Origin of the sequence: Anoxybacillus sp. PDR2 (assembly GCF_009834045.1) — a bacterium.
Lineage (GTDB): Bacteria > Bacillota > Bacilli > Bacillales > Anoxybacillaceae > Anoxybacteroides > Anoxybacteroides rupiense.
The window spans coordinates 830514-888184 of the sequence record NZ_CP047158.1 but is presented as its reverse complement, the minus strand read 5'-3'; the positions used below and the strand labels follow the sequence as shown (position 1 = coordinate 888184).

The following is a 57671-nucleotide window of genomic DNA, read 5'->3' as shown; positions in this document are numbered from 1 at the left end:
AAAAAACGAATGTGGTAATCCCCACATTCGTTTTTTATTTACGACAGCAGCTGTTCCATCTCTTCCAGTTTTTGCGCGAACACTTGGCACGCTTCCTCGATTGGCTTAGCTGTCGCCATATCCACTCCAGCCTTCTTCAGCACCTCAATCGGATAATCAGAGCTGCCGGCTTTTAAAAACTCAACGTACCGTTGAACAGCCGGCTCTCCTTCTTCTAAAATTTGCTTGCTCAACGCTGTAGCCGCACTAAAGCCTGTCGCATATTGATATACATAATAATTGTAGTAAAAATGCGGAATTCGCGCCCATTCTAAACCGATTTCCTCATCAACAACCACATCGCTTCCAAAATATTTTTTATTGAGCTCATAATACATAGATGTCAGTGATTCGGCTGTTAACGCTTCTCCCTGTTGGGCTTTTACATGAACCATATGCTCAAACTCAGCAAACATCGTTTGCCGAAATACAGTGCCGCGAAAACCTTCCAAATAATGATTGAGCAAATACAACCGTTTGTCTTCCTCTTCAATCGTTTTTAGCAAATAATCATTGAGCAATGCTTCATTGCATGTCGAAGCGACTTCCGCTACGAAAATCGAGTAGCTGCCATATGGATATGGCTGCGTTTTCCGCGTATAATAGCTGTGGACAGAATGGCCAAACTCATGGGCAAGCGTAAATAAATTATTGACATTATCCTGCCAGTTCAGCAAAATATATGGATTGGTTCCATAAGCTCCTGAAGAATAAGCTCCACTTCTTTTTCCTACATTTTCACGCACGTCAACCCAACGATTTTCCAATCCTTCTTTCACGATGCTTACATATTCTTCGCCAAGTGGAGCTAGTCCTTTTAGTAGATACTGCTTTGCTTCTTCATATGTCACTTCCATTTTTACATTTTTCACCAGAGGAGTATACAAATCGTACATATGAAGTTCCTCAAGCCCTAGAGCTTTTTTGCGTAATCGAACATATCGGTGCAGCAAATCCAAATTTTTATTTACAGTCTCCACAAGATTATCATAAACGCTCTCCGGAATATTATTGCTGCTTAAAGCCGCTTGACGCGCAGATTGATACTGGCGCACGCGGGCAAAAAAGTTATCTTTTTTCACTGCGCCACTAAGCGTGCTGGCAAAAGTGTTTTTATATTTTCCGTATGTTTTATACACAGCTTTAAACGCATCACGGCGAACGCGGCGATCTTCACTTTCAAGAAAGCGTATGTAACGTCCGTGCGTCACTTCAACTTCTTCCCCATTTTCGTCAATAATGGCCGGGAATTTTAAATCGGCGTTATTTAGCATCCCAAATGTATTGCTTGATGAGGCCATCACCTCCGCCGCTTGAGCAAGCAACGCCTCTTCCTTTGCGCTCAGCACATGCGGCCGCTGTCGGTTAATTTCATCTAAAGCATGTTCATAAAGCTTAAGTTCCTCTTTTTCCTTAAGAAATGACTTCACTTTCGCCTCATCAATCGCCAAAATTTCTGGCACGATAAAAGCCATTGCGCTTGATGCTTCGCTATAAAGCCCCTTAATCCGATCATTTAAGCTTTGGTAAAAAGAGTTGGTGGTATCTTGGTCGTAGCGCATATGCGCATACGTATACAGCTTGTCAAGACGCAGCGACAAATGATCCTGATATTGCAGCGCCTCATAGAAAACATCGGCGGATTCTCCTAGACGCCCTTGATAATCAGCGAGCTTGGGCAGCATTTTTTTGACTTCTTGAAATTCTTGCTCCCATGCCTCATCGCTTGGAAAAATATCTTCAAGCCGCCACGTTTCCTCGATAGGAATTTCATTGCGCTTTGGCAATGATTTTACCGCTTGCTTTTCAGTCATATGCAAATTGTCCTCCTTTATCAAACATTACATTATAGTAGTATTCTCTTTCTTTTTAAAATTCCCTCCAATCATTATATGACAGCGACGTTCTTTTTATTTGCTCAAGCAATGAGCGATCATTGGCCAGTGCTTCTTCTATCGTCGCCGGAAACGTCCAGTTTTGGATGCGCTGAATGGACGTTTTGGTCATCCATCGAACATAGCCGAGCTGTTCCAGCCGCTGGATATACTCATATATCGCCCTTGTGTAAGGGTATGCTTGTGCCAATGGAAGCGCACGTACAAATAGCTTGCGTTCTGCAATTTTTTTCTTTATCCAGTTATAAATCTCCGCAAGCGAATACGTTCGGTTGGAACTGTTTATAAAAAGTAAAATATAGGTCTGCCAAATAAATGGAGGACTTTCAAATAAATAGCCAAATTGCAGCGGCCACCCTGCTTCACAAGGAAATAAAGATGGAGGGTGGTGCAAATAGAAATCCGCACAGACTGCCCTCGTCACCGTGGAAGGATAGAACGTAAAGGTTTGGCGCCATTTTGTTTTTTGCATGAGCCATGTTCGCCAAAAGGAGGACGGCAACGAAATTTGCGGATAGGTAAAAAAATCATGGATACGAACATGATCAATCTTTTGAATGATGGGAACAGAAAAAGCATGATAGGTCGAAAAAGGAACGAGACGAACGAGGCGGATCAGCTTCTTTGTCTGAGGACAGTAATAGAAAAGCAAGGGCTGCGGGGAAATGGAGGACACGTACTGTGTGAATAGCCATTGAAACCTAGAAAGCTTAAAATGAAAAGCGGATAGTCGTTGAAGCTGGTGTGCTCCCAATATCCAAATGGGCTGCATACCCGTTTTTTTGTAGCCATTATTGCGCTTTTGAAATTGTGCTTCGCTTATGACCGAGCATTGATATTCGAACACATACGGCCGGCCTTGGATGTTCACATAAAGATCTGGACGCTGTTGAATCGTAAGAAAGTAGGGCTCTAGCTGGACATCGGGTGCTTGTTTTTGCAGCCACGTAAACAAATCCCGTTTTCCAGAAGCATGATACGACGATTCTGTCTCATGATCAAACGGACATTTCGTTTCTCTTTTATGGGCAAAATGCGGCAGCTTCTTTGTACCCAGCTTTAGAATCACCTCTTTTTGGCATCCGGGACAAACAAAAGTTTCTTCTTCCTTCAGTCGCTTGAGCTTTTGCCGCGTCCAGCCATCCAATAGAGAAATCGTTTGGCCATTTGAACGTTGTGCAACCAGCAAAAAAAAACACTCCTTTCATCACGGCCTATTCTTTATAGCATTCGTTCCGTTTGGCTTAAATTCCTGCTAGCTGCCGAATATAAAACAAGGACAAGAGATCCAAGAAGATCGTGAACCAAACGCGCTTGATCCTGTGCGGATAGCTGTAACTCGAGCCGCTGGTGCTTAAAACTAGATGCTCCTTACTTCTTGAAAAAAGGACAAGAGATCCATTGTGATATAACAAAAAACCTGAGCCATCACGCTCAGGCTGTTCCATAAACCTTTTGGATAGAAATCGCTAAAGAAGCGGAGAAAGCAAGCGGCAAATCGATTCGACCACACGGGTGGCCAAGCGCCTCTTTTTAAATGTTTCATAATCAATGGGATCGGAATCATTCAAATCGTTTAAAAAATCAGCTACAAGCGTTTTTGTGCTTTCTGTATGATATAAGAAAGCATTCACTTCAAAATTCAGATGAAAGCTGCGCATATCCATATTGGCTGTCCCAATCGAGGCAAGCTCTCCATCGACAATAATAATTTTGCTATGTAAAAAGCCTTTGCGATATTCGTGAATTTTCACTCCAGCCTCCAATAATTCTGGAAAATAGGAACGTGAAGCATAAAACACAATTTTTTTATCAGGCCGTTTGGGCGCCAAAATGCGAACATCAATGCCGCTTAATGCCGCCACTTTTAACGCTTCGAAAATATCCTCGTCTGGTATAAAGTAAGGAGACGCAATCCAAATCGATTTTTTCGCCGATACGATCATGGCGAAAAATAAATGCTTGATAACCTCCCATTCTTGATCGGGTCCGCCGGAAATAAGCTGGATGCCGCCTTTCTCGCTGTTCGGAATGAGGGTCGGCGATAAATAATTTAATGTTAATAAGGTTTCCCCGGTCATATAGTACCAATCCTGCAAAAAAATAAGCTGGAGTGTTCTTACGGCTTCTCCGCGAATCCATAAATGCGTATCGCGCCAAAAGCCAAAGTATTCGTTTTTGCCTAAATACTCATCTCCAATATTTAACCCGCCAACAAATCCCACTGTTCCATCAATGACGATAATTTTACGGTGATTGCGGAAGTTAATTTTATTATTTAAAAAAGGAAGACGGACAGGGGAAAACGGAACCATTTCCACTCCAGCATCACGAAGCTCTTGAATGTACGCTTTCGATAACTTCCAGCTTCCAACAGCGTCATATAGAAAACGGACATGTATCCCTTTTTGTGCTTTTTCAATCAAGATGTTCTTCAACCTTTGTCCAACGTCATCATGGCGAACAATATAATATTCTAAATGAATATGATGATTCGCTTTCTCAAGCTCTGCAAAAATAGTGGAAAACGTTGCTTCTCCATTCGTTAATATTTTCGTTTCCGTCGCCAAAGAAACAGGGCTTTTGCCAAGACGGTGGGCAAGCCGGAGAAGCGGCAGTTGGTGCTCTTCGATATGCTTCATCTGCTCGATGTTAAAATCGCGCTGCCCCTCAAATTTTAGAAACATTTGTTCATCCAGCATCGCCTTCTTTTTAAATAACCGCTGTTTTCGATAGCTTTGACCGAATAGGATATAAAAGAAAAAGCCGATGAGCGGAAAACTTCCAAGCACGACCAGCCACGTTAGCGTCTGAGCTGGCCGCCGATTTTCCAAGGAAATGACAAAGGCGATAAAAATAACGGAACAGGTCGTCAAAATACTGAGCGATCCAAGAAGCCAGCCTTCCCAATAGTCTTTTGTAAAAAATAAAAGTACGCTTAGCAGAAGTAAAAAAATGAACACTTGCAACGTATTTCGCAATGAATTTCACCCTATCCGTTTGTTGTTCTCGAAGAAAAAGCCGATTTCAACAGCTGAAATCGGCTTTTACTTTAACGGAAAATGTTTAGCCAGCGTAGCCAATGCATTGCTATGAATAATTTCTTTTCCGTATTCCTCTAATCGATAAATGGTTAGTTGAGAATCGATCCCGTATTCTAATAAGATGCTTAACCAATTGTCGATTTCGTGTTCTGTATAGTTTTCATCAAATTCAACAAATAAGTAGTAGCGGCCTTCGAATTGAAACAGGCTGTTTTTCACATTTGTAAAATCAGCGCGATGAGCAAGCGCAATCAAGTCTTCGATATCTTTAAAAGAGATCGTAAAATGAAGCACTTCTTCTTCCTCGTCTTCTGTCAGCCCATCGCTATCCTGCTGCACATGAAAATGGTGGTCAAGAAGCTCCTCCATTTTTTCGTCCATCGGAAGCAATTTTTCTTCAGGAAGTGGAAGCTCTAATTTGCTTCCATCCTTGGACAGCTGCGCTTTTGTCACTAGCACCTCTAATCCTTTATCAAGCGCTTGCACTTGGATCCAAAGCGGCCCTTCAAGCGAAAAATCTCCTTCGTTATGGACTTCATCCATCATTTCCCAAAACAATTCTTCGCTTCGTTCGCGGTTATACCAAATTTCTTCGCGGTCAAAGCCGCGTTCTTCTATATCAACATAAGAGATATAAAACTTCACCGTATGCTCATTAATGCGTTCCATTTCCATTTGTCAACTCTCCCTTCTCCAAGACTGAGTTTGAAGGGACTTTTTTACCCCCGAAAGGCGATGCCTTGTACTTCTATTTTATGATAAAAACCTTCAGAAGGGAAATAAAAAAACCCCATTTTTCAAAAAATAGTGATGAAATGAAACATGTCCTACTATAATGATGATGAAAGAAAAGGAGATGAGGAACATAAATGATAAGCGAATATATAACTTCGATTCTTCTCATCATCGGTATTGATGTCATTCTTGGCGGAGATAACGCAGTTGTCATTGCTTTAGCGAGCAGAAAGTTACCGGAGCAGAAACGAAATACAGCCATTGTGCTTGGAACCACGTTAGCCATTGCCGTTCGCATCGTTTTAACAGCGGCGGTCGTCATATTGCTAAAGATTCCGTTTTTGCAGTTTGTAGGCGGATGCATGCTGCTTTGGATTTCTCTCAAACTGTTAATTCAAAAAAACGAAACACCTACGCACGTTGAATCAGCAACCTCGCTCTGGAAAGCAGTACAAACCATCGTTGCAGCAGATGTGGTGATGGGATTAGATAATGTTATTGCCATCGCCGGTGCAGCGGATGGCCGTGCTTCTCTTGTCGTCTTTGGATTTCTTTTTTCTGTTCCGATTATCATTTTAGGCAGCAAAATTATACTTTATTCAATGGAGCGATATCCTTTTTTAATTTACATTGGAGCAGCCATTTTAGCGTATACAGCTGGGAAAATGATCTTAGGAGAGCAACGAATCCAACATATTGACGAAGTTGTTTCTCTTCGCCCTTTTTTCCCATTTGTCGCCGCTATGTTCATCATCTGTGCCGGCTGGCTGATCAATCGGAAAAATGACCGCTCTTGGACATAAGAACAAGATGATAAAAAACTTCTACATGGAGCAACCATGTAGAAGTTTTTTACTGATTAACGAGCCGTTGAGCTTCACGCAACTGATAAGCTCGCACCTTGCGCGGCAAGAAGCGGCGAATTTCATCCTCGTTATACCCAACTTGAAGGCGTTTTTCATCAATGATAATCGGTCTTCTTAAAATTCCCGGATATTTTTGGATAATCTCATATAAATCTTGGAGCGGCAATGACTCGAGATTTATATTTAATTTTTGGAAAATTTTTGATCTAGTAGAGATAATTTCATCTGTCCCCGTTTCTGTCATGCGAAGAATTTCTTTAATTTCATCGATTGACAGCGGTTCAGAAAAAATATTTCGTTCAACATACGGAATATCATGTTGCTCTAGCCACGCTTTTGCTTTGCGGCAAGAGGTGCAGCTAGGTGATGTATACAATGTAACCATAATTGTTACTCACTCTCCTTTAACAGGATAAATAGTCCTGCTTACATATGAGCCAGTCAGCTTGTTTTCTGCTCATATTTAGATGAAAATGGATTTCATACTGTATATTATACAATAAAATTCCTAAGAACGGTATAGTTTTTCAAAGTCCCCCCATTTTCTTCAGCCCGCTTCCCATATTCTCTAAAATCCTCTACAATATAAAGAAAGGAAAATAACAACGGCCATCCATGACCTCAAAAACGAAACCACGCGACCGTCTTCGCTTTTTATCGGCTGATTCGATGATAAAGTGAAGCGGTCGAAGCGTTTACTTGAACGAACATCCCTGTTTCGGCATCTTGCTTATTTCCATTGTTGGCCATTCTATAAGCAGGTAAGGGGAGGAAGGGCATATGACCCAATATTTTATTGATTTCGTGATTGTTGGCGTCCTCATCATTGGAATGACGGCGCTAATGGGGGTTTTTGCCAACGGGGTTGGCGAATATGTATTTGGCGGCTCCAGACGATTGGAGCACATTCAAAAAACAGCCAAAACACAAGAAGGCTGGAATCGCGTTGGCGGCAAAAAAATCTCGGGATAATGCTCAAGAAGATGGTAGACAAAGTCAACATGGACTTTGTCTACCATCATTTTAAGCATCCCTCCATTCATGGTGACGTTTCTTACATCAGAATGGCTTGAAAACGTTCGGAAGACAAGAAATGCAACCGAATCAAGACATTCATGGACGGAGCCAGTGATACAGTATGAAGGGTCGCCAACAGTCTATGTTTTTTTATTTTTAGAATAGTCAAATGAATCAAAATGTTTTATAATCATTCATATCCATTCCATTTATAAAAAAAGATCTCTCGAAACGAGAGATCAACTATGCGTGGCTTTATATTTTTTGTATTCTTCCTCCGAGCATAATACAAAATGGCCCGGCGTAATTTCACGAAATTCGAGACTTTCTCCATCTTTATATTGGTGCTGTGATGGATCATAAATCGCTCTCCTGCGCACTCGTTCTGTTTCCGGATCCGGCAGCGGAATCGCGGATAATAATGCTTTTGTATAAGGATGAATCGGGTTGCGATACAGCTCTTCCGCCTCTGCCAATTCAACCATTTTTCCAAAATACATGACACCGATGCGATCGCTAATATATTTCACCATCGACAAATCATGGGCAATAAATAAGTAAGTCAGTCCTTTTTCGCGCTGTAGTCTCTTCATTAAGTTCACAACCTGCGCTTGGATCGAAACATCTAAGGCAGAAATCGGTTCATCGGCAATAATAAATTCCGGTTCAACCGCTAAAGCGCGGGCAATTCCGATCCGTTGCCGCTGACCGCCGGAAAATTCATGCGGATATCGATTCGCATGCTCTCGATTTAAGCCAACCGTCTCGAGGAGCTCGTATACCCGTTTCATTCGTTCCTCTTTTGTTTTTGCAAGACCGTGAATATCGATGCCCTCAGCAATGATGTCCGCAACGGTCATGCGCGGATTCAGCGACGCGTATGGATCTTGGAAAATCATTTGCATTTTTCGCTTTAACATTTTTAATTCTTTAGGCGATTTTTTGCCGTGAACGCTCACGCCATTCAGCAGCACCTCGCCGCTCGTTGCTTGATATAAGCCAATAATCGTCCTTCCTGTCGTCGATTTCCCGCATCCAGATTCCCCCACAAGACCAAGCGTTTCTCCTTTATAAATATCGAACGTTATACCGTCTACTGCTTTGATTACTTGTCCATGCCCGACGTTAAAATGCTGCTTAAGATTTTTGATTTCGATCAGTTTTTGCTTTTCTGCCATTTTACTCACTCTCCTTTACAATAACAGGTTGAGGGTAATTGGAGGAGAGCTTGCGCAAACGTTTTTTCACCGCTTCAGGCGGCTCTACTTTTGGCGCGTCCGGATGAAGCAGCCATGTCGCTGCATAGTGCGTATCCGAAATCTGAAACAGCGGCGGCTCCAACTCAAAGTCGATTTTCATCGCATATGGATTGCGCGGCGCAAATGCATCGCCTTTTGGCGGGTTTGTCAAATCTGGCGGCGTTCCTGGGATGGCCGCTAATTCCGATTTATCATCGCTATCTAAGCTCGGCATCGACGCCAATAATCCCCATGTATAAGGATGCTTCGGGTCATAGAAGACTTCATCCACCGTTCCCATTTCTACGATTTTTCCTGCGTACATGACGGCCACACGATCCGCTACATTAGCAACGACCCCTAAATCATGAGTAATAAAGATAATCGATGTATTGGTTTTCTTCTGCAGCTCTTTCATCAGCTCTAAAATTTGCGCCTGAATCGTTACATCCAACGCTGTCGTTGGTTCATCGGCAATCAATAGCTTCGGATTGGAGGCCAAGGCTACAGCAATCATCGCCCGCTGTCTCATTCCCCCGGAAAATTCGTGCGGATATTGGGTCACGCGTTTTTCCGGCATCGGAATCCCAACAAGACGCAACAATTCAATCGCCCGCTCCTTTGCAGCCGATTTGTCCATTTTCAAATGTTTCGTTAACACTTCCATGATCTGATGTCCGACCTTCATGGTTGGATTCAACGATGTCATTGGATCTTGAAAGATCATCCCGATATCTTTTCCGCGAATCGCTTCCATTTCCTTGTCTGTTTTCTTAACAAGATCCTCTCCATCAAAAAGAATTTGTCCATTTTTGATTCTGCCCGGCGGTGTTGGAATAAGGCGCATAATGGTTTGGGAAGTCACGCTTTTTCCGGATCCTGATTCCCCTACAATCGCCAGCGTTTCCCCTCTGTTTAAGTGAAAGCTAACACCGCGCACAGCCTGAACTTCTCCGCCATATGTTTGAAACGAAACCTCTAAGTTTTTTACTTCTAACAGCTTCTCCATGTCTTCACCCCTTACTTACGCAATCTCGGATCTAGCGCATCGCGCAAACCGTCCCCTACTACGTTAAATGCAAAAATCGTTAAGCAAATAAAAGTAGCTGGGAAAAATAACCGCCATGGATAGTATTGCATGGCTTGTACTCCATCAGAAGCCATCGTCCCCCAACTCGCTAAAGGCTGCGGCACGCCAAGACCTAAATAACTTAAAAATGCTTCTGTAAAAATCGCAGATGGAATCGATAAGGTTAATGTGACAAGAATCGGGCCCATCGCGTTTGGAATTAAATGCTTAAACATAATCCGCGATGTGCTTGCACCTAGCGTTTGCGATGCAAGTACATATTCTTGGCTTTTCAGCTGAAGCACTTGCCCGCGAACGATGCGCGCCATATTGATCCATCCGGTAATCGTCATCGCTAAAATCATGGTACCTAGTCCTTGGCCTAAAACAACCATTAAGATAATCACGAGCAACAAATAAGGAACGGCCCATAAAATATCGGCAATCCGCATCATCACTTCGTCCGTTCTGCCACCGCGAAGCCCGGAAATACCGCCCCACAGCACCCCGATCAATAAGTCAATAAGCGCTGCAGCTAAACCAATGAACAAAGAAATTCTAGCACCATACCATGTACGCGCGAATACATCCCGACCTAAATCATCTGTGCCAAACCAGTGCTTAGAAGATGGAGGCTGGTTTGTATTCATTAAGTCGTTTGTCGCATAGTCGTATTTCGTCATGTGTGGTCCAAAAATCGCCATAAAGACTAAGAGTACAAGCAAAACTAGGCCAAACATCGCTAATTTATTTTTGCGAAAGCGAATCGCAACATCCTTCCAATAAGAAAGGCTCGGTCTCGATATTTTTTCCGCTTCGCCCAGCTCTGCTGCCGCTGGCTGAAACATCTCTTTTGGAATTTGTTGCATGATTACTCTCCTTTCTTTCCACCGGCTAGCTTAATTCGAGGATCAATGAAGCCGTACGCAATATCCACAAGCAGGACAGATGCCAGCAGTAAAATGCTGTAAAACACTGTAACTCCCATAATCACGGTATAATCACGATTCGAAATGCTCAATACAAAATGGCTTCCCAATCCAGGAATACCAAAGATTTTTTCAATGACAAAGCTTCCCGTTAAAATCCCTGCGGACAATGGTCCCAAATAGGTGACAACAGGCAATAAAGCGTTGCGAATGGCGTGTTTTACCGTAATTTGTCCTCTTGAAAGCCCTTTTGCCTTCGCTGTGCGAATATAATCATTGCTTAATACCTCCAGCATGCTGGAACGAGTCAGGCGAGCAATGAACGCCATCGGTGTCGCCGCAAGCGCAAGCGCCGGCAAAACCGTGTGCTGCAATGACTCCCATCGGGCCACCGGGAACAAATGCAGCTTAATCGCTAAAAAGTATTGCAAAACAGAGGCCATAATAAAGCTCGGAACCGATATTCCGAGAACGGCAAAAACCATCGCTCCGTAATCCTGCCATTTATTATGATTCAGCGCAGCAATAATCCCTAACAAAATCCCGATACTTACTGCTATCAGCAAAGCTTCCATTCCAAGAAAAAAAGAAACCGGAAAGCCGTCGCTAATGAGATCGTTCACTGTTTGTCCTTTATATTTAAAGGACGGACCGAAATCCCATTTCGCAACAGAAACTAAATAGTCAAAATATTGACTGTACCAAGGGCGATCCAGCCCATAGTATTCATTTAAGTTTTTTTCAATTTCAGGAGGCAGCTTTTTCTCCCCAGAGAAAGGTCCACCTGGCGCAGCTCTCATTAAAAAGAACGTCGCTGTAATAATTAAAAAGAGTGATAGCAACATATAGAGCAAACGTCTGCCTATATACCGCAACATATTCAAACACCTCCATTTTTTTGTAATTTGGCTTCATCGTGAAATGAAGGTATACGGGACAGTTCCCATATACCTTCACTCATTCACACCTTATTCAAAATATGCCCATTTGAATTGAACATCGCCAAGGCCTGATACTTCCACGCCTTTTAGGTTGTCTTTTTGCACCCAAGTATTTGTGTAGAAGTAGATTGGCGCGATTGGAAGCTCATCCATTAAAATTTGTTCTGCATCTTTGAGCATTTGCTTACGTTTTTCTGGATCAGCCTCTTTTTGTGAATCGATTAGCAATTGTTTGAACTTCGGATTTTCCCAATTTGTATCGTTGTTGCCGCCCTCTTTATCACGATATAGCTCCAAGAAGTTGATTGGATCGTTAAAGTCTCCTAACCAACCCATGCGGCCAATTTGATAATCACCAGAATGCAATTTGTCAATGTATACGTTCCATTCTGCATTTTCCAGCTTCACATTAATGCCTAGATTTTTCTTCCACATGTCTTGAATGGCCTGAGCAATTTTAGCGTGAGCGTCGTCCGTATTATAGGACAGAGTGATTGGCGGCAAATCTTTTACATCCTTTAAGCCAAGCTCTTGAAGACCTTTTTGTAAATACTCTTTTGCTTTTTCGACATCGTTATCTTTGAAATATCCCTTTTCATTTTCAGGGAACATCGTTGGCGGCACAGCAGCCATCGCTGGAATTTGCTCGCCTTTTGTCACGTTTTCTACAATCGCTTTGCGGTCGATCGCATATGTGAATGCCTTGCGGATATTCACATTGTTGAATGGTGGTTTTTCCGTATTAAATTTGTACCAATACGTACCTGCGATTGGCTGAACGTGCAATTTACCTTCTTTCTTTAACTGCGGCAAAGAGTCTGTCGGCAATTGGCCAGTAGGCATTCCTGCCCAATCTAGCTCTCCGTTGTTAAACATGGAAAGCTCCGTATTGGTGTCATTGACCATCGCCATGTCGATTTTCTCAAGCTTGACGTTTTTCGCATCCCAATAGGATTCATTCTTTTCAAGAACGATTTTGCTGTTATGCTCCCAAGTGACCATTTTGAACGGACCGTTTGAAGTGTAATCAGGCCCTGCATTTTTATACCAGTCTGGTTTTTGCTGAGCCACTTTGCTGTTCACTGGATAATACGTATAGAACGCTGTTAATTCTAAAAAGTAAGGGGTTGGAGCTTCAAGAGTCACTTGCAATGTTTTCTCGTCAAGTGCTTTTACGCCAACGTCCTCAGCCTTCGCCTTTCCTTCATTATAGGCTTGGCCATTTTTAATATAGTAAAGCTGATAAGCGTATTGTGATTCATTCTTTGGATCAAGCGCCCATTTCCAAGCATATTCGAAGTCTTGCGCTGTCACTGGGTCACCGTTTGTCCATTTTGCGTCGCGCAGCTTGAATGTGTAAGTCGTTAAATCATCGGAAACCTCGTAGCTTTCTGCAGCAGCTAATTCAGGTTTGCCGTCTTTAATGGTTGTCAACCCTTCGAATGTTTGGCGCAACACGTTACCAGAAACAGAGTCATTCGCCAAACCAGGATGTAGAGAAAACGGCTCAGTCTTAATGTTCACACGCAGCTCTTGCGGAACATCTGATTTTTTGCCTCCTGCTTTATCATCGCTGGCGTCATCTTTTTTGCTGAATCCACCACAAGCAGCAAGGAAGAGACTAAGCACTAGCATTAAGCTGAACAAAAGAGATAGTCTTTTCTTCAATGAATTTCCCCCCTAGTAAAAAATTTTTATAGTCAAAAGTCCTACGTAAAAGCGCAGAACTTTTGGTACCCCAGTTGCATCTTGAGCCGGTATGTACAAGAGCCTAGATCCATCACTCTGGATGGAAAAATTTTATCTGCTCTACTACAGATCGAAAATATTAATATACTTAAAAAAGAAATCATTCTATATTTTTGTTTTTTCTGAATTTTCCATTTGTTAAAATTGTTTTTTTAACTTTATTTTCAGCTAATTAGCATTTTATAGTTTTTTTCGATAAATGTAAATAAAAAAAATTACAAAATCACAAAAAAAAACTGAAAAAACAACAAATTAAAGCGTTTACATTTTCATTTTTTTTAAATTTATCCTTTCATTATACTAGCAATTTATCACTTTAATTTAGGAAAGAGAATTTTTTGAAAATAATTTTTTCAATAAGCTTGATATAATAATACAGAAATAGGAAAATCGACGGTTATTTCTTGCACAAATGTTCTTCATGCATTAGAATAAAGAAAAAAACAGCATGCGATGAGAAAGAAGAGTACATGTTGTGATGCCTTCAGAGAGCTTGTGGTTGGTGGGAACAAGCGGCTAGCAATATGGAATGGGCTTTCGAGCATCTGGGCTGAACTGGAGAGTAGGCTCAGACGTTTGCCTTGCGTTATAGAGGCGCCATGCATGATACAGCATGGATCAGAGTGATTGCACGTTTCTGTGCAATAACTAGGGTGGCAACGCGGTCCTATCGTCCCTAATTTTCGCTAAGGGGAGATAGGGCCTTTATTTATGGGCAAATAATGGAAAAGGAGTGGTCTATCTCATGAAAACCATTTTTTCTGGCATCCAGCCAAGCGGAGTTCTCACCCTTGGAAACTATATTGGTGCCATGCGGCAGTTCGTTGAGCTACAACACGAATATCAATGCTATTTTTGTATCGTCGATCAGCACGCGATTACCGTGCCGCAAGATCCAAAACAGCTGCGTCAAAATATCCGCAGCTTGGCGGCCTTCTATTTAGCGGTCGGCATTGATCCGAACACAGCCACTTTATTTGTGCAATCGGAAGTTCCTGCTCACGCGCAGGCCGGATGGATTTTACAGTGTCTTTCCTATATTGGAGAGCTTGAACGGATGACGCAATTTAAAGATAAATCGGCGGGAAAAGAGGCAGTGAGCGCGGGTCTATTAACATACCCGCCGTTAATGGCGGCTGATATTCTTCTTTATAAAACAGACATCGTTCCTGTTGGCGAAGATCAAAAGCAGCACATTGAATTAACTCGCGACTTAGCGGAGCGCTTCAATAAACGATACGGGGAAATTTTCACCATCCCTGAAGCGCGCATCCCAAAAGTCGGAGCGCGAATTATGTCATTGGCCGATCCATTGAAAAAAATGAGTAAATCGGATCCAAATCAAAAATCATATATTACGCTGTTAGATGATGCCAAAGCCATTGAAAAGAAAATTAAGAGCGCTGTAACCGATTCTGAAGGAACGATCCGCTACGACAAGGAAACGAAGCCTGGTGTTACTAACTTATTGAATATTTATTCCATTTTAGCAAATAAAACGATCGAACAATTAGAACAGCAATATGCCGGAAAAGGCTATGGAGAATTTAAAAGCGATTTAGCTCAAGTGATTATGGATGCCCTCGCTCCGGTTCAAGAGAAATATTATCATTTAATGGAAAGCAGCTCTCTTGATGACATCCTTGATAAAGGGGCAGAGAAAGCGAACCAAGTAGCAAACGAAATGCTCAAAAAAATGGAACATGCGATGGGATTAGGACGAAATCGAGGATAACAACAAAGCAAAAAAAGCAAGCCGCAACATCGGCTTGCTTTTTATTCAACCTCTTTAGTTAACCCGCGGCTCTTGCTCCATTTCCCACAGCTTTTCAAAAAATGGCTGTCCTTTAATCATTTTTTCGCATAGTTGAACGTGCTTTTCCGACCAATCGTATTTTGTTTCCTCATATAGCTGCTGCCATGCTTCTTCAAATGACATTTGCTGAATTAAAGGATATTTATGCGGCGCCCATTCCGTGTACCAATAGCGAATTTCTGCTACATTTTTCGTTGAATAAAGCTGATCCATCGCCATAAACAAAAGCTGTTTGAGTTGGCGCTCCTTCCGTGTCAGTCCGTTCATCAGCTCCGGAGCAGGCGATAAAATATGATATTCTTTTTCATATGAAGGAAGCGGATAGGCTTCTTCTTGCTGGTCCGCGACCATTTCATAGACAAGCTGCTCTTGTCTTGGAATCAGCCGACTTTTGCGAATTGGAATGCTCGAACCGATCGTGTCAATCGCTAATATTCCTTTTCCATCCGTTACAACGAAACAATAATCAAGCTGAAGACGTTCATGGTTTTTCCGCACATATGCTTTTTGATAAACATCTTCTAAAAGTGGCTTAGGTATCTCCGACAAACTATTTTCTACATAATTAAACAAACGGGAAGATACCTTTAAAAGCGGAACTTGATCGAGCAATTCGACTTGGTCATCCTTTCTCCATTCATGAAAGTGACAGACGTTATACCCATTTTCCTCGCCTTCAAACCAATTCACCCAAATATCATGAAGATATAACATAAGATACCCCTCACTTCAAAAGCTATTTGTCCATCATTATAGGCAGAGGGGGATTATTTTATTCCACAGCAGCCTTTTTTATCCATTATTCTTGATCCGGAAAGTATAGACTGAACCACATGACAATCATGCCGATTGGAAGTAAATAGCACTCCATTCTCGTGCTAATAAATTGAAAGTAATTGATCCACCCTCGCTCCGGTGTGATGAGATTTAAATAAGCAATGGATGTAACCCCGCCTATAACTGAAAAACCAAAGCCGAGCAAATAAATGAATACGCGCATCGCTTTCCTCCGTCGCCTTGTCCATCTTATTTCTACATATATGTGCAAGCGGCATTGTTCATGACTATGACCTTAAGACGATTGCTAAAATTGCGCGAGCTGCAGAATGCGCTCTGCAGGCATTTCCATCAGCTTAAAAAAGTCGTGCTCTTTTTGCAAGGCAGCGCATACGATTCCGTAGCCTACCGCATATCCAAGCATCTCAGGATACAGACCGCGTCCATATAAAAGGCGGTCGTATAATCGATGTGACGGAAAAATCATTTGATAGCGGTCAAGATATTGCTTCCAAAAATGGCGCAATTCATCGTCTGAATAGTATGATGTCCATTTGGCTTGATATTCTTTTCCCACGTCTTGCCCGACTGCTTGTTCTGCCAAGCCCTCTAAAATCACGGCGTCAAGCAGCGGATATTCCTTTTTCGGTTGCTTTGCTAGGCGGCAAACGTGATTGTATTCATGAGTCAATACGGCCTCTATTTCTTTCCATGAATGCTGCGGCAACAAAAATAAAAACAATTTATCAGCGTAGGCAAGACCGCCTTTACTATTAAAATCTCGAGCCATCTTTCTGTTATGTTCATTTGCCGGAAAAATAAAAACAGGTACATCCGGGCCGTTCCAGCGCTTTTGTAATCGATGATAGATCCTTTCCGTTCGCTCCCATAGCTGCTTTCGCTTCATGGTTTCTGTTATCTTTTTCGCTTCCTCCGATAACGAATGCATTCCGTGATGAATAAGATGAACATAAATATGCCGAGCGTTGCCCCCTCGAAAATAATCGGTTAGCCGTTCGCATAGCTGCAGCGGCTGTTCCGTAGCGAGCCATTCGTCGGTATGAATAACCGGCATTTCTCGCTTCCCCCTTTCTCTTCCTTATTTCCTATCGTATGATGGAGCAGAAAAAGGGGTGAAAAAAAGGCGATCCCGCTTTTTATGAGATCGCCTTGTTGATTATTCCGTATATTTTCTGAAAATAAGAGTGGCATTATGTCCGCCAAAGCCAAGAGAGTTGCTTAAAACAGCGTTTACTTCCTGCTTTCTCGCCACATTTGGCACATAATCAAGATCGCACTCTGGATCCGGTGTTTCATAATGAATCGTTGGCGGAATCACTCCATCGATCATTGTCAAGATGGAGAACATCGCTTCAACCGCGCCTGCGGCACCCAATAAATGGCCGGTCATCGACTTGGTTGAGCTGATTGCCAATTTATAAGCATGATCGCCAAAGACCTCTTTTATCGCCATTGTTTCATATTTATCGTTATATTCGGTGCTTGTTCCATGAGCGTTAATATAACCGATTTCTTCTGGCTTCATTCCGGCATCAGCGAGCGCTTGGCGCATCGCCCGCACACCGCCTTCCCCGCCTGGTGCAGGAGCTGTAATGTGATAAGCATCTCCCGTTGATCCATAGCCAACGATTTCCGCATAAATACGAGCGCCCCGCTTGCGTGCATGTTCTAATTCTTCGAGCACGAGAATAGCAGCGCCCTCTCCGATCACAAACCCATCACGGTTTTTATCGAATGGCCGGCTTGCTTTGTCCGGATCAGGATTTGTTGATAAAGCCGTATTCGCGCAAAATCCGGCTAATGCCATTTTCGTAATCGGCGCTTCGGTTCCTCCTGTCACCATCACATCCGCATCACCGCGTTGAATGACTTTAAACGCATCGCCAATCGAATTCGCGCCTGTTGCGCATGCTGTAACTGTACAAGAGTTGATTCCTTTTGCTCCTAATATAATCGATACTTGCCCTGCCGCCATATCAGGAATCATCATCGGTACAAAAAATGGGCTTACACGGCGATAACCGCGCTGTTGAAAAATTTCAAACTGCTGCTCGAATGTTTCCATTCCGCCGATTCCTGAGCCAATCCATACGCCCACTCGCTCGGCATTTTCTTCATTGATTGTTAAATTGGCATCTTTTACAGCCATAAGTGCAGATGCTACCGCATATTGAGTAAAGCGGTCCATTTTACGCGCTTCCCGTTTATCCATATAAAGTTCCGGATTAAAATCCTTTACCTCTGCCGCAACTTTTGCCGGATAATCATCTGGATTGACACGAGTCAGCGGACCCACGCCATTTTCGCCTGCTATTATACGTTTCCATGTTGTTTCCACATCATTTCCAAGCGGAGTCACTGCTCCCAGACCTGTGACAACGACTCTTCTCTTTTCCATCCTTTTTGCCTCTCTTTCCGTTTGTAGTCAAAGAGCTTTCATCGTTATTTTAGCGTCCCCATCTTAAGGCGATCGCTCCCCATGTTAAGCCGCCCCCAAAACCAACCATGATAATTAGATCATCGTCTTTGATTTTTCCAGCCTCTAGTTCTTCGACAATCGAAATTGGAATAGAAGCAGCGGACGTATTGCCATATTTTCTGACGGTTGCTGACATTTTATCCTCCGGCAGCTCCAAGCGCTGTCTAGCTGCTTCAACAATACGAATATTGGCTTGATGCGGAACTAAAAAATCCACATCCTGTTTAGACAATCCTGCTTTTTCGAGTACGTGAATGCATGATTCCCCCATTTGACGAACCGCAAATTTGAACACCTCTCGACCATTCATAATAACATATTCGTCTTGATATAGGTGTTTTCCTCCTGTTCCGTCAGCTCCTAATTCAAAGGATACAATGCCGCGGCCTTCGGAAACGGGTCCCATCACGACAGCACCTGCCCCATCACCAAATAAAACAGCCGTATTGCGGTCCTCCCAATTTACGATTTTCGATAATTTTTCCGCTCCTATCACTAATATATATCGATATGTTCCGCTTTCAATAAATTGCTTTGCTGTAACCATTCCATACATGAAGCCAGCGCAGGCTGCACTAATATCTAGGGCTGCTGCTTTTGTCGCCCCCAATCTTTCTTGCAGCATGCAAGCAACTGACGGAAATGGACGATCCGGCGTTACTGTAGCCACTAAAATTAAATCAAGTTCCGCAGCTGAGATCCGGGCGTTCTCAAGAGCCTTCACAGCAGCAAAATAAGCCATATCTGACGTGTCAATATCATCAGCGGCAATTCTTCTCTCTTCAATTCCCGTTCGAGTCCGAATCCATTCATCAGACGTATCCATCATTTTTTCCAAATCGAGGTTGGTGACTACCTTTTCCGGCAAATACCGGCCGATTCCGATAATACCTGCATTCATGCAGAACATCTCCTTTATTGTTATATAACCAATTACTATTACTTGGTACTAATTTTATCGAAGTTTTCATAATCACGCAATATAAATGTTTGGTCCATGTCATCTGTCTAATCATTTCTACTTTTCTGAACATAAATTGCTTATAAGGAGAAAGGGGGATCTCATGTGGAAGAAGAAAAACAACCGACCCATCAGCTAAATGACCGTTTTTCTCGTCTAATGTTTGGAGACTTTCCATTTCGTCAAGAAAAACAAACAAACGTAGCAGAAACATCCTCTTCCCAGCAGGGGGTTGATTTTCTACAGCTTATGCAAGACATTGATACACTTGTCTCCTCGTTCCATCAACTCAAACCATTCATGAAAACGTTTACTTCTTTTACGGATTTATTAAAAAAATAAATAACGTAGATCGAAACGAACCGATTATGCGGTTCCTATTTTTTCCACACGAATACATGGCAAAGGTAAGTCACCAGACCTCTCCGGCCGTTGCTATTCCAGAAACCACAGGTGTGTTGATGATCCAATAAAACCAATTGACATTGTTTGATTCCTCGCTTTTCTGCCGTAGTCGGCAAGCCATATTTTTAGTAAAAGAATGGATTATTACCGTTTGTGCAGAAATCATGTTTTCATCTTCAAATAGCATGAATAGTGGGAAAGTAGAGCGCATTTTTAGAAAAGCTTCTGTAAAGCATGCTTCACCAGCCTCCTTATCTAACTCGTTGCGTGGATCCTTCTGCTGCAAAAACTCCTCTATCGTTCCTAAGAGCGATAGAGGAGCTCATCATAATCGATTATACTTTTCATAGAATTGGTGAATGGCTCTGGCAAACCGATATCGTTTTTCCGGTAAATGATACAAAACTTCCACAGGCAGCTTTTTTTCTTTTGCTATTTCTGCATACTTACGGCAGTGAAGGGAAGAAGGATAAGGCGTTACTCCGGATAGCTGCCATATTTTCGTCGGCACATGGGAAAAAGTCAAAGAAGAACAAGGAATCACATCATATACTTTAGTCTTGTCTACTCTATAGGCATCGGCGATATCGTTTACTAGACGTTTGTAGAAAAATTTGTTTTCCTTTTCGTATTCCAGTTGTGCTCGCAAATTTAGACATGGACTAAACATCGCCACCGCCCGAATTTGTGGAGATATTTCCTCCATCAGTCGCAAGGCGGCAAGCGCCCCCATTCCTTCGGCTAAAAGATAAATACGATGATTAAGAATTTCACTTTTTAATACATAGTAGATCAGTTGTTTCGCCAACCGAAGCGCCTGATCACTTCCCCAATGCCGCCCGTACAAATGGGAAGAAAAAATGGTGTATCCATATTGAAGCAGATCATCTAGCAGTTGCCGTCTTCCTTCGTGCTCGGTCCAGAAGCTTGCATTTTCTGTTACATAATGATTGACATCTCCAAGAAGAAGAACGCCAAACCCATTTGGGCGCTCCGGTACATGGATGATGCACCATTGATCATCTAATTGGAAAAAACGCTGCTGAATCGTCATATTATTTCACCTTTACTTTCCCAGGTGTGTTGTCGATGAATCAATATCATTTAGAAATTGATTACCTTTATTGCTTTTCTGCCGCCCTTCGAACAATAATCGTTATGCGCAGAAAAGCGAATCATCATCCTCTCCTGATCACTTATACCTCAATGAAACCACTGTTTGTTGCCTTCTACAAAGCATAGCTGTACATTAGAAATATATGTGAACACTTCAAAGATGGAAAGGGTATCAGCCTAAAAAGAAGAACATTTTCCATGAAAGCGATTTGTGATAAGATAGATAAAGAAAGCAAGAAATGTTGAGGTGAAAATCATGAGATTTTTTTGGACGCTCTTTTGGACATTCTTGCTAGCACAAATGGCTACATATGTCATTAGTTCCATGCAAGGAAGTTCTTATCAATTTTCAACAGGCGCTTTTTTAGGAGTGGCTATGACGATTTTTGTCATCATCATTGGCAGCTTGCTTCCTAATGATCCTGTTGGCCATCATGACCATCATTAAAAAGCAGAACCTAGCTCTTAGTGCGCTGCACAAAAGGAGGCTGTCTAAAAAGACAGCCTCCTTTTGTCAATACTCTCTGCCATTACAACTTGATGCGCGAGCATTTGCCCACCATTGAGCAGGTGATATCCGATTTCGCCGGCACGCTTTAATGTGACCGAACGCTTACTTTCAACGGACGACGTTAATTCCAAATTATGGTATACAACTTTCATTCATATTACTCTGCGGTCAAAAATAGTTACATTTCGCTTTCAGCATTCGTCTTGATCACGATTTGCTCGTTCTCATAGTCCACGACAATCCGGCTGTGATCCTTCACCCGTCCCGCCACGATTTCTTTGGCCAGAGGCGTTTCAATCCGCTTCTGCATAAATCTCTTTAATGGACGCGCTCCATAGACAGGATCAAAACCTGCTTGCGCGATATACTCTTTCGCACGCTCCGACAGCGTTACAGAAATATGGCGATTCGCAAGGCGTGTGCCCAGTTCTCCCGCAAACTTGTCCACAATTCCCTTTAACTCTTTTATCGTCAGCGGCTTAAATAGAACGATATCATCAATGCGATTTAAAAATTCCGGCCGGAAGTGCATTCGCAATTGCTGCATCACTTGACTGCGAGCTTCTTCGCCAATTTCGCCATTTTCTTGCCCTGCTTCCAGTAGTGTGTGTGAACCGATATTCGATGTTAAAATAATGACGGTATTTTTAAAGTCCACCGTTCTTCCTTGTGAGTCCGTAATGCGGCCGTCGTCAAGCGCTTGTAATAAAATATTAAACACTTCCGGATGCGCTTTTTCCACTTCATCAAGCAAAATAACCGAATACGGCTTGCGACGCACCGCTTCTGTCAGCTGTCCGCCTTCTTCATAACCGACATATCCGGGAGGCGCGCCAATCAGCCGCGATACCGCGTGCTTTTCCATGTACTCCGACATATCAATCCGAACCATCTGTTCTTCGCTATCAAAAAGCGCTTGCGCCAACGCTTTGGCCAGCTCCGTTTTCCCTACCCCTGTCGGCCCTAGAAATAGAAAGGATCCAATCGGTCGGCGCGGATCTTTAATACCGGCGCGCGCCCGCAACACGGCATCTGCCACCAACTCTACCGCTTCGTCTTGACCGATGACGCGTTGATGCAATAGCTCCTGCAAGCGCAACAGCTTTTCCCGTTCCCCCTCTACTAGCTTCGTTAACGGGATGCCGGTCCATCTTGAAACAATTTCGGCAATTTCTTCTTCCGTCACCTCTTCCCGCAAAAGCCGCCCTTCTTTTTCTGTTCGGCTCGCATCTTGTTCAAGTTGCTTTAATTGCTTTTCCAGTTCCGGAATGCGTCCATGGCGCAGCTCAGCTGCTTTATTTAAATCATAAGCATTTTCAGCCTCTTCTAGCTCTCGTTTTGCTCTTTCCAGTTCCTCACGAACACCGCGTATTTGCTGAATCGCTTCTTTTTCCTGTTGCCATTTCGCTTTCATGCTATTGGCTTTTTCTTTTAAATTGGCCAGCTCCTGTTTGAGAGCTTCCAGACGTTCCCGGCTCGCTTCATCCTCTTCCTTGCGCAACGCTGCTTCTTCAATCTCAAGCTGCATCACACGACGCATCACCTCATCTAATTCTGATGGCATTGAATCAATTTCTGTGCGAATCATGGCGCACGCTTCATCAACAAGATCAATGGCTTTATCAGGAAGAAAACGTTCAGAAATATAGCGATCTGATAATACCGCAGCGGTAACGAGCGCGCGGTCATGAATATTCACGCCGTGATGAATCTCAAACCGTTCCTTTAAACCACGCAAGATAGAAATCGTATCTTCCACGCTCGGCTCTTCCACAAGCACCTGCTGAAACCGTCGCTCTAAAGCCGGGTCCTTTTCGATATATTGTCGATATTCATCCAAAGTGGTAGCGCCAATGCAGCGCAATTCCCCGCGAGCGAGCATCGGCTTTAACATGTTTCCTGCATCAATAGCCCCCTCGGCTTTTCCAGCACCGACAATCGTATGCAACTCGTCAATAAATAAAATGATCTTTCCTTCGCTTTTTTTTATTTCATTTAATACAGCTTTTAAGCGCTCTTCAAATTCCCCGCGAAATTTCGCTCCTGCGATTAAAGAGCTCATATCTAAAGCAAAAATGATTTTATCTTTTAAGCCTTCCGGTACGTCCTTCCGAACAATCCGTTGAGCAAGCCCTTCGACAATCGCTGTTTTTCCCACTCCCGGTTCGCCAATAAGCACTGGATTATTTTTGGTTTTACGCGATAAAATGCGGATCACACGGCGAATTTCACTGTCGCGGCCGATGACAGGGTCAATTTTTCCGGCGCGCGCCTCTTCCACTAAATCGCGGCCATATTTTTTTAATACCTCATATGTAGCTTCTGGATTTGCACTTGTCACGCGCTGATTCCCCCTTATTTCTTTTAATACGTGTAAAAGTCTCGAACGATTTAATTCGTACTTTTGCAGCAGCTGCCCGATCTCATTTTTTTCATTGGTTAACGCCAAAAGCAAATGTTCTACAGAGGTATACTCATCCTTCATCTGTTTTGCTTCCTGTTCAGCGTTGGTGAGCAACCGTTCCAAACGAGGCGCCATGTAGACAATTTCTTCCGCCCCCATCACTTCAGGTTTTCTTTTTAAAAATGAACGGAGATCTACAGCCATTTTGTTAATATTGATATGTAGAAGAGAGAGCATGCGTTTGGCCAGCCCTTCTTCCTGCTCCAACAACGCCAGCAAAAGATGATCGATATCCATCATTTGATGATGATACGTTTTGGCGATGGATTGAGCAGAGATCAGCGCCTCCTGCATCTTTTCTGTTAGCTTGTTCATATCCATGACATTCACCTGTCTTTTGACTTTTTTTGACCTTTATATATATTATACCCTTGTCCCACAGGAAAAGCCATTCCCACGGTGAGAATGGCTCAGTCTATTATCCTGCGTCACAGCGTCTCGTTCGTCTGCACGGTAACGTCTTCGTTCGGTTCTCTTCTTTCTCTGCCCAGCGTTTTTAAGACATTTTGAAGTGGAAACAACTGAAATGAGTAACGCCTCAAAATAATGGTAGACAAAGAAAAAATCTGCTTTGTCTACCATATCAACGGCTGCATCGATCGTTATGGTTTGCGCATATAAGTCCAATGGCGATTATGATTGGACGTTTCTGGGAATGTATCTCCCGCTTTGAGCTTCACTTTTTTAGGATTTTTCACGTTATCTCCTGTTTCTCCGATTTCAATATATACACCATTGTTGGGCGCTTTGTCCCCTGGTCCAAAATGACGTCTTTGGCCCATGCTCATCCCCTCCTTCAAGCAGCGTACACGCTTATCATCTCCCCTCTTTTTATCATTCACTCATGCAAATCGTGGAATGATTTGCAAAAAAACACCGGAGTAACCTCCGGTGTTTTTCAGCATGATAATAACGATAGCAAAATGGCTTTTTGGACATGGAGACGATTTCCTGCTTGCTCAAATACATAAGAATGGTCGCTGTCAATGACGCCAGCTGTCACTTCTTCGTCGCGATGAGCAGGCAAACAATGCAAAAACATATAATCTGGCTTAGCCTGCTTCACTAGCTGTTCGTTGACTTGAAACGGCTGGAACACTGCCAGCCGCTGCTGGCTTTCCTGTTCTTGTCCCATGCTCGTCCATACATCCGTATAAATGACATCAGCATGTTTCACCGCTTCTTGTGGAGAATGGGTCACGACAATTTGTGATCCTGTTTGTTTGGCTACTTCGATTGCAGCCTCGACATATTGTTCTTTCGGTTCATAGCCTACCGGGCATGCAATCGTACAATCCATCCCTACTTTGGCAGCGGCGATCATTAATCCATGGGCAACATTATTGCCATCTCCGACATATACTAGCTTCAGTCCCTTTAGCTGTTTTTTCGTTTCATAAATGGTTAGTAAATCAGCCAGTGCTTGACATGGATGATCGTCATCTGTCAATCCGTTAATAACGGGTACCGTTGCGTACTGTGCAAGCTCTTCGATTTTGCTATGGGCGAATGTGCGAATCATAATCGCATCTACATATTGCGATAATACTCTTGCCGTATCAGCAATGGTTTCCCCGCGGCCAATTTGCAAATCATTGCTGTTTAAATAAAGCGCATGTCCGCCTAACTGTGTCATCCCCACTTCAAAGGATACTCTCGTCCGCGTAGATGGCTTTTCGAAAATCATCGCCAATGTTTTCCCTGTTAATGGTGTATAGGCTTGACCTGCCAGCTGCTTTTGTTTCAACTCACTTGCTAACGTTAGTAAATCATGGATCTCCTCAGAAGAAAAATCGATTAATGTTAATAAATCCTTTCCTTTTAATGAATGGATTGTCGCATTCATCCTATCACCGCTTCCTCTGTTTGTTTTTTTAATTTAAGCCATTCCTGAATCGAAAGAACGGAAAAATCGTCAGAATCAAGCGCCTGCAAAAACAGCTTGCACGTTTCCACTTCCGTAAAGGCCAGCAGCTGCCGTGACAAAGCAAGCATCCGTTGTTCCGCAGCTTGTTGATCGTTTTTGAAATTAAAAAAGGCTAATGCTTCTTTTCGCTTTACCCATTCAGAAAATGGAATGTGGCTCACAAGCTTGATTCGCTTATTCTTCATTGCTTCTACGAGCGCTTGTATTTGCTCTATTTCTGCATCCACATAAACCTCGAAAGCATCTGCTTTTTTTGTCAAATAAGAATGGAACGCTTTGCCGGCTGCCTCCGCTGCTGTATGAGCAATGCTAATTCCTTCGCCTGTCGATTTCATTTCCGGCCCGACAAGCGGATCGACTCCAGGCAGCTTATGCATTGAAAAAACGGGATATTTCAAAACAATGTAGGACATATCGCTGAAGCTGTTTGTCACAGAATCATTTACCTCATCTAAGCATTTCCCAAGCAATAATTTTGTCGCAATTTGCGCAAGTGGAATTCCCGTCGTCTTGCTGACAATCGGCACCGTTCGGCTCGCGCGAGGGTTGACTTCCAGCACATACACCTCGCCATTTGCGATGACAAATTGAATATTCATTAAACCTTTGAATTGAAGCTTTTGCACAATTTTTTCAGCAAATGTTTTTATCTTGGCTTTTTCATCTTCTGACAGCGTTTGCGCTGGCAGCCACGCATAGCTATCACCTGAATGGACGCCCGCTTTTTCAACATGCTCAATAATGGTTGGAATCAGTACGCTCTTTCCATCGGCTACCACATCGACTTCGGCTTCTTTTCCTTCCAAATACGCATCAATCAGTACGGGATACGTCAAAGTGGCCGCTTGCTGCAACAATTGCTGTTCATTTTGTACAATAAACATGCCTTTGCCGCCGATCACATATGACGGACGAAGCAACACCGGATAACCGATCTTTTCCGCTTTTTCCACCAACTCATTTTCATTTTCGGCTATTACACCAGGCACGTGTGGAATCGCTAATTCCTCTAAAAGCTGATAAAAACGATCACGATCCTCCAGCTGGTCAATGACATCGTATGAGGCGCCTAAAATGGTCACACCTGCCTCTTCCAGTTCTTTTACTAGATTAATCGCTGTCTGTCCCCCGAATTGGACAACCACTTTTTGAATTTGTTCTGCCTCAATCACATTAAGCACATCTTCCAACACAAGCGGTTCGAAATAAAGACGATCCGCCACTGCAAAATCGGTGCTAACGGTTTCCGGATTATTGTTAATCAAGACGGTTTCGTATCCTTCTTTCTGAAGAGCATAGACGCTATGAACGGAGCTGTAGTCAAACTCAATTCCTTGGCCGATTCGAATCGGCCCCGCTCCGATAATAAGAACTTTTTCTTTATCGCTTGCTTTTCGTTCATCCGCACCAAAATAAGTAGAGTAATAGTAATCCGTTTCCGAGTGGAATTCCGCTGCACACGTATCTACCATTTTATAAGCTGGAATAATGCCAAGCTGCTTCCGCTTGCGGCGAATTTCCGCTTCCTTTACATTCCAAATACTCGCTAAAAAAGCATCAGAAAATCCTTTTTCTTTCAATAAGCGAAGCATTGCGGCATCAATATGAGCAAAATGGGCGGCTTTCGCTTGTTGCTCAAGCATAATAAGCTGATAAAAACTATTTAAAAAAAAGCGGTCGATTTTGGTTAGTTGATAGATCGTTTCGATCTCTTCGCCTCGTCTGAACAATTCTAAAATTGCAAAAAATCGGCGATCATCTTGATGAATTAATAGCTCTTTTAATTCATCATTCGTCTTGGTGGACATCTCCGGCAAAAACAATCCGTTATTAGCCCCCTCCAATGAACGGACAGCCTTTTGCAAGGCGCGCTCCAAATTGCGGTCAATCGCCATCACTTCCCCCGTCGCTTTCATTTGCGTTCCTAGGCGGCGGTCGCCGCTTGGAAATTTGTCAAATGGCAAACGCGGAAATTTGACAACAACATAATCAAGCGCTGGTTCAAAGCTGGCAAATGTATTTTTCGTAACAGGATTTAGCAATTCCGCTAATGTATAGCCAACAGCCAATTTGGCAGCAATGCGCGCAATCGGATATCCGGTCGCTTTGGATGCCAAAGCGGAGGAACGGCTGACGCGCGGATTCACCTCGATTAAATAATAATTTTTGCTAAACGGATCGAGCGCGAATTGAATGTTGCATCCGCCAATAATTCCGAGCGCTGAAATAATTTTTACTGCCGATGAGCGCAGCATATGATATTCTTCATCCGTTAAGGTTTGGGATGGGGCCACAACAATGGAGTCACCCGTATGAACTCCGACAGGATCGATGTTTTCCATGTTGCAAACTGTAATGCAAGTATCGGTATCGTCGCGCATCACTTCATATTCGATTTCTTTGTATCCTGCCACACTGCGCTCCACCAAACATTGGGTAATGGGACTTTCCGCCAATCCCTTTTCAACGAGGGATACAAATTGCTCCATGGTTTCCGCAATTCCTCCGCCGCTTCCCCCTAATGTATAGGCTGGACGGATAATGATCGGGAAGCCGATCTTTTCAGCAAAAGCAACTGCATCCGCTACATTCGTAATAATTTCACTTTCTGGCACCGGCTCGTTTAACTCATACATTAACTGGCGGAACGCTTCCCGATCCTCTCCTTTTTGGATCGCTTCAATCGGTGTTCCAAGCAATCTCACGCCATATTTCGTTAAAACTCCTGCTTCATGGAGCTGAAACGCTAAGTTTAATCCCGTCTGTCCTCCAAAGGTCGCCAACAAGCCATCAGGCCGTTCCTTCGCGATAATGCTCTCCAAGCTATCGACTGTCAATGGCTCAAAATAAACAGCATCTGCATGAACATCGTCAGTCATAATCGTAGCCGGATTGTTATTGACTAGAATGACGCGATAGCCTTCTTCCTTTAAAGCGATGCATGCTTGCGTACCAGAATAGTCAAACTCCGCCGCTTGACCAATCACAATCGGTCCAGATCCGATGATTAAAATCGATTGAAGTGATGGATCTTTAGGCATATACTTTCTCTCCTTTGTTCACTGCTTGCAAAAATTCAGCAAAAATATGTTCTGTATCATTTGGTCCGGGATGTGCCTCCGGGTGATACTGAACCGATAAAATCGGTTTGTATCGGTGAACCATTCCTTCTACCGAATCGTCGTTCACATTGATAAAGCGAATGTCAAACGGCGTAGCGGCCAAACTTTCTTTATTGACCACATAACTATGGTTTTGCGAAGTCATGAACACCTTTTTCTTCTGCAAATCATAAACGGGCTGGTTGGCTCCGCGATGTCCAAAGCGGAGCTTCTCTGTGTTGGCTCCGTATGATAATGCGACGAGCTGGTGTCCTAAACAAATCGCAAGCGTTGGATAATGGTCAATCATCATTCGGATATTCGGCAAATATTCCGCCAGTTGCTTCGGATCTCCGGGGCCATTGGATAAAACGATCCCGTCGGGCTGCAATGCTTCAATAGCGGAAAATGGCGTATGATAAGGAACGACGGTTACTTGGCATCCTCGTGTTACCAGAGATTGCACTATCGATTTCTTATAGCCAAAATCGACGAGTACAATATGCGTATCGCCGTTTCCATATACGGACATTTGCTCAGTGGATACACTTGCAACAGGAAAGCGATTTTCCTTGAGCGCGCCAATCTCCGATTCTCCTGGAGCAATCCACCCCATCATCGTTCCTTGATTGCGAATCTCTTTTACCAGCGCCCGCGTATCCACATGGGTTAATAGCGGAATCTTCCATTGCTGCAAGTATTCTTTTAAACTATATTTCGCTTCATAATGGTATCCTTGCTGACTTGCCTCATATACAATCACCGCCTGCACATGCGGTTTTTTACTTTCGAAATCGGCTTCATTAATTCCATAATTGCCAATCAGTGGATACGTGAACACAATGATTTGGTTTTTATATGAAGGATCTGTCAGCACTTCCTGATAGCCGGTCATTCCTGTATAAAAGACGACTTCCCCTTGAATTTCCCCGTTTTCTCCCGGCACTTCAAGAACTCCGGCAAATGTCTTTCCATTTGCTAAATGCAAACAAGCGTTCATCGCAGACACCTCATTGTCGAATTTTTATTACAAAATGAGAATTTTTATGCATTCACTATGAAAAAAAATTCCGCTCCTAGGAAATAGCCACATATTCGTTTAGCAACACTTCTTTCAAGATGGCAACAGCCCTATCCAGTTCTTCTTTCGTTACAATCAGCGGCGGCACTAAACGAATCACATTCGCGCCAGCGGGCAGTACAAGCAATCCTTTTTCATGGATAAGCGGAATCAGCTTTGCCACGTCCGCCTCGCATTCGATTCCTATTAATAAGCCGAGGCCGCGCACTTCTCGCACATGTCCGACTCCGGCTAAAGCCGTGCGAAGCTGCTCTAAGAAATAATGTCCTTTTTCTGCTACGCTTTGTAAAAAATCATCTTGGAAAATCACTTGCAAGGTGGCTTTCGCCGCCGCCATTGCTAACGGATTTCCGCCAAATGTGGAGCCGTGAGTTCCCGCTGTAAACGCATCTCGCAAAAAGGCCTTGCCAATCATCGCTCCGACCGGAAAGCCGCTTCCTAATCCCTTGGCTGTCGTAATAATATCTGGTTCAATCGAAAAATGCTGATAGGCAAACGCCTTCCCGGTCCGTCCAATTCCCGTCTGCACCTCATCAACGATCAGCAATGCTCCATATTGTCGACACAACTGAACAGTTTTTTGTAAAAATGATTCATTGATTTGTCTTACTCCGCCTTCGCCTTGCACGATTTCCAGCATCACAGCCGCCACTCGTTCACTCATTTCCTTTTCCAGCACCTCTATGTCATTAAACGGAAGGTGAACAAACTCCGGTAAAAGCGGTCCAAAGCCCTTATGAACTTTTTCTTGTCCTGTTGCCGACATCGTAGCAAACGTCCGGCCATGAAACGACTGCTGAAAAGAAATCACTTTTGCCCGTCCTGTATACTTTCTTGCCAGCTTTAACGCCGCTTCATTTGCTTCCGCACCGCTATTGCAGAAAAACACATAATCCCCGCAGCTATGCCCGGCAAGCAGCTGAGCCACTTCTTCCTGCAATGGATTTGTAAATAAATTAGAAGTATGCCACACCTTATTTAGCTGAGCTTCCAATGCCTCTTGCACTTGTGGCGGACGATGCCCTAAATTGCAAACCGCAATTCCAGCCACAAAATCTAAATATTGCTTGCCATCTGTAGCGACAACTGTCGTTCCTTGTGCCGATTCCACACATAGATCCCAACGATTATACGTCGGAAATAACGCTCCCATTAGCAAACCCCCGCTTCCTTTTGAATGCTCGTTCCATGTAGTTTTCCTTCTGAATAAAATGAGTGCTTCCCGCTTACAATCATCACCTCAGGCAGAGAATCCGACAAAGCGCTTAGCGCCGCTTTGACCTTCGGGATCATCCCTCCTGAAATAATTCCGTCCTCTATCATTTTTTCAATTTCTTCTGCTGTTGCATACTCCACAAGTGAACCGTTGTGCAGCACTCCTGGAACATCGGTCACAAAAATGAGCTGTTGGGCTCGCAATGCTTTGGCGATAGCACCAGCGGCCGTATCGGCGTTAATGTTATATTTTTGTCCGTTCTGATCGCATCCGATCGGCGCGATCACCGGGATATAACGAACACGAAGAAAATGGGCTAAAAATGATGCATTAACGCGGGTGACAGTTCCCACATACCCTAGCCGTTCAAGATCAAGCGGAGCCGCTTCAAGCAACCGGCCATCCACGCCGGACACCCCGACACCAGGCAAATGGTATTGCCAAAGCAGCGAAACAAGCTGTTTATTTACTTTTCCGGCTAAGACCATTTCAACGACATCCAACCCTTCTTTTGTCGTTTTCCGCAATCCATTCACAAACTCGCTTTCAATCGCCAGCTGCTTTAACATTTGCCCAATTTCCGGCCCTCCTCCATGAACGATGACAATATTTTTTCCTTGGGCATGCAACGCTTGCAAGCTTTGAAAAAATGATGAAGATAATTCGTTAAGAACGCTTCCTCCGCATTTAATGACAATCGTTCCCTCCATTTTCCTCTTCCTCCCATCATCACGTGCGATAGCTTGCGTTAATTTTCACGTAATCATAAGTTAAATCGCATCCCCATGCGACTCCTGTACCATTTCCAAGATGCAGGTCAACATGAATCATAATTTCATGATTTTGCAAATAAGCCGTTGCTTCCTCTTCAGAAAACGGTTGGGGTTCGCTTGCTTTTAGCATGACAATATCCCCTAATGCAATATCGACGCAGTCAGGGTTGACGGTTGCATCCGCGTAACCGATCGCGCCGATAATTCTTCCCCAATTGGCATCCGCTCCATAAACCGCCGTTTTGACAAGATTAGAGCCGACGATTTGTTTGGCGATACGCTTGGCATCGTCATCCGTCACAGCCCCTGATACGCGAACCTCAATCAGCTTGGTCGCTCCTTCTCCATCTTTGGCAATTTGTTTCGCCAAATCCTCGCATGTTTTCTTTAATGCATCGTAAAATTTATTCCATTCTGGATGTCGCGGCGTTAATTCGGTTGTTTCAGCAAGGCCGCTCGCCATGACGACCACCATATCATTTGTAGACGTATCGCCATCGACCGTGATCTGATTAAACGATAGATCAGTAATGGAACGAAGCGCCTCCTGCAAAACGGGCGAGGAAATATTAGCATCTGTTGTAATAAAAGCGAGCATCGTCGCCATATTAGGATGAATCATTCCTGATCCTTTGGCAGCCCCTCCGATTGTCACGGTTTTCCCCTCAATCGTCGTTTGATAACAGGCTTGCTTCATGACTGTATCGGTCGTTAAAATGGCGGTTTGAAACGCATGTGCGCTTTCCTCTGTAACGCTCGGCTGCAATTTTTTTATGCCTTCGCGAATTTTTTCCATCGGCAAAAACTCTCCAATGACTCCCGTAGAAGCGACCGCTACGTAGTGCGAAGGCAGCCCGAATTGCAGAGCGCAAAGCTCCCGCATTTCATAGGCGTCTTTTAATCCCTGCTCTCCTGTACACGCATTGGCGCATGCGCTATTGACGACGATCGCCTGCAATTTTTGCTCAACCGCGATACTCTCTTGCGTAACTTTCAGCGGAGCAGCTTGAAAATGGCTTTGAGTATAAACGGCTGCGCAGGAGGCAGGCACATCGCAAACAATCACTCCAAGATCTTTTTTTATATATCGCAAACCAGCGTGTACACCTGCCGCCTTAAATCCCTTTGGGGTAACAACGGCCCCATTGGCAACGCAGTAAATTTCATGCTCCTGTTTCGTTAACATTTTGCTTCTTCTCCTTCCTATGGATAAATAGGGGCAACCTTCAATCCTTCTGACTCGTTCCATCCCATCATCACATTAAAGTTTTGAACAGCCTGGCCCGCGGCCCCTTTCACTAAATTGTCGATGACAGAAACAACAGTGATTCTTCCTGTTCTTTCATCATAAGCGATGCCGATATCGCAATAGTTTGAGCCGTACACTTCTTTTGTCGCTGGAAATTGTCCGGAGTTTCGGACGCGGACAAAATGAGCCGTTTCATAACTTGTTTTATATAAATCTAGCAATGTCTCAAGCGACAGCTCTACTTTCGCTTGAGCATAAATCGTCGCCATAATTCCCCTCGTCATCGGGATTAAATGGGTGCTAAACGTAATCGGCTGAATGTGTTCGTTCCAAAGCTTCAGCATTTGCTCAATTTCCGGGATATGCTGATGCTCATTTACTTTATAAATTTTCACATTTTCATTAATTTCGGAAAAATGCGTATTTAACGACGCTTTTCTTCCGGCTCCTGATACCCCTGATTTAGCATCCACAATGATCGATTGTTCTTCAATAAGCCCATTCTGCACAAGTGGCGCCAATCCAAGCAGCGTCGCTGTCGGGTAGCATCCCGGATTCGCAAGCAGCTGAGCCTTTCGGATCTCTGTTCGATTCCATTCGGAAAGTCCATACACAGCTTTCTGCAAATATGAATGCTCCGCAGCTGGCCGCTTATACCATTTCTCATATACGGTGCCATCTTTCAAACGAAAATCGCCAGAGAGATCAATCACTTTTATTCCTTTCTCAATTAGCAATGGGGACAGCTCGCTGGACACTCCAGGAGGCGTTGCAAAAAAGACAACATCATTGGCTGCAGCGATTTGTTCAATCGCCATTTTTCTTAAAACATTCCCTCTGTTTTCGCCCGTATGCGGAAAACTTTGCGATAACGCCATGCCATCCTGCGATGAAGAATAGAGATGGCAACGTTCAACATGAGGATGGTGCTGGAGAAATCTCAGCAATTCCACACCGCTGTATCCTGTTGCGCCAATGATTGCAATATTCATAGTTGTCCTCCTCGAACAATGATATTCATGTAGTTATCATTATAATACTGCATAAAAATAAAATCAAATGTATATTTATTTTTTATTTGTATTTTCTATCAAAATCGCAAACAAGCAGGCTTCTATTTAAAGAACAAAATGAGAGATCCAACTTATTGTGTTAATATTTGTTTAGATATAGGGACATTCTTCCCCCGTCCTTCTCCTTCCATTCCATTATATAAAAAGGCGTTCAAGGGAGACCTTGAACGCCTTTCAATCTTTATCCTCCGCTAACCGGTGGAATAAAAGCAATTACATCGCCCGGCTGCAACCGTTGATTCTCCTGGGCATACTCTTCATTCACCGCAACCATCACATTTTGCAAATTCACCCCATATTTCACTTCTATCTGTCGTTTTAATTGCTCAATTGTGATCGGTTCGTACTCTATGCTCATTTGTCCATTCCCAACCGCTTCTTTTAAAGAGGCGAAAAAAAGCAGCGTGATCACGCCAGATCCTCCTCCTTCGGCTTTCCATCTGGATATTCCTTCGTTTCAAGCTGGTTTCCAACCCATTGTGTGCCATCCTCCCAATATTCTTTTTTCCAGATCGGCACGATTTGTTTTATTCTTTCGATCGCGTATTGATTGGCCTCATAGGCATCCTTTCGATGCGGCGTCGACACGGCAATCACAACGGCCACATCGGAAATGTCGAGCTTGCCGATTCGATGGGTAATCGCGGTTTTGGCTTCCGGCCAACGTTCCTTAATTTCTTGAGCGATGCGTTCGAGCATTTTTTCTGCCATCGTGGTATAGGCTTCATATTGTAAAAATAGCGTGCGTTTTCCATTTGTAAATTCTCTTACGGTCCCGACAAAAACGGCAACCGCTCCCGCCTCAGGGCGAACGACCTTTCGCACCACGTCTTCAATCAAAATCGGCTGATCAGTAACCATAAATAATGTCTCATTCATCTCGCTTTTTCCACCTCATTCATAACCCATTGCAAATAGGTCTGTTCATCATCAAGAGAAAACAGAGGATACGGTATATCGAAAGGGACGAAATCCTTCTGCCAGGCAATGACACCGATAATATTTTGCAAATGGCCAAGCTGCTCCCAATCCGAAGGTGTTCGAATCATTATGATTTTAGGGTATGGTTCGTCTTTATATCCTTCGATAAGGACAAAGTCGAGAGAAAAAAGAGAATACATGTGTAAAATCTTTGATAACGTCCACTCTGGATGAATCGCATGCAACTGCAGCATTCCGCCTCCTTCTACCGCTGCCGCCAGCGCTCCTGCCCGCAGATGGCGGTTTGAATCGGTTGACGTCCGTCCCGTCTCCGGCAGCCCCCCATGGCCATGATGCTTCACTGCTCCCACTTTATATCCTGCTTGTACTGCCAGTTGAATCCATTTCTCTATCAGTGTCGTTTTTCCGCTATTTTTATAGCCGACCACTTGCCAAACCTTCATTGGGCGCTTCCCTCTTCGCTATCGAGCAGCCAAACATCCACAAGATCCCCCTTGACAAAGCCGCGAGTGCCTCCTGGAAGTACGGTCAGCGCATTGGCTTTAGCAAGAGAGGTCACAATATTCGATTTATCCATCCCAACCGGCGAAGCATAAAGCTGCCCTCCTTGAGCACTTACATAGCTTCTAACAAAACGAGTAAACGGATTAGGCTTCGTGAAATCCTCTAAGAGGATGGCTTTCGTCTTGTATAAATGCGGAGTGGATGAATATAGCATTGTACGCACAACAGGGCGGACGAACAGTTCATATCCGACATAGCACGCTGACGGATTGCCCGACAATCCAAACAGCAGCTTGCCGTCCAATTGGGCTACCGTCGTTACGCTTCCCGGACGCATAGCTACTTTATTAAATAACACTTCGGCGCCGAGCCGCTCATAAATCACCGGTAAATAATCATAATCGCCGACAGACACTCCTCCTGTTGTAATCAGAAAATCCACATCAGGAAGCGCCTGTTCGATCGCGGCAAGACATTGATCTGGATCATCCGGCAATTTTCCTAAATCAACGGGAGTGGCTCCGCTGCGAAGCACTTGCGCCTGAATCATATACGCATTGCTATTGCGGATTTTCCCAGGAACAAGCGGCTCTGATACATCCAATAATTCATTCCCTGTTGCGGCAATCCCAATTTTCGGTTTTTGAGCCACTTTGACCTCTGAATAGCCAAACGTAGCCAATAACGCCTGCACGCCAGGATTGATGAATGTTCCCTTCTCCGCTAGTACTTCTCCTTTTTTAACATCCTCTCCTTGGAACGAAATGTTATCCCCTGAACGAAATGGACGCTTAATCGATATATATGTCTTTCCATTTCGTTCATATTGCTTAGCTAGCTCTAGCATCACTACCGCGTCGCAGCCATCAGGAATGGGCGCGCCTGTCATAATTCGCACCGCTTGAAATGCAGCTACTGCTTTTGCGGCCACTTGCCCCGCTCCGATCGTTTCAATTACTTCCAGCTCAACAGGATGATCGAGGCTGGCAAGTGCCGAATCGGCCGCTCGAATGGCAAATCCATCATATGGAGAGCGGTCAAACGGCGGAACGTCATGATCCGCATAAAGATCTTCCGCTAAATATCTCCCGTACGCCTCCGTGAGCGGAACCCTTTCTTTTTCTCCTTCTCTTGCATAAAGCATCACTTTTTGAATCGCTTCCGCTACAGGAATTGGATTTCTTTTTTCTAACATCATCGATCCCCCTTACTTATTCCGTACACAATAAAATGGGTATCGCTGTTTCATGTAACAGCGCTGGTCCATCTTCTGTTTTTTTATTGTATTTATTTTAGATGCTCAAAGCGATACAGCCAAACAACGGAAATAGGAAACAGCGATCCGTCTTGCTAACGCGCCACATCGTATATTCTTTTAACAAAATGAATGAAAAACCTTCTATACTCTCTTATATACAAGCCGCTTGAAGACCCAAGAAATCATCTTCCCTTCCGACCGTGGATTTTGTAACAGCTCCCATCCCATATTCGAGCGAATCTGACACAATAAGTGTATGTTTATCTGATTCTATCATGTCTCATAAAGATTCTGCACGCTTTCCTTACTTTTGTACAGATGATATTCTTCCTCTTCTTTCAATCAAATAAAAAAGACCAATCTGTTGAATTGGTCCTTCACGATCATGTCTCTCACTTTTTTTACTAAAAATCTATCCGCCGATATAGGACATCTCAATTTTTTTCCGTTCTTGATTTGCTTGCAGGGCACGCTCATCTGAATAGCGATCCGTTCTGTTTGTCCATGTCTCCATTACCAGCTGCTTTAACGCTTTCTTACCAGCCCCTTGACGAAGCAATGTCTTTAATGACGTTCCATTTGCGGCAAACAAACAAGTATACAATACTCCGTCCGCCGATACCCGCGCTCTTGTGCAACTGCTGCAGAATGATTGGGTGACCGAAGAAATAAATCCTACCTCTATATTCGTTCCAACGTAACGATATCGGCTCGCCACTTCCCCAAAATAGGCCCGTTCGATCGGCTCAAGCGGATGCCATTGTTGAATTTGTTCATATATTTCTTTTTTCGTCATGACTTGTGACAGATTCCAGCCATTTGATGTCCCGACATCCATAAATTCAATAAACCGCAAAGGAATTCCTTCTGCTTTGAAATGCTTGGCCATTGGCACGACTTGGGAATCATTCCATCCTTTTTTTACAACCATATTTACTTTCACAAGCAGCCCCGCCTCTTTTGCCGCGGCGATTCCTTTCAAAACAGGCTGAACGCCAACACCGACGCCGTTCATTTTTTTAAAAATTTCATCCTCTATTGCATCCAAACTGACATTGACTCTCCCAAGCCCTGCGTCCTTTAATCGATTCGCCATTTTCACTAAATGAACTCCGTTGGTAGTTAAAGCGATATCACCGATACCTGGGATATTGGCCAATCGTTCAACCAACAGCGGCAAATCTTTCCGCAGCAGCGGCTCGCCGCCTGTAATGCGGATTTTTTCTACTCCTAACTCGGCAAAGGTTTCTGCAACCAGCACCATTTCATCCATCGTCAGCAACTCGTCTTCCTGCAAAAAGCGAAAATGAGGACCAAAAATTTCAGCCGGCATGCAATAAACACAACGGAAATTGCATTGATCGATTACAGAAATACGCAAATCACGCAGCGGCCGGTCCCATCGATCAACGACTATCGGCTTATTTCGGTTCATGGTGCCTCCTCTTTTCATCATAAAATATTTTCTTAACCGCATGTTCAAATCGAATAAACATGTTTTGATGATCAATCATGTTTATGAACCTCCCACTCCTCCCCTCCATTAAGAGATGGGAGACTTCTCGGCGGATGATGTTAAACAACAAGCGCTTGCCAGCTGTGTTTGTAAAAGCGGATGTTACATGAAAGTATACCATAAATCGATAAATTCAGCCGTGAAAAAAACATCGATCCTTCATCTTCATCATCCAACATGCTCAGGCAAAAAATAAAGCTTTGCATGATGTGTCGATCCTGACACCATGCTATGATTGCACACTTACAGCTCAGTTTCCTTACTTGTGACGCTCTCCCCTTTCGAACGTTGTTCTCATTCTGCTGCAATGTCGGCATATTCATCTAAGTCATTCACATTCCGAAATACGATCTCTTCTGCCCCAAAATCTTGTTCATTGACATAGCGAACGGAGCAATGTTCAAATAGCGATCTCATTCTGTTGTCGCCGTGCTGCAGCATATGTTCTATCCACTTCATTGTCCGGCGATGGTAAGCGCCAACCAATGGTTGCAGCCGGCCAAAATGCGTGGAGACCACAATATCAAACGCATGATCAACATATGATACCATCCTGCCAACTGTGTCGCTTTGTATATAGGGCATGTCACAAGGAAGCACAAATATCCAGTCTGCTTCTGTTTGTTTCATAACCGTATAGAGGCCGGCAAGCGGTCCTTGACCGCGATACCGCTCTTCATCCATCACTACCTTCTCGTTTGTCACCATTCGCTCAAAACGTGCGACAAGATCGGGATGGCTGACAATATACACCTCTTTCACAAAAGGATGCAGCGCATCGACAGCGATTTGAAAAAAATACTGATCCTTTCGTTTGGCAAACGCCTTAGGGCTGCCAAAGCGGCGCGATTGACCTCCAGCCAAGACCGCTCCGATCATCCGTTCCACCGTCTATCCCCCGCTTTGTCTGATCATACAGATCCGTTTTGATATAATCCCATTTACTCCATCATTTTAAGTCGACTTTCATGTTTAGTAAAAATATGGAATATATAGCCGATTCAAAAGCAAAATTTCTCATTTTTTGGACGGTTGGAGGCAAATCAAGGAGCTTCCAGCGACCATCTATTTTCCATAGACCGTTCGTCCCAGTTTCATGTAACTTTTTATATATAAATTTTCCGGTCATTAGCTCATAAAACGAACCTCCTTTATATTATAATAGATTATATATACACGAAAACTGCTAGACCCATTCGACGAAGCACTGCCTATCCACATGTTTCAAAAATTTTTAATGATCATGAAAGGGGAATGGCCCTTGGAAGAGTTCGTCGGCTTTTGCTCAAAGTGCGGCAAACCGATTCATTGCTTGTCAGGATTTTTAAACGGTGTCATCAGCGAGGAACAAGAAATGCTCTATTGCTTTGAATGCTACCAGAAAAAAAGCGAAACATACAAAAAAAGTAAATATATAAGCGAATGAAGGGGCCTGGTCTTCGGCCCCTATGTTTATGATATGGAAACTTCCTTTCGTCCTTCTCCTGGTCGCAATCAAACAAAAAACCGTGCTTGACGCAGCTGAACACCTCTACCCCCAAACGATTTATGGACCATGTCCATCGAGAAATCTCCCGGCTTGAAATGACGTGTAGGTGAGAGATTCATACATGCTGAGCGAACCAATCAACTGTTTGCAAAAACGCAGCTCTTGTCACTTTATGTCCCGCCTCATCATCAGAAATAAATTTCAGCTTCCCGTTCTCATAAAAAGGTTTTATTTGTTGATAAAACTCATATGTATAATGATAAGGTACCACTGAATCTCGCTGCCCGTGCCACATCATGAGCGGGCGGCCGCGCAATTTCTCCGGCTGAAGCGAAAGATCGTACGGAGCCAGCCGCTGCCGCTCGTTTTCCAGCTGTTGATCTGTCAACAGAATCTTGCGTTTCATATTTTTCACCATTTCGATTTGAACATCAAAAAACGCTTGATAATACGGACTACCCATTAAGGAAACAGCGGCTTTAATCCAGGGATACACAGCAAGCGAGCCAAATGTCACGATTCCTCCCATTGAGGTACCGGCGACGCCAATGCGCTCTTCCTGTACAAGACCACCAGAACAGAGCTCATTTTTTATCTGTTCTATATCGCCAATCGTCCGCAGAACAATATTCCAAAAGGATAATCGCAGCTGCTCGTCTGTGAGGCGTTGTGCTCTTTCTCCATGGTAAAGCGCATCTGGCAAAATGACCCGATATCCCGCCTCAGCCAGCAAATAACCAAAATGAAGATTGTGCTCTTTTGCGCTCGTAAATCCGTGCACAAATAGGATAAGGGGCAGCTTTTCTTGCTGAGCCTCTTGCTTGACCACATGCAATACAGGAATGTCGGCAATCGCTTCATTTCTAATGACAATCATAGCCACTTAGACTCCTTTACACTTTTTCTCTTCCTTTAGTGTAACATGTAGACAAAAATTTTGGAAAAGAGTTACACTATCTGTGTAAGCTCTTTATCCATTTATGCCAAATCCAAAAACTATGTACAAAGGAGCTATTATGGAACGATATTTAATTGCGTTAGATTTAGACGGTACATTGTTAAAAGATGACAAAACGATCTCTCCGCTAACTAAACAGGTTATTTTCCGCGCGAAAGAAGCTGGTCATATCGTTGTCATAGCAACTGGCAGACCTTATCGCGCTAGCAAAATGTATTATGAAGAGCTTCATTTAACAACACCTATTGTCAATTTTAACGGGGCCTTTGTGCATCATCCAAGAAACGACTCATGGGGAATACGCCACTCTCCGCTTAATCTGGAAACCATTAAAGAAATTATTGAAGTGAGCGAAACATATCACATCAAAAACATTTTAGCGGAAGTCATGGATGATGTGTATTTTCATGACCACGATGAAAAGCTGTTGGATCTCGTGAAATTGGGCAATCCCAAAATCGAAATTGGCGATTTGCGGAACATGTTAAAAGCTGATCCAACGAGCGTTCTTATTCATACAGATGAACAGCATGCCGATGAACTGCAACGTTATTTATCCACCGTTCATGCCAATGTGCTTCATCATCGCCGTTGGGCTGCTCCTTGGCATATTATTGAAATTGTTCGTACGGGTGTTCATAAAGCATTCGGATTGCAGCAAATTTGCAACTATTTCCAAATCCCTCAAGAACGCGTCATCGCGTTTGGGGATGAAGACAACGATCTTGAAATGATTCAATGGGCAGGATATGGCATCGCGATGGGAAATGCCATTGAACCATTAAAACAAATCGCCAATGATGTGACAAAAACCAATGAGGAAGACGGCATCGCTGTTTATTTAAAATCGCTGTTAAAGCTGTAACGAATTGCCTTACTATCATTCCCCCAACACGGTTACAATATAAACGACGCAGCGATGCGTCTTGATTTTCAAGGGGGAATGCGTCTTGGGTAAACGAAATAAATCAAAGCGGTTTATTCAGCAAAGCACGGATGCTGTGGAAAAACATGATGAGAGAATCCCTTATCACATGACATATGCGGAAGCCGAAGAGCGAAAAGCAAAAGAAGCGATCGAAACTTCCCTTGGAGGATACTAACTGTGGGGAGCCGTTTATTTCAAGAAGCTCAGAAAGCCGTTATGACTGCAAAAGTAACAACAGAGGAACAAACGGTTGAAAAAGCGAAAAACGCTTTATCTTCTGCTTATACTCATTCGAATTTGGCAGAAAAAAGACAGCTGCGGCAACTGCAGAATGAATTAAACGATTTATAATCATTTTAAAGAAGCCGCGGGTTGATCCGCGGCTTCAACAAGTGATAGGCAAACTCTCGATCCTCTAAAAAACAGCGACATAAATGCTACGCTAAAAAACTGTATAGCGTAAACGATTCCCCTATTTTTTTCCACCCTAAAATGGCCACAGGAATATTCAGCAGGAATAAGAGCAATCGTGTCGAAAGATGATAAGGAGTATAATCTTCCACAAGCTTTGAAGCAAGCTGAGCAATACCAGCAAAACCGCTCGTATAAACGTTGGCCGGAATCAAAAACAGATTCATCGCTGCCGCATTCAGCAGCGCATCCATTAACACGATCACCAATTTTTTTACCTGCAGTCCGATCATCGTATCACTCCGTATCAGAAAAGAGAAATTGTATTTTTGTTGTTAACTCGTTACACTTATAAGGACGAAATCATTTTTTATTTTATAGTGAGAAGGTGAACACAATGTCGATTCATATTGTAGCGGATAGCGGTTGTGATTTGCCATATTCTTTTTTGCAGGAGCGCCATATTTATTTGCTCCCTCTTATTGTTCATTTAAGCGGCCGCGACTACGAGGATGCCGTCACCATCGATCCAAAGCAGGTGTATGAGGCGATGCGCAACGGGGAAGTGGCAAAAACATCCCAAACAAGCCCACAAAAAATAAAGGAAGTATTTTCCGAGCTGGCTAAAGACGGGCGCCCTGCTCTCTATATCGCTTTCTCCTCAGAGTTGTCAGGTACATATCAAACCGCCATGATGATGCGCAAAGAAGTTTTAGAACAATATCCTGATTTTCAATTAACGATTATTGACTCCAAATGCGCATCGCTCGGCCTAGGGCTTGTGGTCATGAAAGCGAGTGAGCTCGCACAAAAAGGAATGCCTTATGAGCAGCTATGTGAAACAATCGCTGCTTATTGCAGCCGCATGGAGCACATCTTTACGGTTGACAACTTAGAATTTTTAGCGCGCGGCGGGCGAATCAGCAAGGCATCAGCTGTTGTCGGAGGCCTTTTAAACATCAAGCCGCTCTTGCACGTAGAAAACGGCAAACTTATTCCGCTTGAAAAGATTCGCGGGCGCAAAAAAGTGCTAAAGCGAATGCTTGAGTTGATGGAAGAGCGTGGAAATGATTTGCAAAAGCAACTCATCGGCATAAGCCACGGCGATGACGAGGAAACCGCATTAGAACTTAAGCGGCAAATTGAAGCCAAATTCGGCTGTACCCGCTTTTATATCTCCCAAATTGGAGCAGCCATCGGCTCACATTCGGGTCCTGGGACACTTGCCCTCTTTTTCTTAAACGAATATATTGAAGCATAAAACATTCTCTTGTTGCTCACACTATCGCTAGACAACCTCTAAAAAAAGGAGGAGAAGCTTCATATGACTCATACAAGCGATAATGATAAAAAAGCAAGAGACAATAATGCCAAACAGCATGAGAAAAATATGCTTCGTGAAAAAAATCGACAAGCGGGAAAAAACGAATACTCAAAAAAAACCGATCATTTGTAAAAAAGCATGTTGTAGACAAAGTCCATGTCGACTTTGTCTACAACCATTTTCACATCCTTTATTGAAGGTCTCACGAAAGCGCTTGACAGACAAGAAGCGCAACCGAGTGGAGGCCATGAAGGAACCAAAACGTTCATGAGCAGACGAACGACGAGGCCCGTGACACGGGATGAAACCGCTTGTCAACAGTCTGAGGGGCTTGCAGAGCAAGCTCTTTTTTATGTGTTTTTCAGCTAAAGCTTTTTGTATAATAAAAAAGCAAGAAGGACACATTTTCTATCGAATGAAACAGAGCCGTTCTAAAAAGACAACGGTTTTTTACAAAAGTGCTTCCAATCTCCATGCTAAAAAATACAAACGTTAAAATATGAGACTTCATTGATAAAAAATAAAGGCACAAGGAGGACCAGTTCCTGCCCCTTTGTACCCATTTTCCCATGAGAACTTATACGATCACACCGAAAAGAAATAGGATTAGGCTTGTTGAAAATCCAATAAAAAACCTATTAATTCTTCGCTTTTCTATCGTAGTCAGCAAGCCTCTTGCTGGCCAACTGAAGGCTTTTAGCATGCCCTTCTCGAACAACGTCACATTCTTGTTCGAGGAAAGAAGCAGAGTGCTGCCCTATCATTCTGTATTTTTTCATAAAATATAATATAGAGAAAGGATATGAATATCCATGAAAGAGTCCGTTACGCAAACGCCCCAAACAATCAAAGTCATCATTGCGGATGATAATTCATTTGTTCGCGAAGGGATGCGAATTATATTAAGTACCTATGATGAGTTTGACGTATTAGCAACCGTCAACGACGGCCAAAAAGCTGTTGAATACTGCAAAAAATTTTCTGTCGATATTGCGCTACTGGACGTGCGCATGCCGAACATGAATGGAGTCGAAGCAACCAAGCTCATATGCGAGCAAACAAACACAAAACCTCTGATCCTCACCACTTTCGATGATGACGAATACATTTTGGACGCCATCCGCAACGGCGCAAAAGGGTATTTTTTAAAAAATACGGATCCTGAACGCATACGAGAAGCAATTAAAGCTGTATACAATGGAAATACCATTATGCAAGATGTGATTATGGAAAAAATCAAATTAAATTTAACAAACGACAAAGAACCTGAGTCGAAAATTGATAAAACGCTTTTCACAGATCGGGAAATGGAAATCATGGCGTGCATTGCTAAGGGGTTTTCAAATAAAGAAATTGCGAAGCAGCTTTTTATATCGGAAGGAACGATCGCCAATTATATTACTTCGATTTTAGATAAAACCGGATTGCAGCATCGCACACAAATCGCCATTTATTATTTGACAGGAAAAATTTATTGAGGGATCGCAATGGAGCTTTTACTGATTTTAAATAAATTCATTTTATGGTGCTATATCTGCATTTGCTATTTATATTCAGATCATATCAATGCGGCTTGGTTTGTGTTTACTTCGCTCGCTTATCTCTCCATTAATATGAGCATTTATCTTTTTAAAAAAACACAACTTAAATACAGTGGCATATGGCTATCCATGATTCTTATTTTAGCTGCGAGTTTTCAAGTGGATCCTTTCTTTATGTTGCTTTTGCCAATGAATCTATACGAATTTTTTTCCATTTACATCAATAAAAAATGGATGCTATTGATTTTGCTGATGCTTCCGCTTGCCGTGATTTCTCACAGCCTGCACCCTGCCTATTTTCTTGCAGCGTCCTTTCATTTCATGAGCGTAACGATCACTGAACAGTACGTACAAAGAGCCGCAAAATTAGAAAGCGCCCTTGACACCATGAGAAAAGATATTCATCGATTAACCAAAAGCTTAAATGATTATTATGAATATATGAAACAGTCACAATATATGCTGCAATTAGAAGAACGCAATCGGCTCGCTCAACAGCTTCACGATCAAATCGGGCATGCCATGACTGGCGCTCTGATCCAAATGGAAGCGGCCAAGCGTTTACTTGATACGAACAGCTATAAAGCGAAGGAATTACTGCAAAACGCCATCCACATTTCAAAAGATGGCATCGAAAACATCCGAACGACATTAAAGCATATAAAGCCTCGTTCTGAGCAAATGGGCGTGAACCGAGTGAAATTATTCATCGAAGAGATGGCCGCACAGCACCATAGGCACATCCCATTGGTCTGCAAAGGTGATTTGGAGATCATCACTCCCATTCAATGGAAAATTATTTATGAAAACATGACCGAAGCATTGACTAATGCCATGAAATATGCCAACGCCACCGTTATTTCTATCGAGATACACGTACTAAATACGCTTATTAAAATGGAAGTCAAGGATAATGGAAAAGGAGCAGATAAAATCAAAAAAGGCCTTGGCATCATCGGCATGGAAGAACGGGCCGCTTCCGTCAATGGCATGGTCATTGTCGATGGTACAAACGGCTTTTCCGTCACCACTCTTCTTCCTATCCAAAAACATGAACCAGTTCAGACGTAACATATGAATATTCTCATGTTAAAGAAATGAACTCATTCACTTATATGAGTTCATTTTCTTTTTTATACTGAAAACATACTGAAAATAAAGAGGTGAGATCATGAACATTTTAGAAATAAAAAACGTGACAAAAAAATTTGGTGATTTTATCGCCGTTGATAATATGTCCTTAACCGTAGCAGAGGGGGAAATATTTGGATTTCTGGGGACAAACGGAGCTGGAAAAAGCACGACCATCAACATGATCTCTGGGCTTTTGCGTGCCAATTCTGGAGAAATTAAAATCCTTGGCAAAGATATACACAAGCACAGCCGATTTGCCAAAAAAAATATCGGTATCGTTCCACAAGACATCGCGATTTATGAAGATTTGACAACATACGAAAATGTTAAATTTTTCGCAGGTCTCTATGGGCTGCGCGGTACCCAACTTCATGAGCAAGTAGAAAAAGCATTAGAGTTTGTCGGGTTAAGCGATAAACATAAAAGCTATCCGAAAAGCTTCTCCGGCGGAATGAAAAGACGATTAAACATTGCTTGCGCGATCGCCCACCGGCCAAAGCTCATCATTATGGATGAACCAACAGTAGGAATCGATCCGCAATCAAGAAATTATATTTTAAACTCTGTAAAAAAATTGAATGAAATGGGATGTACGATTATTTATACAAGCCACTATATGGAGGAAGTTGAAGAAATTTGCTCTCGTATTGCGATTATCGATCACGGCAAAATCATCGCTGAAGGAACAAAAGAGCAGCTCAAAGCCATTATTACCAATACAAAAGATGTTTGGATTGAAATCAAACCGATGGAAACGATCGATTTAAATAAAATCGAAGCCATTAGCGGCGTAAAAGCTGTCCAAATGGAGGAAAACCTAATGAAAGTCAGTTCGGATGTCAGTGTCAACAACTTAAACGACATCATTCAATGCCTCATTAACGACAAAGTAGAAATCCGTTCACTTAAAGAACAATCGCCAAATTTGGAAACTGTGTTTCTGACTTTAACCGGAAGAAGTTTAAGAGATCATTAATGCAAAGGAGGGATGTTTTTTGAATATCATTCGTATTGCGTTCAAAGAAATAAAAAGCGATTTTCGCGATATACGAACACTTGTTTTTATGCTGGCATTCCCGATTGTATTAATGCTCATACTAGGAACGGCTTTATCTAATACCTTTAATACTTCCACTTCTGTTGGCGAGATCCATGTATTATATAAAGATCAAACATCCGGAGAATTTTCAGGCTATGTTCGTCAGTTTATGAAGGAAGCCAAAAAATCCGCTCTTCATTTTAAACGAATCTCTGGCCAGCTTGATGCAAAAAAAGAGGTACAGCAAGGCTATTATGATGGATATATGACAATTACCAATGAACAAATCCAGCTATATGTAAACGATACAAACTCGATCAAAGGGAGCGTTATTCAAGGAATGGCTGCCGCATTTGCCGATCAATATAACATCGCCACAGCCGTCGCAAAAGTAAAACCCGAGCAAGTACAGCTGTTAATGAACAACAAAGTACAAAATGATTATATAAAAGAAACGTCTCTGCATTCGAAAAGACAGCCAGGCGCGATGGACTATTATGCGATTGCTATGACAACGATGATCGCCCTTTATGGAGCCTTGTCAGCAAGTTATTTAATTCGGGGGGAAAGAACGCGCAAAACGGCAGATCGATTATTGGCAGCACCAGTCCATAAATTTGAAATTTTTATTGGAAAAATATTTGGAAACATGGTTGTGAATTTTCTTTGTGTCGCCATTGTCATTACGTTTAGTAAATTCGTCTTTAAAGCCTATTGGGGACATCATCTTGCTCTAGTATATCTTGTCGTATTTACAGAAGTATTATTTGCGATTAGCTTGGGTCTTGGGATCAGCTATATCGCAAGAACAGAAGGAGCGACCAGAATGATTCTTATGATTGTTATACAGCTAGCGTCTTTCTTGGGCGGAGCGTATTTCAAAATAGAAGCTACAGGCCCAATGGAAAAATTGATAACGAACCTCTCCCCTCTCACATGGGTCAATACAGCTCTTACAAAAATCATTTATTTAAACGATGTATCAGCCGGTTCTTTCGCCATGCTGCTAAATGTCGGATTGGCAGCGTTGTTTTTGCTGATCGCTGGGACGGCGTTCACAAGACAGGAGGGATTATAATATGCAAGATGTGATGTGGTTGGTGAGACATACATTAAAAAAGACGTTTAGTAATAAAAAAAATATTTTATTGTATTTTGGCACACCGCTTATCGGCATTATCATATCCCTGCTTGTCTACAGCGGTTCTAACGAAAAAAATGTACACATCGGCATTGTCAATAACGATCCTCATTATATGACGAATGACACGATCCATTTTATCAAAGGGTTAGAACATCTTTCTGTAACGAACATTAAGGAATCAGAAATAGACGATCAAATCACATCCGGCAAGCTCGATTGCGTGCTTGTTTTTCATCCAGGCTTTTCTAAAAGTGTCCAGCAAGGACGACCCGACCATCTGCAAATTGTTTCGATTCATGGCTCGGAAATTACCGGTTTCATCAAATCGTACCTATATCACTACATCAATAATATTAGTGCGCTCGGAAAAATAGCTAACGGGGATGAACGCACATTTTTGCAAATGTACGAACGCTACCAGCAATCGCCGTTTCGGACATCGGTCCATTCGTTGAAAGATACATCGAAAAATATCGGCATGACCTATCAGACCATCGGATATTTGCTGATGATTATGCTTTTTTCAGCGGGCAATTTAGCGGAAATGATCGTGAAAGAAAAAGAGAATCGAACATACTTCCGATTATTATCCGCTCCTATTAATGGAAAAAGATACGTATTGTCAAATATCATCGTCAACATGATTGTGATGACCGGACAGATTATCCTTACATTAGTGATAATGGATCGAGTATTTCACATAAAAACAAATATTGCTTTTTGGCAAATGGCCGTTGTTCTGATGTTATTTTCACTAGTAGCCATCGGCATCGCTTTTATAACGGTCGCTTTTGCAAACAGCTCTGCTTCAGCAGGAGCGATGCAAAACTTGATCGTTGTTCCTACCTGCATGCTTTCAGGATGTTTTTGGCCAGCGGATATTATGCCTACTTTCGTACAAAAAATAGCTAATTTTCTGCCGCAACGCTGGACGCTGGATGCGTTGTTAAAATTACAGCAAGGCCATTCCTTTGGAAGCTTATATTTGAATTTGCTCATTATCCTCGCATTCGCACTGATCTTTTTCCTCATCTCGGCCTATAAGTTTGGAAGAAATAACAACGTTAATAATTTTGTATAATAGGTTTCTTAAATGTACTAGAGACAACCTTTCAGCCTTAAAACAAAAGTTCTCCACCTAAAAAACGTGGAGAACTTTTGTTTGATGATAAATTTACTCCATGCGGAACTTTGTCATCACTGTATGCAATTCATCCGTCAATTGACGCAGCACCGCCACTTTTTCTACCATTTTTTCAAAAGCGACGAGCTGTTCAGACATCGAAGCAGCAATTTCCTCGCTGCCGGCCGCCGATTGTTCGACAACCGCGCTAATGCTTTCCACATTTTGCAGCACGCTCTCGCCCAATTGTTTAGAGGCAGCCACATCTGCTACGAGCTCCTGAATATCAGCCGATATCCCAATCACCTTGCTTTCAATTTCACGAAAAGCTTCTGCTGTTGCTTCCGTTGACCGAGATTGCTGTTCAGCAATTTTCACTCCTTGCGTAACCGCAGATGAAACAGAAGCGACCCCTTGTTTAATGTGAGAAACAGTGGCAAAAATTTGCTTCGTTGCTTGCGCAGACTGCTCGGCAAGCTTGCGCACTTCTTCTGCCACTACCGCAAATCCTCTTCCCGCTTCTCCTGCACGGGCTGCTTCAATGGCCGCATTTAACGCAAGCAAGTTCGTTTGCTCCGCCATCTCCGATACAGCCTTTGCCATTTGTTCAATATCCGCTGCATGGCTAATAAACTCTTGTGTTTCCCTCTCGATCAGCGCTGTCGCTTCAGCGTTATCGCGGATCAACTTCATTTGCTCCCCAATCGCCTTTTGTCCGTTGCGAATCGCTTCTACTGCGACTTCGCTGTACTGAGCCGTTTGTTCCGTCCGTTCAGCGGTTTGTGCAAACGTATCATCCATTTTTTCGATAAGCAATACCGCTTGCTGCAGTTCTTCGGAAATACTTTGAGCGCCGGCTGATAGCTCATTCGTAGATAAAGCAACCTGCTGGTTAATTTCTGTGAGCATTTTATTTTCTTGTTCAATCTCTTTAGCAAATGTTTCAACACGCCGGCTTGCGGAATCTACGGAATGTAGCAGCCGCTGCAGCTCATGGACCATTTGGCTGAATGAAGTGTTGAGCTCGCCGATTTCATCATGATGTTTATAGGAAACAGGCTCAACAAGCAAATGGCCGCTCGCTATTTCTTTCGCGTTGGCCGCTAGATGCTCAAGAGGTTTAGTAATAGAACGTGTGAGCCGTAAACTGCTTGCGCCAGCCAATCCGAGAAGCACCATACTTCCAATGATTGCCGTCCACACCACAAAGCGGATTTGTGCTTGCATCTCTTGCTGTAATTGTTCATAAAAATCATTTGCAGCCAACTTTAAACCATATATATCATTCATAGCCCCTTCGATTCGCATCGCTTGCCGTCTGGCCTCAGACGCATCAAGAGTGTTCAAAGCTTCAATGGATTGCTCATGTACATTGGAAAATTTGGCCGTTGCTTTTTCCAATAAAGCTTGAAAATTGTTTTGCTTTAACATCTTCTTCAGCTTACGAATGAGCTGCTCTGTTTGCTGAACTTGTTCAATGGCCCCCTGCTTATTTCCTTCTGTCATATTGTAGGCAAAGTTATTTAAGCTTTGTTTCGTTGATTTCATGCTCGCTTCTAGCTCCTGAACAGTCAGAAGCACGGGCACAATATCTTTGTTGGTCGCTTGAATCGACAGCATATTGACAATAATAAATCCCATCATGCCGATCGAAAGCAAAATCGAAATCGTGGCATGAAGCCATAGCTTTTTCCGAACCGTCATCGTTATCCCCTTTTCTATTCCTTCGTTGTTACTTCACCATTTTCAATTTTTTGCTTCCATTGTTCGATCAATTTTTGTTGCGGCTCGCTCCATGCCATCACGCGAATCGGCGCAAGTCCGACGCCATTTTCCTTAAGGCCCAGTTGAACCGTCCCTTGTGGCATTTCGCCTTTTTGCACATATTGCTGTAAAATCGTAAACAGCGCCACATCCACATTTTTCACCATTGATGTGACAACCGCCTTTTCCGCATAAAAATATTGGTCGCTGTCAACGCCAATAGCATACTTTCCTTGCGCCTCCGCTTCCTTTAACACTCCCACGCCCGTAAATCCAGCGGCCGTATATACGACGTCGCAGCCGCCTTTAAACATTTCTCCCGCAAGCTCGGCGCCAAGCTGATCATTTCCAAAATCCCCGGCATACACCACGCTCACAGAAGCTGAAGGCTTTAAGGCATGAACCCCTTTTTCAAAGCCGTCGGCAAATTTGTGGATAAGCGGTACATCGTCTCCGCCAATAAAGCCAACCTGATTCGTTTTGGTCGCTAACGCCGCGACTACTCCGGCTAAAAAGCTTCCTTCATCTTCCTTAAACGTAATCGAAGTCACGTTTTTCAAATTGGACACAGCATCCACTAGAATAAAATGCTGCTTTGGATATTGCTTCGCTACTTTTTCCAAATCCTCTTGCACCATGAATCCGAGGCCGATGACAATATCATTTCCCTCTTCGACCAATTCTTTTAGCCCTTGCTCATACGTTTTCGTATCCTGCAATTCGCGATAATCGAACACAATGCCAAGCTCGTTGCGCGCTTTCATCAATCCATTGAAAGCAGAATCACTAAACGATTGATCTCCAAGTCCGACGTCAGACAACATAATACCGACTTTTACTCTTTCTTTTGTTGTGGCCGTTTCCTGCGCTGAACATCCTGAAAAAAGGCACACGACCACCATCATAACAATGATAAGACGTAGTTGCTTCATCGATTTATCCCCTTATGCTGTAATCTATCCACTATTTTTATCGGCGATATAGGGGCATCTTTTTAGCCCTGCACAAAAAAAGCGGAGTATTGTACCCCCGCTTCTATTCTTCCTTATGCTTGATATAAGTCCAGCCATTTTCTTGATAAATCCTATCTTCTTTCATAAGCCGTCCCAATGCTCTTTTAAACGCGGCTTTACTCATTTGAAAGCGCGCTTGAATATCCTCTGCATTGCTTTTATCATGATAGGGCATGGCCCCTCCTCTGCTTTCAAGGTAACGATAAATCATTCCTGCATCTTCGTCGATGCTTTCGTGCTTGCGCGGCAGCAGCGACACATTCATTGTACCGTCTTCTTTGACAGCGATGACACGCCCTTCGACCACTTCGCCAAGACGCGGTTCTCTCCTGCGTTGAGATTCGTGGATAAAACCGATATAACCCACATCTGAGATCATAGACGCTCCAGCTTTGATCACACGATATATGCGACCGCGCACATTTTGATTAAAGACGGACTCCGAAGCTTTCGTAGCAAGCTGCCGGATTGTTTCCTCATCCGCCAAGTTAGCCAACAAGCGCCCTTTCCGATCTGTCTTTAACGAACAATATAACTGATCCCCTCGCTGTGGCCATAGTGACAAAAGAGGAGGCAAATCATCGCTAGACACAAGCACATCTTTTGATATGCCAATGTCAACAAAAACACCGAGCTTTGGAACAACATCAACCACCTCCACCCAATGATATGTATCCTTTGTTATTTTGGGTGATTTCATTGTAGCGCTCAACCGTCCTTGATGGTCGTGATATAAAAAGACATGGACCTCTTCTCCGATTGCAAGTGGACGGTCTATCTCCGCTTGATGAAGCAACACTTCTTCCTGACCGCTCGCTAAAAACCAGCCAAACGGAACCTCCCGCTTTACGGTTAATGTTCTTATTTCTCCTGGTATAAGTTGTTTCATGGATGCATCTTCCTTTTTATTGTTTATCATGCTACATTTTACTATAATAAGAACGAAATGACCAAATTTTACTGGAGGTAATATATGTCAAAAGAAAGCTCATTTGATATCGTATCCAAAGTAGATTTATCTGAAGTTACTAACGCCATTCATATCGCCATGAAGGAGATTCAAAACCGCTACGATTTCAAGGGAAGCAAAAGTGACATTTCCTTAGAAAAAGACGAACTGATCCTCGTTTCTGACGATGAATTCAAACTTGAGCAATTGAAAGATGTATTAATCGGCAAACTGATTAAGCGCGGGGTCTCTATCAAAAATATTCAATACGGAAAAATAGAACCAGCCTCAGGAGGAACGGTCCGTCAACGTGCCAGCCTTGTTCAAGGCATTGACAAAGATCATGCGAAAAAAATTAATACGATTATTAAAAACACAGGCTTAAAAGTAAAAAGCCAAGTTCAAGAAGATCAAATCCGCGTCAGCGGCAAAAGCAAAGATGATCTGCAAAAAGTGATCACAGCGATCCGTGAAGCTGATTTGCCGATTGATGTACAATTTGTCAACTATCGATAGGGGTTTGTGCGCTTCGTTTTAACAGCCTAATTCCTCCGAATTAGGCTGTTTTTATAACCAAAATGCGAACTATAGATTTCCCGGCGTAAGTCCACAAACTTTGCCTGATCGTCGCCTTTTGAGCGCTGATCCGTTCCATCTAAAAAATAATCAAAATTTGCAGTTGAATATTTTCTAAAAATTATTTAAATTATAAATAACGTATTGATTGAAAATTGCATACTCATTTTTCTTATCAAGAGAGAGGGAGGGACTGGCCCTGTGAACTCTCAGCAACCTGACCGTATGTCAAGGTGCTAATTCCAGACAGGCTTGATGCTTGGAAGATAAGAAGGAGCAACACAAAGTCTTCTTCTTATTTTTAGAAGGCTTTTTTTATTTTTTAAGAAGACGAAGGAGTGATACGCATGGGATTTTTAGAAGAATTGCAGAAACGAATCATCATCGCCGATGGGGCGATGGGAACTTTATTATACTCCCATGGAATTGACCGATGTTTTGAAGAATTGAATCTCTCCAAACCAGAAGATATTATCCATATTCATGAAGCTTATCTTGACGCTGGCGCAGAAGTCATTCAAACCAATACATATGGCGCAAACTATATGAAGCTAGCACGCTATGGATTGGAGGACGATGTAAAAGAAATCAACCGCGCAGCTGTAAAGCTAGCGAAACAAGCGGCCTCAGGCCGTGCCTATGTTCTTGGAACCATCGGCGGTCTTCGCACATTCAAGAAAAGCGCCATCACTCTTGAAGAAGTGAAACGGACGTTTCGGGAGCAGTTGTACGTGCTTTTGCACGAAGAAGTAGATGGAATTCTGCTTGAAACCTATTACGACTTAGAGGAGCTTCAAACGGTGCTCGCCATCGCCCGAAAAGAAACAACATTACCGATTATCGCCCATGTGACCCTTCACGGTGTTGGCGTGCTGCAAGACGGGACTCCGCTCAGCGATGCGCTTTCCCAATTGGAACAATTGGGGGCCGATGTAGTTGGATTAAATTGCCATCTTGGTCCGTATCATATGATTCGTTCTCTTGAAGCCGTGCCGCTTCCCAGCACCGCATTCCTTTCCGCTTATCCGAATGCTAGCCTTCCAGATTATCGCGACGGCCGCCTTGTTTATGAAACAAACGCCGAATATTTTAAGGAAACGGCTCTCTCCTTTCGCGAACAAGGCGTCCGCCTGATCGGCGGCTGCTGCGGAACGACTCCTAAACATATTGCGGCGATGGCACAAGCCTTGATTGATCGCACGCCCATTCAAACGAAACAAGTGAAACAGCAGCAAGCAAACATCTCGATTCCATCAGCAGAGCCAAAATCTGAACCGCCTTTAGAAGATATCGTAAAAAAACGGCGGTCGGTCCTTGTTGAATTAGATCCGCCGAAAAAGCTGGGCATCGGAAAATTTTTGGAAGGAGCGAAAGCGCTCAAAGAAACGAATATTGATGCCCTAACACTGGCTGATAATTCTTTAGCTACTCCGCGCATCAGCAATGTCGCGCTCGGAACCCTTATTAAGCAACAGCTAGGCATCCGTCCGCTGATCCACATTACATGCCGCGACCGCAATCTGATTGGTCTGCAATCTCATTTAATGGGATTGCATACACTTGGCATTACGGATGTACTTGCTGTCACCGGAGATCCATCCAAAATCGGCGAATTTCCTGGCGCAACATCTGTGTATGATTTGTCATCATTTGATTTAATTCAGCTGATTCGCCAATTTAATGAAGGGATTTCCTACTCCGGTCAGCCGCTTGGGCAAAAAACCAACTTCTCTATCGCTGCGGCCTTCAATCCGAATGTCCGTTATTTAGATAAAGCGGTGCAGCGGCTTGAGAAAAAGATTCAGTGCGGCGCCCACTACTTTATTTCGCAGCCGCTCTATTCCGAACAAAAAATCGAAGAGGTATACGAGGCAACGAAACATCTTGAAGCGCCGATTTATATCGGTATTATGCCGCTTACAAGCGCACGTAACGCCGACTTTCTGCATCACGAAGTACCGGGAATCACGTTATCGGACGATATTCGTTCCCGAATGGCGGCTTGCGCCCATGATCCGATTCAATCGTCGAGAGAAGGAATTGCCATCGCCAAATCGCTCATCGATGCGGCTTTTGATTTATTTCGCGGCATTTATTTAATTACGCCGTTTTTGCGCTATGAAATGACAGTCGAGCTCGTCCGCTATATTCAAGAAAAAGAACGTTCGATTTCAGAAAGGAAGGTACTTCATCATGGCTAGCCAACTGTATAATCAGCTGAAAAAGAAAATTTTAGTAATGGATGGAGCAATGGGAACGATGATTCAAAGCGCCGAGCTTACAGCTGCTGATTTTGGCGGCGAATCATACGAAGGATGCAATGAATATTTATCTGTGACCTCCCCTCACGTCATTGTACAGATTCACGAAGCCTATCTTGAAGCGGGAGCCGATATCATTGAAACCAATACGTTCGGTGCTACCAGCATGGTGTTAGACGAATATGGGCTCGGCCATATGGCGCTTGAATTAAATATAGAAGCAGCCAAGCTGGCTAAGCGGGCGGCTGAACGCCATTCCACTTCAAGCTGGCCGCGGTTTGTCGCCGGTTCGATGGGTCCAACAACGAAAACCCTTTCTGTTACCGGGGGGACAACATTTGCCCAACTTGTAGCCGCCTATGAAGAGCAAGCGCGCGGCCTATTAATCGGCGGCGTCGATCTTCTGCTTTTAGAAACGTGTCAAGATACACTTAACGTAAAAGCGGGTTTTATCGGCGTTTCACAAGCATTTCAGAAGACAGGAAAAATCGTTCCGCTTATGATATCCGGGACGATTGAACCGATGGGAACGACGTTGGCGGGACAAACGATTGAATCGTTTTTTATTTCCGTCCGCCATATGAAGCCATTTGCCATTGGGCTCAACTGTGCAACCGGGCCGGAGTTTATGACTGATCACTTGCGTTCTCTTTCTCAACTAGCCGATACAGCCGTCAGCTGTTATCCAAACGCCGGGCTCCCGGATGAAGAAGGGCATTATCACGAAACACCGGATATGTTAGCCAAAAAAATCCGCCGCTTTGCTGAGAAAGGCTGGCTCAATATCGTCGGCGGCTGCTGTGGCACAACGCCGTCTCATATTCGCGCTATCGCTGAAGCGGTTCGCGATGTCGCTCCGCGCACGATTCCAACCTCATTCTCCGTTCATGCTGTTTCAGGAATCGAGCCACTTATTTACGATGAAACAATGCGCCCGCTTTTTGTCGGCGAACGAACAAACGTCATCGGCTCTCGCAAATTTAAACGTTTGATTGCGGAAGGAAAATATGAAGAAGCAGCGGAAATTGCTCGAACGCAAGTAAAAAACGGCGCTCATGTCATCGATATCTGCCTTGCAGATCCGGATCGCGACGAAAAGGAAGATATGGAACAATTTATCCAGCAAGTCGTTCGAAAGGTAAAGGTGCCGCTCGTGATTGATTCAACGGATGAAAAAGTGATTGAGTGCGCCCTTTCCTATTCGCAAGGAAAAGCGATTATTAATTCCATTAACCTCGAAGACGGAGAGGAGCGTTTCGAAAAAATTGTTCCTTTCATTCATCGCTATGGAGCGGCCGTTGTTGT

55 protein-coding genes, 1 pseudogene, 1 riboswitch and 1 other annotated feature (2 of these 58 cut by a window edge) are annotated in these 57671 nt (G+C 43.3%); of the genes and pseudogenes, 19 read left to right on the top strand and 37 right to left on the bottom strand.

Annotation, left to right across the window (positions count from 1 at the left end):
* On the top strand, nt 1-18 hold the final stretch of the coding sequence (locus GRQ40_RS04295) for a hypothetical protein (RefSeq protein WP_044745743.1). Its footprint begins 174 nt before the window's first position; only the last 18 of its 192 coding nucleotides appear in the window; the start codon falls outside the window, past its left edge; it ends in the stop codon at nt 16-18.
* 20 nt (nt 19-38) lie between these two features.
* Here the strand turns inward: GRQ40_RS04295 and pepF are convergent, their stop codons facing one another.
* The 4 genes from pepF to mecA form a co-directional block, all read right to left on the bottom strand.
* Complete coding sequence (gene pepF, locus GRQ40_RS04290; RefSeq protein ID WP_159719436.1) at nt 39-1853, bottom strand: oligoendopeptidase F; 1815 nt, start codon at nt 1851-1853, stop codon at nt 39-41.
* Nucleotides 1854-1908: 55 nt separating this feature from the next.
* Nucleotides 1909-3123, bottom strand: a complete 1215-nt coding sequence (locus GRQ40_RS04285; RefSeq protein WP_159719435.1) for a competence protein CoiA — start codon at nt 3121-3123, stop codon at nt 1909-1911.
* 280 nt (nt 3124-3403) lie between these two features.
* Complete coding sequence (gene cls, locus GRQ40_RS04280) at nt 3404-4915, bottom strand: cardiolipin synthase (protein WP_159719434.1); 1512 nt, start codon at nt 4913-4915, stop codon at nt 3404-3406.
* A 66-nt stretch (nt 4916-4981) separates the two neighbouring features.
* A complete protein-coding gene (gene mecA, locus GRQ40_RS04275) occupies nt 4982-5653 on the bottom strand; it encodes an adaptor protein MecA (protein ID WP_159719433.1) in 672 nt (223 codons plus the stop codon).
* A gap of 194 nt (nt 5654-5847) precedes the next feature.
* Here mecA and GRQ40_RS04270 point away from each other — a divergent pair, with 194 nt between their 5' ends.
* Nucleotides 5848-6516, top strand: coding sequence for a TerC family protein (locus GRQ40_RS04270; protein WP_159719432.1), 669 nt, complete (start codon nt 5848-5850; stop codon nt 6514-6516).
* A gap of 49 nt (nt 6517-6565) precedes the next feature.
* Here GRQ40_RS04270 and spxA read toward each other — a convergent pair whose 3' ends face one another.
* A complete protein-coding gene (gene spxA, locus GRQ40_RS04265; RefSeq protein WP_044745738.1) occupies nt 6566-6964 on the bottom strand; it encodes a transcriptional regulator SpxA in 399 nt (132 codons plus the stop codon).
* Between the two features lie 395 nt (nt 6965-7359).
* Here spxA and GRQ40_RS04260 point away from each other — a divergent pair, with 395 nt between their 5' ends.
* Nucleotides 7360-7551 carry a hypothetical protein gene (locus GRQ40_RS04260; protein ID WP_044745737.1) on the top strand — a complete coding sequence of 64 codons (192 nt, stop codon included), beginning with the start codon at nt 7360-7362 and terminating at the stop codon, nt 7549-7551.
* 284 nt (nt 7552-7835) lie between these two features.
* Here GRQ40_RS04260 and GRQ40_RS04255 read toward each other — a convergent pair whose 3' ends face one another.
* From GRQ40_RS04255 to GRQ40_RS04235, 5 genes are all read right to left on the bottom strand, one after another.
* The gene (locus tag GRQ40_RS04255) at nt 7836-8774 is read right to left on the bottom strand and encodes an ABC transporter ATP-binding protein (RefSeq protein ID WP_159719431.1); all 939 of its coding nucleotides are present in this window, start codon (nt 8772-8774) and stop codon (nt 7836-7838) included.
* A gap of 1 nt (nt 8775) precedes the next feature.
* Nucleotides 8776-9843, bottom strand: a complete 1068-nt coding sequence (locus GRQ40_RS04250) for an ABC transporter ATP-binding protein (RefSeq protein ID WP_044745735.1) — start codon at nt 9841-9843, stop codon at nt 8776-8778.
* A gap of 11 nt (nt 9844-9854) precedes the next feature.
* Entirely contained in the window at nt 9855-10772 is a 918-nt protein-coding gene (locus GRQ40_RS04245; RefSeq protein ID WP_044745734.1) for an ABC transporter permease, read from the bottom strand.
* A 2-nt stretch (nt 10773-10774) separates the two neighbouring features.
* Nucleotides 10775-11710, bottom strand: a complete 936-nt coding sequence (locus GRQ40_RS04240) for an ABC transporter permease (RefSeq protein WP_044745733.1) — start codon at nt 11708-11710, stop codon at nt 10775-10777.
* 90 nt (nt 11711-11800) lie between these two features.
* Nucleotides 11801-13441 (bottom strand): peptide ABC transporter substrate-binding protein, encoded by a 1641-nt coding sequence (locus GRQ40_RS04235; RefSeq protein WP_044745732.1) that lies wholly within the window; start codon nt 13439-13441, stop codon nt 11801-11803.
* A gap of 525 nt (nt 13442-13966) precedes the next feature.
* Nucleotides 13967-14203 (top strand) — a binding site (T-box leader).
* A gap of 64 nt (nt 14204-14267) precedes the next feature.
* On the opposite strand from GRQ40_RS04235, the gene trpS reads away from it, so the two are divergent.
* Nucleotides 14268-15257 carry a tryptophan--tRNA ligase gene (gene trpS / locus GRQ40_RS04230; protein ID WP_066148289.1) on the top strand — a complete coding sequence of 330 codons (990 nt, stop codon included), beginning with the start codon at nt 14268-14270 and terminating at the stop codon, nt 15255-15257.
* Between the two features lie 54 nt (nt 15258-15311).
* On the opposite strand, the gene GRQ40_RS04225 is transcribed toward trpS, so the two are convergent.
* From GRQ40_RS04225 to GRQ40_RS04205, 5 genes are all read right to left on the bottom strand, one after another.
* Nucleotides 15312-16052, bottom strand: coding sequence for a YjbA family protein (locus tag GRQ40_RS04225; protein ID WP_066148285.1), 741 nt, complete (start codon nt 16050-16052; stop codon nt 15312-15314).
* Nucleotides 16053-16137: 85 nt separating this feature from the next.
* Entirely contained in the window at nt 16138-16338 is a 201-nt protein-coding gene (locus GRQ40_RS04220) for a YuzI family membrane protein (protein ID WP_066148283.1), read from the bottom strand.
* A gap of 84 nt (nt 16339-16422) precedes the next feature.
* Nucleotides 16423-17190, bottom strand: a complete 768-nt coding sequence (locus GRQ40_RS04215; RefSeq protein ID WP_066148281.1) for a DUF2268 domain-containing putative Zn-dependent protease — start codon at nt 17188-17190, stop codon at nt 16423-16425.
* 102 nt (nt 17191-17292) lie between these two features.
* A complete protein-coding gene (gene fabF, locus GRQ40_RS04210) occupies nt 17293-18534 on the bottom strand; it encodes a beta-ketoacyl-ACP synthase II (protein ID WP_159719430.1) in 1242 nt (413 codons plus the stop codon).
* A gap of 49 nt (nt 18535-18583) precedes the next feature.
* Nucleotides 18584-19516: a beta-ketoacyl-ACP synthase III gene (locus tag GRQ40_RS04205; protein WP_159719429.1), complete on the bottom strand. Its 933-nt coding sequence runs from the start codon at nt 19514-19516 to the stop codon at nt 18584-18586.
* A 165-nt stretch (nt 19517-19681) separates the two neighbouring features.
* Here GRQ40_RS04205 and GRQ40_RS04200 point away from each other — a divergent pair, with 165 nt between their 5' ends.
* On the top strand, nt 19682-19918 hold the full coding sequence (locus GRQ40_RS04200; protein WP_080860616.1) for a hypothetical protein: 237 nt from the start codon (nt 19682-19684) through the stop codon (nt 19916-19918).
* Between the two features lie 70 nt (nt 19919-19988).
* Here GRQ40_RS04200 and GRQ40_RS04195 read toward each other — a convergent pair whose 3' ends face one another.
* Together GRQ40_RS04195 and GRQ40_RS04190 are read right to left on the bottom strand one after the other, a co-directional pair.
* Nucleotides 19989-20267 (bottom strand): hypothetical protein, encoded by a 279-nt coding sequence (locus tag GRQ40_RS04195; RefSeq protein ID WP_159719428.1) that lies wholly within the window; start codon nt 20265-20267, stop codon nt 19989-19991.
* A gap of 39 nt (nt 20268-20306) precedes the next feature.
* Complete coding sequence (locus tag GRQ40_RS04190) at nt 20307-21035, bottom strand: alpha/beta fold hydrolase (RefSeq protein ID WP_044745723.1); 729 nt, start codon at nt 21033-21035, stop codon at nt 20307-20309.
* A 318-nt stretch (nt 21036-21353) separates the two neighbouring features.
* Here GRQ40_RS04190 and GRQ40_RS04185 point away from each other — a divergent pair, with 318 nt between their 5' ends.
* Nucleotides 21354-21545: a YjzD family protein gene (locus GRQ40_RS04185; RefSeq protein ID WP_044745722.1), complete on the top strand. Its 192-nt coding sequence runs from the start codon at nt 21354-21356 to the stop codon at nt 21543-21545.
* 241 nt (nt 21546-21786) lie between these two features.
* Here the strand turns inward: GRQ40_RS04185 and clpB are convergent, their stop codons facing one another.
* The 16 genes from clpB to yjfP all read right to left on the bottom strand — a co-directional run bounded on the left by clpB (nt 21787) and on the right by yjfP (nt 41078).
* Nucleotides 21787-24393: an ATP-dependent chaperone ClpB gene (gene clpB / locus GRQ40_RS04180; RefSeq protein ID WP_159719427.1), complete on the bottom strand. Its 2607-nt coding sequence runs from the start codon at nt 24391-24393 to the stop codon at nt 21787-21789.
* 281 nt (nt 24394-24674) lie between these two features.
* Complete coding sequence (locus GRQ40_RS04175; RefSeq protein ID WP_044745720.1) at nt 24675-24854, bottom strand: YjzC family protein; 180 nt, start codon at nt 24852-24854, stop codon at nt 24675-24677.
* A 116-nt stretch (nt 24855-24970) separates the two neighbouring features.
* Complete coding sequence (argF, locus tag GRQ40_RS04170; protein ID WP_066148274.1) at nt 24971-25918, bottom strand: ornithine carbamoyltransferase; 948 nt, start codon at nt 25916-25918, stop codon at nt 24971-24973.
* The gene (locus GRQ40_RS04165) at nt 25915-29040 is read right to left on the bottom strand and encodes a carbamoyl-phosphate synthase (glutamine-hydrolyzing) large subunit (protein ID WP_159719426.1); all 3126 of its coding nucleotides are present in this window, start codon (nt 29038-29040) and stop codon (nt 25915-25917) included. Before GRQ40_RS04165 ends, argF begins: the two co-directional genes overlap by 4 nt.
* Nucleotides 29033-30100, bottom strand: a complete 1068-nt coding sequence (locus GRQ40_RS04160) for a carbamoyl phosphate synthase small subunit (RefSeq protein ID WP_159719425.1) — start codon at nt 30098-30100, stop codon at nt 29033-29035. Before GRQ40_RS04160 ends, GRQ40_RS04165 begins: the two co-directional genes overlap by 8 nt.
* Before the next feature lie 76 nt (nt 30101-30176).
* A complete protein-coding gene (locus GRQ40_RS04155; RefSeq protein ID WP_159719424.1) occupies nt 30177-31334 on the bottom strand; it encodes an acetylornithine transaminase in 1158 nt (385 codons plus the stop codon).
* Complete coding sequence (gene argB, locus GRQ40_RS04150) at nt 31334-32107, bottom strand: acetylglutamate kinase (protein ID WP_159719423.1); 774 nt, start codon at nt 32105-32107, stop codon at nt 31334-31336. The genes GRQ40_RS04155 and argB overlap by 1 nt, the downstream gene beginning before the upstream one ends.
* A gap of 19 nt (nt 32108-32126) precedes the next feature.
* Complete coding sequence (gene argJ, locus GRQ40_RS04145) at nt 32127-33356, bottom strand: bifunctional ornithine acetyltransferase/N-acetylglutamate synthase (RefSeq protein ID WP_066148262.1); 1230 nt, start codon at nt 33354-33356, stop codon at nt 32127-32129.
* A 17-nt stretch (nt 33357-33373) separates the two neighbouring features.
* On the bottom strand, nt 33374-34411 hold the full coding sequence (gene argC / locus GRQ40_RS04140; RefSeq protein WP_066148260.1) for an N-acetyl-gamma-glutamyl-phosphate reductase: 1038 nt from the start codon (nt 34409-34411) through the stop codon (nt 33374-33376).
* A 262-nt stretch (nt 34412-34673) separates the two neighbouring features.
* Nucleotides 34674-34904, bottom strand: coding sequence for a molybdopterin converting factor subunit 1 (gene moaD, locus GRQ40_RS04135; protein WP_066148258.1), 231 nt, complete (start codon nt 34902-34904; stop codon nt 34674-34676).
* Nucleotides 34901-35371 carry a molybdenum cofactor biosynthesis protein MoaE gene (locus GRQ40_RS04130; RefSeq protein WP_066148256.1) on the bottom strand — a complete coding sequence of 157 codons (471 nt, stop codon included), beginning with the start codon at nt 35369-35371 and terminating at the stop codon, nt 34901-34903. The genes moaD and GRQ40_RS04130 overlap by 4 nt, the downstream gene beginning before the upstream one ends.
* On the bottom strand, nt 35368-35877 hold the full coding sequence (mobB, locus tag GRQ40_RS04125) for a molybdopterin-guanine dinucleotide biosynthesis protein B (RefSeq protein ID WP_159719422.1): 510 nt from the start codon (nt 35875-35877) through the stop codon (nt 35368-35370). Before mobB ends, GRQ40_RS04130 begins: the two co-directional genes overlap by 4 nt.
* On the bottom strand, nt 35874-37133 hold the full coding sequence (gene glp / locus GRQ40_RS04120) for a molybdopterin molybdotransferase MoeA (protein WP_044745709.1): 1260 nt from the start codon (nt 37131-37133) through the stop codon (nt 35874-35876). The genes mobB and glp overlap by 4 nt, the downstream gene beginning before the upstream one ends.
* 475 nt (nt 37134-37608) lie before the next feature.
* Nucleotides 37609-38631, bottom strand: coding sequence for a GTP 3',8-cyclase MoaA (gene moaA, locus GRQ40_RS04115; protein ID WP_066148253.1), 1023 nt, complete (start codon nt 38629-38631; stop codon nt 37609-37611).
* 375 nt (nt 38632-39006) lie between these two features.
* Nucleotides 39007-39591, bottom strand: coding sequence for a molybdenum cofactor guanylyltransferase (locus GRQ40_RS04110; RefSeq protein WP_066148377.1), 585 nt, complete (start codon nt 39589-39591; stop codon nt 39007-39009).
* A gap of 725 nt (nt 39592-40316) precedes the next feature.
* On the bottom strand, nt 40317-41078 hold the full coding sequence (yjfP, locus tag GRQ40_RS04105; protein WP_066148249.1) for an esterase: 762 nt from the start codon (nt 41076-41078) through the stop codon (nt 40317-40319).
* Between the two features lie 139 nt (nt 41079-41217).
* Between yjfP and GRQ40_RS04100 the strand changes: the two genes are divergently transcribed.
* The 3 genes from GRQ40_RS04100 (at nt 41218) to GRQ40_RS04095 (ending at nt 42438) form a co-directional block, all read left to right on the top strand.
* Entirely contained in the window at nt 41218-42024 is an 807-nt protein-coding gene (locus tag GRQ40_RS04100; protein ID WP_066148248.1) for a Cof-type HAD-IIB family hydrolase, read from the top strand.
* 85 nt (nt 42025-42109) lie between these two features.
* Nucleotides 42110-42262 carry a hypothetical protein gene (locus GRQ40_RS18270; RefSeq protein ID WP_172798648.1) on the top strand — a complete coding sequence of 51 codons (153 nt, stop codon included), beginning with the start codon at nt 42110-42112 and terminating at the stop codon, nt 42260-42262.
* A gap of 2 nt (nt 42263-42264) precedes the next feature.
* On the top strand, nt 42265-42438 hold the full coding sequence (locus GRQ40_RS04095; RefSeq protein ID WP_082741659.1) for a DUF3813 domain-containing protein: 174 nt from the start codon (nt 42265-42267) through the stop codon (nt 42436-42438).
* A gap of 89 nt (nt 42439-42527) precedes the next feature.
* Here the strand turns inward: GRQ40_RS04095 and GRQ40_RS04090 are convergent.
* Nucleotides 42528-42791, bottom strand: a pseudogene (locus GRQ40_RS04090) (YitT family protein); the annotation flags it as partial.
* 104 nt (nt 42792-42895) lie between these two features.
* Between GRQ40_RS04090 and GRQ40_RS04085 the strand changes: the two are divergent.
* From GRQ40_RS04085 to GRQ40_RS04055, 7 genes are all read left to right on the top strand, one after another.
* Complete coding sequence (locus tag GRQ40_RS04085; protein ID WP_159719421.1) at nt 42896-43759, top strand: DegV family protein; 864 nt, start codon at nt 42896-42898, stop codon at nt 43757-43759.
* Nucleotides 43760-43822: 63 nt separating this feature from the next.
* Complete coding sequence (locus GRQ40_RS04080) at nt 43823-43954, top strand: DUF3941 domain-containing protein (RefSeq protein ID WP_159719420.1); 132 nt, start codon at nt 43823-43825, stop codon at nt 43952-43954.
* A gap of 680 nt (nt 43955-44634) precedes the next feature.
* Complete coding sequence (locus tag GRQ40_RS04075) at nt 44635-45300, top strand: response regulator transcription factor (protein ID WP_159719419.1); 666 nt, start codon at nt 44635-44637, stop codon at nt 45298-45300.
* A gap of 9 nt (nt 45301-45309) precedes the next feature.
* A complete protein-coding gene (locus tag GRQ40_RS04070) occupies nt 45310-46434 on the top strand; it encodes a sensor histidine kinase (protein ID WP_159719418.1) in 1125 nt (374 codons plus the stop codon).
* Nucleotides 46435-46534: 100 nt separating this feature from the next.
* Nucleotides 46535-47473 (top strand): ABC transporter ATP-binding protein, encoded by a 939-nt coding sequence (locus tag GRQ40_RS04065; protein ID WP_066148238.1) that lies wholly within the window; start codon nt 46535-46537, stop codon nt 47471-47473.
* Nucleotides 47474-47492: 19 nt separating this feature from the next.
* Nucleotides 47493-48614, top strand: coding sequence for an ABC transporter permease (locus tag GRQ40_RS04060; protein WP_159719417.1), 1122 nt, complete (start codon nt 47493-47495; stop codon nt 48612-48614).
* Nucleotide 48615: 1 nt separating this feature from the next.
* A complete protein-coding gene (locus GRQ40_RS04055) occupies nt 48616-49761 on the top strand; it encodes an ABC transporter permease (RefSeq protein WP_066148233.1) in 1146 nt (381 codons plus the stop codon).
* A gap of 93 nt (nt 49762-49854) precedes the next feature.
* Here GRQ40_RS04055 and GRQ40_RS04050 read toward each other — a convergent pair whose 3' ends face one another.
* The 3 genes from GRQ40_RS04050 to GRQ40_RS04040 all read right to left on the bottom strand — a co-directional run bounded on the left by GRQ40_RS04050 (nt 49855) and on the right by GRQ40_RS04040 (nt 53469).
* On the bottom strand, nt 49855-51507 hold the full coding sequence (locus tag GRQ40_RS04050) for a methyl-accepting chemotaxis protein (RefSeq protein ID WP_159719416.1): 1653 nt from the start codon (nt 51505-51507) through the stop codon (nt 49855-49857).
* Nucleotides 51508-51521: 14 nt separating this feature from the next.
* Nucleotides 51522-52499, bottom strand: coding sequence for a BMP family lipoprotein (locus GRQ40_RS04045; RefSeq protein ID WP_159719415.1), 978 nt, complete (start codon nt 52497-52499; stop codon nt 51522-51524).
* A 103-nt stretch (nt 52500-52602) separates the two neighbouring features.
* Complete coding sequence (locus GRQ40_RS04040) at nt 52603-53469, bottom strand: CvfB family protein (RefSeq protein WP_156450514.1); 867 nt, start codon at nt 53467-53469, stop codon at nt 52603-52605.
* Between the two features lie 84 nt (nt 53470-53553).
* Between GRQ40_RS04040 and GRQ40_RS04035 the strand changes: the two genes are divergently transcribed.
* The 3 genes from GRQ40_RS04035 to metH form a co-directional block, all read left to right on the top strand.
* The gene (locus tag GRQ40_RS04035) at nt 53554-54045 is read left to right on the top strand and encodes a YajQ family cyclic di-GMP-binding protein (protein ID WP_066148227.1); all 492 of its coding nucleotides are present in this window, start codon (nt 53554-53556) and stop codon (nt 54043-54045) included.
* 229 nt (nt 54046-54274) lie between these two features.
* A riboswitch (SAM riboswitch) is annotated at nt 54275-54378 on the top strand.
* Nucleotides 54379-54452: 74 nt separating this feature from the next.
* Nucleotides 54453-56306 carry a bifunctional homocysteine S-methyltransferase/methylenetetrahydrofolate reductase gene (locus tag GRQ40_RS04030; RefSeq protein ID WP_066148225.1) on the top strand — a complete coding sequence of 618 codons (1854 nt, stop codon included), beginning with the start codon at nt 54453-54455 and terminating at the stop codon, nt 56304-56306.
* On the top strand, nt 56299-57671 hold the 5' end (the start) of the coding sequence (metH, locus tag GRQ40_RS04025; RefSeq protein WP_159719414.1) for a methionine synthase. It continues 2035 nt past the right edge of the window; 1373 of the gene's 3408 nt are visible here — the first part of the coding sequence; the start codon lies at nt 56299-56301; its stop codon lies off the right edge, out of view. Before GRQ40_RS04030 ends, metH begins: the two co-directional genes overlap by 8 nt.

What these genes read in the sequence shown, in the direction of transcription:
- argC (WP_066148260.1), bottom strand. Translation starts at nt 34,411, where the DNA reads ATGAATATTGCAATCATTGGCGCAACAGGATACAGCGGTGTGGAATTG.
- GRQ40_RS04035 (WP_066148227.1), top strand. Translation starts at nt 53,554, where the DNA reads ATGTCAAAAGAAAGCTCATTTGATATCGTATCCAAAGTAGATTTATCT.
- GRQ40_RS04065 (WP_066148238.1), top strand. Translation starts at nt 46,535, where the DNA reads ATGAACATTTTAGAAATAAAAAACGTGACAAAAAAATTTGGTGATTTT.
- GRQ40_RS04270 (WP_159719432.1), top strand. Translation starts at nt 5,848, where the DNA reads ATGATAAGCGAATATATAACTTCGATTCTTCTCATCATCGGTATTGAT.
- GRQ40_RS04190 (WP_044745723.1), bottom strand. Translation starts at nt 21,035, where the DNA reads ATGACGATTCAGCAGCGTTTTTTCCAATTAGATGATCAATGGTGCATC.
- GRQ40_RS04080 (WP_159719420.1), top strand. Translation starts at nt 43,823, where the DNA reads ATGACTCATACAAGCGATAATGATAAAAAAGCAAGAGACAATAATGCC.
- GRQ40_RS04245 (WP_044745734.1), bottom strand. Translation starts at nt 10,772, where the DNA reads ATGCAACAAATTCCAAAAGAGATGTTTCAGCCAGCGGCAGCAGAGCTG.
- GRQ40_RS04205 (WP_159719429.1), bottom strand. Translation starts at nt 19,516, where the DNA reads ATGAATGCAGGTATTATCGGAATCGGCCGGTATTTGCCGGAAAAGGTA.
- fabF (WP_159719430.1), bottom strand. Translation starts at nt 18,534, where the DNA reads ATGGAAAAGAGAAGAGTCGTTGTCACAGGTCTGGGAGCAGTGACTCCG.
- GRQ40_RS04040 (WP_156450514.1), bottom strand. Translation starts at nt 53,469, where the DNA reads ATGAAACAACTTATACCAGGAGAAATAAGAACATTAACCGTAAAGCGG.
- GRQ40_RS04075 (WP_159719419.1), top strand. Translation starts at nt 44,635, where the DNA reads ATGAAAGAGTCCGTTACGCAAACGCCCCAAACAATCAAAGTCATCATT.
- GRQ40_RS04155 (WP_159719424.1), bottom strand. Translation starts at nt 31,334, where the DNA reads ATGGGAGCGTTATTTCCGACGTATAATCGTTGGGATCTATGTGTGGAA.
- argB (WP_159719423.1), bottom strand. Translation starts at nt 32,107, where the DNA reads ATGGAGGGAACGATTGTCATTAAATGCGGAGGAAGCGTTCTTAACGAA.
- GRQ40_RS04185 (WP_044745722.1), top strand. Translation starts at nt 21,354, where the DNA reads ATGAGATTTTTTTGGACGCTCTTTTGGACATTCTTGCTAGCACAAATG.
- clpB (WP_159719427.1), bottom strand. Translation starts at nt 24,393, where the DNA reads ATGGATATGAACAAGCTAACAGAAAAGATGCAGGAGGCGCTGATCTCT.
- GRQ40_RS04260 (WP_044745737.1), top strand. Translation starts at nt 7,360, where the DNA reads ATGACCCAATATTTTATTGATTTCGTGATTGTTGGCGTCCTCATCATT.
- spxA (WP_044745738.1), bottom strand. Translation starts at nt 6,964, where the DNA reads ATGGTTACATTGTATACATCACCTAGCTGCACCTCTTGCCGCAAAGCA.
- GRQ40_RS04045 (WP_159719415.1), bottom strand. Translation starts at nt 52,499, where the DNA reads ATGAAGCAACTACGTCTTATCATTGTTATGATGGTGGTCGTGTGCCTT.
- GRQ40_RS04215 (WP_066148281.1), bottom strand. Translation starts at nt 17,190, where the DNA reads ATGCCGGTTATTCATACCGACGAATGGCTCGCTACGGAACAGCCGCTG.
- GRQ40_RS04085 (WP_159719421.1), top strand. Translation starts at nt 42,896, where the DNA reads ATGTCGATTCATATTGTAGCGGATAGCGGTTGTGATTTGCCATATTCT.
- argF (WP_066148274.1), bottom strand. Translation starts at nt 25,918, where the DNA reads ATGAATGCGACAATCCATTCATTAAAAGGAAAGGATTTATTAACATTA.
- GRQ40_RS04100 (WP_066148248.1), top strand. Translation starts at nt 41,218, where the DNA reads ATGGAACGATATTTAATTGCGTTAGATTTAGACGGTACATTGTTAAAA.
- trpS (WP_066148289.1), top strand. Translation starts at nt 14,268, where the DNA reads ATGAAAACCATTTTTTCTGGCATCCAGCCAAGCGGAGTTCTCACCCTT.
- mecA (WP_159719433.1), bottom strand. Translation starts at nt 5,653, where the DNA reads ATGGAAATGGAACGCATTAATGAGCATACGGTGAAGTTTTATATCTCT.
- GRQ40_RS04175 (WP_044745720.1), bottom strand. Translation starts at nt 24,854, where the DNA reads ATGGGCCAAAGACGTCATTTTGGACCAGGGGACAAAGCGCCCAACAAT.
- GRQ40_RS04240 (WP_044745733.1), bottom strand. Translation starts at nt 11,710, where the DNA reads ATGTTGCGGTATATAGGCAGACGTTTGCTCTATATGTTGCTATCACTC.
- GRQ40_RS04250 (WP_044745735.1), bottom strand. Translation starts at nt 9,843, where the DNA reads ATGGAGAAGCTGTTAGAAGTAAAAAACTTAGAGGTTTCGTTTCAAACA.
- GRQ40_RS04130 (WP_066148256.1), bottom strand. Translation starts at nt 35,371, where the DNA reads ATGAATGAGACATTATTTATGGTTACTGATCAGCCGATTTTGATTGAA.
- pepF (WP_159719436.1), bottom strand. Translation starts at nt 1,853, where the DNA reads ATGACTGAAAAGCAAGCGGTAAAATCATTGCCAAAGCGCAATGAAATT.
- argJ (WP_066148262.1), bottom strand. Translation starts at nt 33,356, where the DNA reads ATGTTAACGAAACAGGAGCATGAAATTTACTGCGTTGCCAATGGGGCC.
- GRQ40_RS04030 (WP_066148225.1), top strand. Translation starts at nt 54,453, where the DNA reads ATGGGATTTTTAGAAGAATTGCAGAAACGAATCATCATCGCCGATGGG.
- GRQ40_RS04070 (WP_159719418.1), top strand. Translation starts at nt 45,310, where the DNA reads ATGGAGCTTTTACTGATTTTAAATAAATTCATTTTATGGTGCTATATC.
- GRQ40_RS04050 (WP_159719416.1), bottom strand. Translation starts at nt 51,507, where the DNA reads ATGACGGTTCGGAAAAAGCTATGGCTTCATGCCACGATTTCGATTTTG.
- moaA (WP_066148253.1), bottom strand. Translation starts at nt 38,631, where the DNA reads ATGAACCGAAATAAGCCGATAGTCGTTGATCGATGGGACCGGCCGCTG.
- yjfP (WP_066148249.1), bottom strand. Translation starts at nt 41,078, where the DNA reads ATGATTGTCATTAGAAATGAAGCGATTGCCGACATTCCTGTATTGCAT.
- GRQ40_RS04055 (WP_066148233.1), top strand. Translation starts at nt 48,616, where the DNA reads ATGCAAGATGTGATGTGGTTGGTGAGACATACATTAAAAAAGACGTTT.
- GRQ40_RS04225 (WP_066148285.1), bottom strand. Translation starts at nt 16,052, where the DNA reads ATGTTATATCTTCATGATATTTGGGTGAATTGGTTTGAAGGCGAGGAA.
- GRQ40_RS04160 (WP_159719425.1), bottom strand. Translation starts at nt 30,100, where the DNA reads ATGAACGCTTGTTTGCATTTAGCAAATGGAAAGACATTTGCCGGAGTT.
- glp (WP_044745709.1), bottom strand. Translation starts at nt 37,133, where the DNA reads ATGTTAGAAAAAAGAAATCCAATTCCTGTAGCGGAAGCGATTCAAAAA.
- GRQ40_RS04165 (WP_159719426.1), bottom strand. Translation starts at nt 29,040, where the DNA reads ATGCCTAAAGATCCATCACTTCAATCGATTTTAATCATCGGATCTGGA.
- GRQ40_RS04110 (WP_066148377.1), bottom strand. Translation starts at nt 39,591, where the DNA reads ATGATCGGAGCGGTCTTGGCTGGAGGTCAATCGCGCCGCTTTGGCAGC.
- GRQ40_RS04220 (WP_066148283.1), bottom strand. Translation starts at nt 16,338, where the DNA reads ATGCGCGTATTCATTTATTTGCTCGGCTTTGGTTTTTCAGTTATAGGC.
- GRQ40_RS04255 (WP_159719431.1), bottom strand. Translation starts at nt 8,774, where the DNA reads ATGGCAGAAAAGCAAAAACTGATCGAAATCAAAAATCTTAAGCAGCAT.
- mobB (WP_159719422.1), bottom strand. Translation starts at nt 35,877, where the DNA reads ATGAAGGTTTGGCAAGTGGTCGGCTATAAAAATAGCGGAAAAACGACA.